The following is a 57,671-nucleotide window of genomic DNA, read 5'->3' on the forward strand; positions in this document are numbered from 1 at the left end:
GGGAAGATCATCGGCATCTGCTTGAACGTGCCCGCGTTGCCGATCCCCGCGAACGTGAAGACCGCGAGCATCGCGACGAGGAACCACGTGAACTCGTCGACGTCGGACGGGGTGAGGAAGAACGTCGCGACGACGGTCGAGATCGTCATGCCGATACCGGCGACGAGCGTCCAGACGGCGCCGCCGTAGCGGTCGCACAGCGGACCCCACGCGGCCCGGGTGATCGAACCCAGCAGCGGCCCGAGGAACGCGAAGCGCAGCGGGTCGGGTGCGTTCTCGAAGCCCCCGTAGACGTTGTTGATGAGCAGGCCGAGCTGGGCGGCGAAACCCGAGAACGCACCGAACGTCATGGTGTAGATCGCCGTCATGACCCACGTGTGCTTCTCGCGGAAGATGTCGAGCTGCTGGCGGAAGTTGGCCTGGACGGGTATCCGCTTGAGGAACACGGCGGCGAGGACGATGCCGAGCACGACCCAGGGGATCAGGACGAGGGCCGCGTTGTGCAGCCAGATGTGATCGCCGTCGATCGTCTGCTGCGGGGTCAGCGCCGTGGCGCCCAGCAGGCCGAAGCCCACGACCCACGGCACGAGGAACTGGATGAGGCTCACGCCGAAGTTGCCGATGCCGGCCTGCAGGCCCAGCGCGGTGCCGGACATCCGCCGGGGGAAGAAGTAGCTCGTCGACGGCATGAACCCGGCGAAGGCGCCGCCCCCGATGCCGGTCGCGAACGCGAGCACGAGGAGCGTGGTGTACGACGTCGAGGCGTCGCGGACCGCCAGGGTCCACCCGACCATCGGCAGCAGCAGCAGCGTCGCCGAGCCCCCGACGAGGGTGCGGGTGCCGACCACGGGGGGCAGGAACATGAAGACCAGGCGCATCAGGCCGCCGGCGAGACCCGGCAGGGCGACGAGCCAGTAGAGCTGGGCGGTCGTCAGGTCGAACCCGACGAGGTTCAGCCGCGGTGCGATGGCGCTGACCAGGTACCACACCGCGAAGGCGAGCGTCAGGTTGTACGTCGTGATCCACAGCGTGCGCCACGCGAGGCGCTCGTCCCATGCGTCCGGGTTCTCCGGGTCCCAGCCCGAGAGGTCCGCGGCGCGGGTGGCGTTCGGCATCGAAGGGCCTCCGTGTCGGTTCCATCAACCACGTCCCGTCCACAGTGGCGGGCTCGCGAGGACATGGCACGTGTAACGGCCGTGAATATATGGAACCTGCCCGGGCGGGACCGCGACCGATCCCGCCCGGGCGGGCTCAGCGCGCGTCGAGCATCGTCAGGGCCAGCCTGCTCGCGACGACGGCCTCGACCGCGTGGGGCAGCCGGGTGCCCAGGTGCACGACCCCGCCCGGCCGCAGGTCGACGGTGCGTCCGTCCGCCGTGATGCGCAGGTGCCCGTCGAGCACCTGGAGCAGCACCGGCACCGCAGCCGTGTGCTCGGTGAGCACCTGACCGGCGTCGAACGCGAACAGCACGACGCGCGTGCCCTCCGCACGCAGCACGGTGCGGGACACGGTCGCCTCGGGCTGGACCTCGACGAGCGACGCCAGGTCGGCGACGTCGGTCATGACGGGGACGGCGGTCGTTGCGGGTACGGCGGTCTCGCTGCTCATGGCGGGGGTGCTCACGCCTCGGCGCGGCGCGTGATCCGCACGTGCCAGTCGTCGGGTCCCTCGACGAGGTACTCGACGTCCACAGGTGCACGCTCGGCCAGCTGCGCGAGCAGCGGGCGGGGGGCGTGCGGCGCGATGATCACGAGCGACCCGCCGGGTGCGATCGCGTCGAATGCGCCGAACACGGTGGCGTGCCGGATGGCGTGCGGGATGGTCCGCACGTCGAGCACCGGGTCGGCGTCGTCGTGGCCGCCGCAGCCGCACGTGTGCCCGGCGGGCTGGGGGGCGGTGGGCAGGATCTCGACGGGCTGGCTCATGGCTCTCCTTCGGTGGTCGCGCGCCGGTCGGCGCGCACAGGGGACGGGACGCCGGCGGAGCCGACCCCCGACAGGTGCAGCTCGCAGTGCCGCGGGCCGACGAACGGGACGAGACGCTCGGCATGGACCGGCCCCCCGACCTGCTCGAGGACGCCCTGCGCGAGCCCCAGGTGGACGCTGCACACGACCTCGGGTCGTTGCCGTGCGAGGTCGAGGAACGGGCAGCGCCACAGGTCGAACGTCGTGCCGTCGGCGCCCATCACCGGGTCGAAGCCGAGGTGGTCGAGGTGGGACTCCAGGGCGAGGACCTGGTCGTGCGGTCCGGAGGGCAGCGCCGGGAGGTCGTCGACCATGTCGCGACCGGCGCGCCGCGCCGAGGCCGCCACGTCGGCGACGGCGGCGCCGTACCCGCCGAGCAGCAGGCCCGTGAGGCGCGCGCGGGCGATGGACTCGGAGAGGCGCCGGGCGGCGCCGGGGTCGTTGCGCACGTCGTCGCGCGTCGTGGCCCGGTAGACCGTGCGGGGCCGGCCGCGGGTCGTGCGACGTTCCGGCTCCCGCACGACGAACCGTGCGTCGACGAGCCGCTGCAGGTGCTCGCGCACGGTGTTCTCGTGCAGTCCGGTGCGCGCGGCGAGCGCGGGGGTGGTCGAGGGGCCGTCGTTCTGCAGCACGTGCAGCAGCTCGACGCGGCTCGCGGACGACAGCACCCGGGCGGCGGGGGTGCGGCGCACGCTGCCGCCGCGGTCACCGTCGATCGTCATGCCCACCTCCTTCCGGATCGCACCGGCGTCGCGGGACCCAGGTCCCGCGTCCGCCTCGGCGTCATTAAATACCCTCGAACCGTGGAAAAGACTGGGACCAGGGTCCCGCGGCACGTGGTCCTGCTCGTCCCCGCCGGGCTCGCGATGCTCGCGGGCCTCGACGGGGCGCTCCTGCTCCTCGGCCTGCCCGCCCCGGTGAGCCTCGACCGCTGGTCCGACGTGCACGGGCCGCTCATGACCCTGGGGTTCGTCGGCACGCTGGTCGTGCTCGAACGGGCCGTGGCGGTGCGCCGGCGGGGGGCGCTCGTGGCCCCCGCGCTGCTCGGGCTCGGTGGCCTCGCGCTGCTCAGCCCGCTGCCGCTGGCCGTCGGGCAGAGCGCGTTCGTCGCCGGTGCCGTCGGGCTCGTCGGCGTCTACCTCGTCGTGTGGCGCCGCCAGGCCTCGGTCGCGATCGCCGTGCAGGCGCTCGGTGCCGCGCACGCCGTGGCCGCGGCCGTGCTGTGGCTCGCCGGTACGGCCGTGCCGCACCTCGTGCCGTGCCTCGCCGGCTTCCTCGTCCTGACGATCGCGGGGGAGCGCCTCGAGCTGCTGCGGGTCGCCGGTCCGGGTGAGCGCGTCGAGGACGCCGTGTGGGGGCTCGCCTGCGGGTGGGCGGTCGCGAGCGCGCTCGCACTGCTGTGGCCGAGCGTCGGCTGGCACCTGCTCGGCGCCGTGCTGCTCGCGCTCGTCGCGGTGCTGGTACGTCACGACGTGGCGCGCCGCACGGTCCACGCCACCGGCCTGCCGCGATTCATGGCGTGCGCGATGCTCGCCGGGTACGCCTGGCTCGCGGGCGCCGGCGCCCTGTGGCTCGTCGCCGGCCCCGTGCTGCCCGGCCCGGGGTACGACGCCGCGCTGCACGCCGTGTTCCTCGGCTTCGTGCTGTCGATGGTCATGGCGCACGCCCCGGTCATCCTGCCCGCCGTCCTGCGACGGCCGCTGCCCTACCGGCCCGTCATGTACGTCCCGCTCGCGCTGCTGCACGTCACGCTCGCGGTGCGCGTGCTCGTCGGGGACGCGCACGGGCTCGACGTCGTCGTGCGGGTGGGCGGGGTCGGCAACGTCGTCGCGCTGCTGCTCTTCATCGCCGTCGCCGTGACCTCGGCGCTCCTCGGGCCCGTCGATCGCCCGGTGCGTCGTGCCGGTCCAGGGCCCGTGCAGCAGGCCACGTCCGGTCTCACCGTCGGGGGTGTGCGATGACGCGCGCCGGCCACCACCTGCGTGCCAACGCCCTCGTCCTGGCCTGGCTCGTCGCCGCCGCCGTCGCCGCCGTCGCCCACCGCTGGCTGCCCGAGGCCGGCTGGCTGCTCGTGCACCTGCCGCTGCTCGGCGCCGTCACCACCGCGATCCTCGTGTGGAGCCAGCACTTCGCCGACACGCTGCTGCGGCACCCCGCACCGCGCCGCGCGCTGGCACGGCGGCTCGGGCTGCACACCGCGGGCGCGCTCGCGGTCGTCGTCGGCCACCTCGCCTCGCTCACCCCCGTGCTCGTCGCGGGCGGCCTGGCCGTCGCGGCCGCCGGTGTCGCGCAGGCCGTCGGCATCACCCGGCAGCGCCGCGGCGCGCTGCCGTCGAGGTTCGGGCACCTCGCGGGCGCCTACGTCGCGGCCGGGCTGCTGCTGGTGCCCGGCGTCGCGTGCGGTGTCGCCATGGCGGCGTCCGCACCGGCTCCCGAGCCGTACGCGCGCTGGTACGTCGCGCACGTCGTCCTCACGCTCGTCGGCTGGGTCGGCGTCACGGTCGCCGGCACCCTCGTGGTGCTGTGGCCGACGATCCTGCACGCGCGGATCGACGACGTCGCCGAACGGTCCGCCGCCCGCGCGCTGGTGCTGCTCGTCGCCGGCACGCTGGTCGCTGCCGCCGGCCCCGCGACCGGGCTGCGGGCCGTGACGGTCCTGGGTCTGCTCGTCGTGCTCGGCGGCATCGCCCTGGTCTCCCGGGTGCTCGTCCGCCAGGCGCGCACGGCACCGCCCGTCACCTTCGCCGCCGGGAGCGTCGCCGCCGCCGTCGTGTGGTGGGCCGCCTCGGTCGCGACGCTCGGCGTCGTCGTCGCCGTGGCCCCGACCTGGCACGACGCCGTCCCGCACCTGTCGGCGCTCGCGCCCGCGACCGTCGCCGGCTTCGCTGCGCAGGTGCTCGTCGGCGCCCTCTCCTACCTCCTGCCGGTCGTCCTCGGTGGCGGACCCGCGGTGTCCCGCACGGTCGCCGCCGAGCTCGACCGGTCCGCGGTGGTGCGCGTCGTCCTGCTCAACGGCGGGCTCCTGCTCTTCCTCCTGCCGTCGCCGAGCCTCGTGCGGGTCGTCACGTCGATGCTCGCGCTCGCGGCCGGGGTGTGGTTCCTGGTCCTCGTCGCGCGCGCGGTCCGGATCGCGCGGCGCGGGACGCAGGGTGCACCCGCACCCGTCGTCCCGGCGCGTGCGAACGAGCCGGACCCCGTCGCGGTCGGGATCGCCCGTGCGCGCCGGCGTGGCGCCGGGAGCGTCGCGGTCGGGGCGCTGCTCGTCGCCGTCGTCCTCGGGCTCGCGGGTGACCCGACGGCGGCGGGCCTCACGCAGGTCGCGGCCGTCGGGGGCTCGGCCGCGGCGGCCGGTGACATCGCCGCGACCGGGGGCACGACGACGGTCACGGTCGAGGCGCAGGACATGCGGTTCGTCCCCGACGTGATCGAGGTGCCCGCGGGCGACCGCCTCGTGCTGGAGGTCGTGAACGTGGACGACACCGTGCACGACCTCGTCCTGGACGGCGGGGTCACGTCCGGCCGGCTGGTGCCGGGGGCCCGGGCGACCGTCGACCTGGGCGTCGTCGGCCGGGACCTCGCCGGCTGGTGCTCGGTGGCGGGGCACCGCCTCATGGGGATGACGCTCGCCGTCGTCGCCACCGGCGGCGCCGCGCTCGCGCAGGACGCCGTCCCGGACGACGGCCACACCGGGCACGCACCGGCCGGCGCGGGTGCGACCCCCGCAGCAGGCCTGCTGGACCTCCTGGCTGCGCCCGACGACGGGTTCGTCGCGCACGACCCGAAGCTGCCGCCCGTCGGCCAGGGCACCACGCACCACGTCCGGCTCGAGGTCACCGAGCAGGTCCAGGAGGTCGCCCCCGGGGTGACCCGGACGGCGTGGACGTTCGGCGGCACGGCACCGGGACCGGTCCTGCACGGGCGGGTCGGCGACACGTTCGTCGTCACGCTCGTCAACGACGGGAGCCTGGGCCACTCCATCGACTTCCACGCCGGGGCGCTGGCGCCCGACGACGTCATGCGGACCATCGAGCCTGGCGAGACGCTCACCTACACGTTCACCGCCACGCGCAGCGGCATCTGGATGTACCACTGCTCGACCATGCCGATGAGCCTGCACATCGCCAACGGCATGGTCGGCGCCGTCGTCATCGACCCGCCCGGGCTCCCGCCCGTCGACCACGAGTACGTGCTGGTGCAGTCCGAGCTGTACCTGGGGGAGCAGGGCGGTGCTGCCGACGAGAGCGCGCTGACCGCGCAGCAGCCGACGCTCCTGACGTTCAACGGCTACGCGAACCAGTACCGCGACCGGCCCCTGGAGGTGCGCGCGGGTGAGCGCGTGCGGGTGTGGGTGCTCGACGCGGGGCCGAACCGGTCCTCCTCCTTCCACGTCGTCGGCGGGCAGTTCGACACGGTGTACCGCGAGGGCGACTGGACGCTGCGCGACGGCGGGTCGACCGGCACGGGTGGTGCGCAGGTGCTCGCGCTGCAGCCCGCCGAGGGCGGGTTCGTCGAGCTGACGTTCCCCGAGGCCGGCACCTACCCGTTCGTCACCCACGTCATGGGCGACGCGGAGCGCGGTGCGCTGGGTCGGTTCGACGTCACGGGCTGACCTCGCCGACGTGTGCGCCGCGGGATCGCGGGCCCGGGCGTTCTCACATCTGTGACGGGCGCCGTGTGCGCGGAACGTTCGCGGCGGGTTACGCGGGCGCGCGACCGGGCGAAACACGGCGCTCCTAGCCTCGACCACGACGCCGGCACCACGCGGCGACGCCCCCGCCGGGCAGCGACCCGGCCCGACGCCCGAACCCGCGTGCTCGCACGCGGCCCGACGCCCGGAGGCTCACCGTGACCCAGACCCCGACGACGCCCGCGCCCGCCGCGGGCCCGTCCACGCCACCCGACGCGACGACCGACGCGACGACCGACCACGGTCCCGGTGCGGTCGTCCTCACCCCACCGGGGATGACACCCCCGCTCGTGCGCCACCGCGGCCGCTGGCTGCACGGCTGGAACCCCGAGAACGCCGAGCAGTGGCAGGCCGTCGGCCGGACCGTGGCGCGCCGCAACCTCGTCCTGTCGATCGTCGCCGAGTTCCTCGGGTTCGCCGTGTGGGCGCTGTGGAGCATCGTCGTCCCGCAGCTGCCCGACGCCGGCTTCGCGCTCACCTCGGACCAGATGTTCTGGCTGATCGCGGTCCCGTCGCTCGTCGGCGCGACGCTGCGCATCCCGTACACGTTCGCCGTGCCGCTGTTCGGCGGTCGCAACTGGACGATCGTGTCCGCGCTGCTGCTCCTGGTGCCTGCCGGTGCGCTCGCCTGGGCGGTCCAGCGGCCGGACCTGTCGTTCACCGTCCTGCTGGTGGTCGCGGCGCTCGCGGGTGTCGGTGGCGGCAACTTCGCGTCCTCGATGGCCAACATCTCGTTCTTCTACCCCGAGCGCGAGAAGGGCCGGGCCCTGGGCCTGAACGCCGCCGGCGGCAACATCGGCACCGCGGCGGTGCAGCTCGCGGTCCCGCTCGTGATCGTCGTCGGTGCGGGTGTCCATCTCGAGCGGGCCGGCCTGATGTTCGTGCCGCTCGCGATCGTCGCCGCCGTGCTCGCCTGGCGGTACATGGACAACGTCAAGGACGCCGCGACCGACCCCCGCACGTACGGCTCGGCAGCCCGCCAGAAGCACACGTGGATCATCTCGTTCATCTACATCGGCACGTTCGGCTCGTTCATCGGCTTCTCCGGGGCGTTCCCGACCCTGCTGAAGAACGAGTTCCCCGCCATGACGATGTCGATCGCGTTCCTCGGCGCCCTGGTCGGATCGGTCGCCCGGCCCGCCGGCGGCATCCTGGCCGACAAGCTCGGCGGTGCGCGGGTGACGGTCGCGGCGTTCGCGGTCATGGCCGTCGGCACGGTGTCGGCGATCTTCGCCCTGCGGTCCGGGTCGTTCGGCCTGTTCTTCGGCTCGTTCCTGCTGCTGTTCCTCGCGACGGGCGCCGGCAACGGCTCGGTGTACCGCATGATCCCCGCGGTGTTCCGGCACGGCGCGGGCGACGCGACCGACCGGGCGCGGCGCGCGAAGGTCGCGGCCGGGTGCATCGGCATCGCCGGGGCCGTCGGCGCGATCGGCGGGTTCCTCATCCCGCGGGGGTTCGCGATCTCGACCACGCAGACCGGGGGGATCGAGGCCGCGCTCTGGGTGATCGTCGGCCTGTACGCCGTCATGGCGACCACGACGTGGCTCGTCTACGGCCGGCGCACCTCGGCGTTCGGCGACGCCCTCATCTGATGACCCTCACGACGACCGCACAGGACGAGCGCACGGCCGCGACGCAGGTCGCGACCGTGTGCTCGTACTGCGGCGTGGGCTGCGGCATCGTCCTCGACGTGGGCGAGGACGGTGCGGTGCGTCGCGCGAGCGGGGACCGGTCGCACCCCGCGAACGCCGGGCGCCTGTGCACCAAGGGCGCGACGAGCGCGACGATGCTGGCGGCCGGCGGGCGGCTGAGCACCGCGCTCGCCCGCACCGAGCGTGGGGCGGCCCCCGTCCCCGTGGACGTCGACGCGGCCGTTGCGGACGTCGCGCGGCGCCTGCGCGAGATCCTCGATCGCGACGGACCCGACGCGATCGCGCTGTACGTGTCCGGGCAGATGAGCATCGAGGCGCAGTACCTGGCCAACAAGCTCGCCAAGGGGTACCTGCGGACCAACCAGATCGAGTCGAACTCGCGGCTCTGCATGGCCAGCGCAGGCACCGGCTACAAGCTGTCGCTCGGGTCCGACGGCCCTCCCGGGTCGTACGAGGACCTCGACCACGCCGACGTGTTCCTGGTGATCGGCGCGAACATGGCCGACTGCCACCCCGTGCTGTTCCTGCGGATGCTCGACCGCGTCAAGGCCGGCGCTCGGCTGATCGTCGTCGACCCGCGGCGCACCGCGACGGCCGACAAGGCCGACCTGTTCCTGCAGGTGCGGCCCGGCACGGACCTCGCGCTGCTCAACGGCCTGCTGCACCTGCTGGTCGAAGCCGGGGCCGTCGACGACGCGTTCGTCGCCGAGCACACCACCGGTTGGGACGCGATGCCGGGGTTCCTCGCGGACTACCCGCCCGACGTCGTCGAGACCCTCACGGGGGTGCCGGCTGCCGACCTGCGGGCCGCTGCCGCGCTGATCGCCGGCGCCGAGAACTGGGTGTCCTGCTGGACGATGGGTCTCAACCAGTCGACGCACGGCACGTGGAACACCAACGCCCTGGTGAACCTGCACCTGGCGACCGGCGCCATCGGCCGGCGGGGGAGCGGGCCCTTCTCCCTGACGGGCCAGCCCAACGCGATGGGCGGCCGCGAGATGGGCTACATGGGTCCGGGTCTGCCGGGTCAGCGCAGTGTGGTCGACGCCGACGACCGCGCGTTCGTCGAGGACCTGTGGGGGGTGCCGCGGGGCACGATCCGCGCCGACGGCGTGGGGACGGGCACCGTCGACATGTTCCGCCGCATGGCCGACGGCGAGATCCGCGCGTGCTGGGTGATCTGCACGAACCCCGTCGCGTCCGTGGGCAACCGGCGCACCGTCATCGAGGGCCTCGAGCGCGCCGAGCTGGTCGTCACGCAGGACGTCTTCGCGGACACCGAGACCAACGCGTACGCCGACGTCGTGCTGCCCGCCGCCATGTGGGCGGAGGCCGACGGGGTCATGGTCAACTCCGAGCGGACGATGACCCTGGCCCGGCGCGCGCTCGCCGCGCCCGGGCAGGCGCTGCCCGACTGGGAGCTGATCGCGCGCGTCGCCACCGCGATGGGCTTCGACGGCTTCGCCTACACCTCGCCGCAGGAGGTGTTCGACGAGCTGCGCCGGTCCTCGAACCCCCGCACCGGGTACGACCTTCGCGGGGTGTCGTACGAGCGCCTGCGCCGCGAGCCCGTGCAGTGGCCCTGCGCGTCGCCCGACGCGCCCGCGCGCAACCCGCTGCGCTACCTCAACGACGGCGAGCACAGCCCGGTCCTCACGCGCCCCGACGGCACGCGACCCCGCCTGGCCTTCGCCACCCCGGACGGTCGCGCCGTCTTCCACGCGCGCCCGCACACCGACCCCGCCGAGATGCCCGACGACGACCACCCGTTCTGGTTCACGACCGGCCGCGTGCAGCACCAGTGGCACACCATGACGAAGACCGGCAAGGTGCCGGCCCTCACCAAGCTCGAACCGGGTCCGTTCGTCGAGGTCAACCCCGCCGACGCCGCGCACCTGGGCCTGGTGGACCGCGCGCCCGTCGAGGTCGCGTCCCGCCGCGGGCGCGCCGTGCTGCCCGTCGTCGTCACCGACCGCGTGCCCCCCGGCACCTGCTTCGCACCGTTCCACTGGAACGACGTCTTCGGGGAGTACCTCGCGGTGAACGCGGTGACCAACGACGCCGTCGACCCGCTGTCCTTCCAGCCCGAGCTCAAGGCGTGCGCCGTCGCCCTGACGCCCGTCGCCGTCGTCGCACCCCCGGCCCCCCTGGCACCCACGGCCCCGGAGCGCGCCGCACCGGGCACCTTCCCGCACGCGACCCCGGAGTTCGACGGACCGGCGACGATGCGCGCCCTCGCGGCGGCGCTCGGCGTCGACGACGTCGCACCCCCGGCGCTCGGGGACGACGAGCGCCGCTACCTCGCGGGCTTCCTCGCCGGCCTGGGGCGCGGCGCCACCGGCACGCCCGTGCTGCCCGCGACCGCCCCGCTGTCCGGCGACCACGCGCTGTGGGTCGACGGGGTCCTCGCCGGGATGTTCTCGCGCGCACCCGCACCGCCGACCGCGTCCGCACCGTCGCACACCGTCACCGTGCTGTGGGCCTCGCAGACGGGCACGGCCGAGGAGGTCGCGGGCGTCGTCGCGCAGCGCCTGGCCGCAGCGGGCCGTGTCCCGCAGGTGGTCGCCATGGACGACGCGCTCGAGAACCTGCCGCGCCACGGCGACGTCGTCCTGGTGACCAGCACGTTCGGCGACGGCGACCCCCCCGACAACGGCGCCGCCCTGTGGGAGGTCCTCGCCGACCCGCAGGCGCCGTCGTTCGCCGGGGCGCGGTTCGCGGTGCTCGCGCTCGGCGACCCCACGTACGACCGGTTCTGCGGGCACGGCCGCCGCCTCGACCACCGGCTGACCGAGCTCGGTGCGCAGCGGCTCGTGGAGCGCCTCGACCGCGAGCCCGGCGACGACGCCGCGGTCGAGCGGTGGGTCACGGGCCTGGTCGCGGTGCTCACCGGGGCCGCGGCCGGCGCCCCGACGGGTGCCGCACCGGGCGGCGGCGCCGCGGAGCCCGCCGGGACGTCGCCGACCGGGACGTCGCCCGGCGTGGTCGCGTCCGGACCCGCGCGTGCGACCCGCTCGACCCCCGGCACCGCGCGCCTCGTCGGCCGCCGCCGCCTCGGCGAGCCCGGTTCGGCCAAGGAGGTGCGCGAGATCCTCCTCGACACCTCCGACAGCCCGCTGCCGGTGACCTACCAGGCGGGCGACGCGCTCGCGGTGCGCCCCGTGACGCCGTTGCCGCTGGTCGACGAGTGGCTCACGGCCACGGGACTCGACGCCGACTCCCCGGTCGTGCTCGACGGCACCACGCGTCCGTTGCACGACGCGCTGCGCACCGGCCTCGACCTCGGCCGTCCGACGCCGGCCCTGCTGCGGTTCGTGGCCGAGCGCGCCGGCGGCACCGCGGGCGCCGACCTGCGACGCCTGCTGCGCGGCGACAGCCGCCAGGACCTCGAGGCGTGGACGTGGGACCGCGGCGTCGTCGACGTCGTCTCGGGGCACCCGGTGGACGCCACCGCGCAGGAGTGGGTCGACGCCCTGCGCACGCTGCAGCCGCGCGCGTACTCGATCTCGTCGAGCCCGCTGGTCGACCCGCAGCGCGTGCGTCTGACGGTGTCGGTCGTCCGGTACGCCAACGCCGCCGGGCGGCCGCGCGGGGGCACGTGCTCGACGTTCCTCGCCGACGCCGCGCCCGACACCGAGGTGGCCGTGCACGTGCAGCCGAACGCGCACTTCCACCCGCCGGCGGACCCGGCGGCACCCGCGGTGATGATCGGCCCCGGCACGGGGGTCGCGCCGTTCGTCGGCTTCCTCGCCGAGCGCGCGGCCCGCGGGCACACGGGCGACAACTGGCTCGTGTTCGGCGAGCAGCATGCGCAGACCGACTTCTGGTACCGCGAGGAGCTCGACGCGTGGCGGTCCGACGGCGTCCTGACCCGGCTCGACACCGCGTTCTCCCGGGACCAGCGGCAGAAGGTCTACGTCCAGGACCGCCTGCGTGAGCACGGCCCGGCCCTGTGGGCGTGGCTCGAGCGCGGCGCGCACGTCTACGTGTGCGGCGACGCGTCGCGCATGGCCCCGGACGTCGACGCGGCGCTGCGCGAGGTCGTGGCCCGCCAGGGCCGCCTCGACGCCGCCGACACGACGGCGTACGTCAAGCGCCTCACGGCGGACCGCCGCTACGCCCGCGACGTCTACTGACCGCCTCGTCGGTCTCGCGAGAGCGAGGAATCCGGGAGCGGAAGGCCCGGAATCCTCACTCTCGCGGTCAGGTGACCTCGACGACGACCGTGTCGTAGCCGGCGGCGCCGTCGGGGACCGCGCCGGCCGGGACGCCCGTCTGCGGGCCGTCGGGGTCCCACGCGCGCACGGCCAGCTCGTGCCGTCCGGCGGGTGCGTCCCGCCACGTCCACCGCCACTGCCGCCACGTGTCGATCCCGCCGTCGGCGGCCAGGTCGGCGTCCTGCCAGGCGCCGTCGTCGACGCGGACCTGGACGCGCTCGACGCCGCGGTGCTGCGCCCACGCGGTGCCGGCGACCACGACGTCGCCGGCGCGCACGTCGGCACGCGTGCGCGGCACCTCGATGCGGGACTGCGTCTTGACCGGGCCGCGCTCCGACCAGCCGCGCGTCGTCCAGTACGCCTCCGTACGGTCGAAGCGCGTGACCTCCAGGTCGGTGACCCACTTGGTCGCGGACACGTAGCCGTACAGCCCGGGCACGACCATGCGGACAGGGAAGCCGTGCTCGGGCGGCAGGGGTGCGCCGTCCATGGCGATCGCGAGGAGCGCATCGCGCTCGTCGGTGAGTGCCTCGAGCGGGGTCGAGGCGGTGAACCCGTCGACGCTGCGCGACAGGACCATGTCGGCGTCCGCCGTCGGGACGGCCCGCGCCAGCACGTCGCGGACGGGCAAACCCAGCCAGCGCTGGTTGCCGACGAGGTCGCCGCCCACGGGGTTGGAGACGCACGCGAGCGTCACCCAGGCCTCGACCAGGTCGCTCGCGAGCAGCTCCGCCCAGTCGATCTCGACCTCGTGGGCGACCAGACCGTGCACGCGCAGCCGCCACTGGGCGGGGTCCACCTGCGGCACCACGAGCGCGGTGTCGATCCGGTAGAACTCGTCGACGGGGGTGGCCCAGGGGTCCACCCCTTCGACACCGACGTCGACGGCCGCCGACGGGACCGGGGCCGGCCGCACGGGTGCGGGCAGGCGCAGCGCCGCGCGGACCGTGTCCACGCCGCGGGAGGTCACCGCGACGACCCTCCCCACGACGACCCCGGCGACCCCGGCGGCAGTGAGCAGCGCGGTGAGCTGCAGGAACGCGCGCCGGTCCGGCGTCGGGGTGGTGGACGTCGGGTCGGCGTCCCCGGACCGCGTCGCGGGCAGCCGGCTCAGCAACGTCCGCAGCGTCCACAGCCCGCCCGCCGTCCCGACCAGCGCGGGGGCGGCGGCGAGCACGCCCGCGTCGGGCCGCGTCGTCGCGGCCAGCGCGGCGACGCCCCCGAGCGCCACGACCAGCACCGCGCCCCACGCCCAGCGCCGTCGCGCAAGGAACCCCGCGCTCGCCGCCAGGGCAGCGAGCACGAGCGCCTCGCCGACGCCCAGGGCGAGCTTGTCGGCCGTGCCGAACGTGGCGATGGCCAGGTCCTTGAGCCACCCGGGCGTCGCGTCGACGAACGTCGCACCGACCGCGACCAGCGGGTCGCTGGACGCACCCGTGAGCAGCGCGACGAGGGAGCCGGCGCCGACGGTGACGGTGCCGGCCGCGACACCGGCGAGCGCCGCGAGGGCATCGTCCGCCCGCGACGACGCACGGTCGCGGGCCTCCACCGTGGGGGCCGTCATGCGCGCCACGGTAGGTCGTGCGGCGCCCGGCCGCCAGGCGCGGCCTCACACGGGGCGCGGGGCGCGTGAGAGAGAAAAGTTCCGGGGAGGAAACCGGCGCGGACCCCTGCCCGAAACCCCGGGTTCGTAGCGTCGTTGCTACGTCCTACCCCGCGCTCACCCGCACGGACCGCGCCGTATCGCAGCTGGAGGCCCCATGGACCCCCGTCATCTCGTCGTCGTCGGCGGTGGCATGGTCGCGCAACGCCTCGTCGAGGCGCTCCGTGACCGTGACACCGACGGCACCTGGAGCGTCACGGTGCTCGCGGAGGAGCCGCGCCGGCCGTACGACCGCGTCGCGCTCACGAGCTACTTCAACGGCCGCTCGCCCGAGGACCTGTCCCTGGGCGACCCCGCGCTGTGGGACGACCCGCTGGTCAGCCTCGTGCGCGGGGACAAGGCCGTCGCGGTCGACCGCGAGGCGCGTGTCGTCACCGTCGCGTCCGGACGGACGTTCCCGTACGACCACCTGGTGCTCGCGACGGGGTCGTACGCGTGGGTGCCGCCGATGGAGGGTGCCGACCTCGACGGCGTGTTCGTGTACCGCACGCTCGACGACGTCGCGGCGCTGCGGGGCTACGTCAACAACCTGGCCGAGGAGCGGCCCGTGCGCGGCGTCGTGCTCGGCGGCGGCCTGCTGGGTCTGGAGGCCGCCGGGGCGCTCGACGCGCTCGGTGCGCGCGCCACCGTGCTGCAGGTCGACACGCACCTGATGTCGGCGCAGGTCGACCTCGGTGGTGGCGAGGCGCTGCGTCGTCTGGTCAACCGCCTCGGCATCGGCGTGCGCACGCAGTCGATGACGACGCGCGTCCTGCCGCACCGGCGCGGCGGGGTCGGTCGCGTCGAGCTGGCCGACGGCACCCGGCTCGACGCGGACGTCGTCGTCGTGGCGGCGGGCGTCCGGCCGCGGGACGAGCTCGGGCGTGAGTCCGGGCTGCCGATCGGCCCGCGCGGCGGCGTCGTCGTCGACGACTCCTGCCTGACGGTCGACCCGCACGTCTCGGCCGTCGGTGAGGTCGCGTGCATCCAGGGCGCGTGCATCGGCCTGGTCGCCCCGGGCTACACGATGGCGGAGGTCACGGTCGACCGGCTGCTGGGTGGCGGCGGCGCCGTGTACACGGGGGCCGACACCGCGACCAAGCTCAAGCTCGCCGGCGTGGACGTCGCGAGCTTCGGTGACGCGTTCGCCCGCACGCCCGGCGCGCTCGAGGTCGTGTGGGCCGACCCGGTGGGCGGCGTCTACAAGAAGCTCGTGATGTCCGACGACGCCCGCACGCTGCTGGGCGGCGTGCTCGTCGGCGACGCGAGCGCCTACGCGATGCTGCGGCCCATGGTGGGCCGCGAGCTGCCGGGCGACCCCGCGGCGTTCCTGCTCCCGGAGGGGGGAGCGGGGGCGCCCGATCTCGAGCTGCCCGACGACGCGGGCGTCTGCTCCTGCAACAACGTGTCCGCGGGCGCGATCCGGCACGCGGTGGCCGAGGAGGGCTGCCACGACCTCGGTGCCGTCAAGGCGTGCACCCGCGCCGGCACCAGCTGCGGGTCCTGCCTGCCGCTGGTGAAGAAGCTCATGGCCGCCGAGCTCGGCAAGCTCGGCATCACGGTCTCCAGCGCGCTGTGCGAGCACTTCGCGCTGTCCCGCGCCCAGCTGTACGACGCGATCCGCGTCGCGGGCGTGCGGACGTTCACCGAGGTCGTCGAGCGGTTCGGCACGCACGGGCGCGGCTGCGACATCTGCCGCCCGGTGGTCGCCTCGATCCTCGCCACGACGGCGCCCGCGCACGTCCTGGACGGCGAGCGGGCCACGCTGCAGGACACCAACGACCACGTCATGGCGAACCTGCAGAAGGACGGCTCGTACTCCGTGGTGCCGCGCATGGCCGGCGGCGAGGTCACCCCCGAGGGGCTCATCGCGGTCGGTGAGGTCGCCCGCGACTTCGGCCTCTACACCAAGATCACGGGCGGTCAGCGCGTCGACATGTTCGGCGCCCGCATCGACCAGCTCCCGCTGATCTGGCAACGCCTCATCGACGCCGGGTTCGAGTCGGGGCACGCGTACGGCAAGTCGCTGCGCACGGTGAAGTCCTGCGTCGGCTCGACGTGGTGCCGGTTCGGCGTGCAGGACTCCGTGGCCCTGGCCGTCATGCTCGAGCTGCGGTACCGCGGGCTGCGCTCCCCGCACAAGATCAAGCTGGGCGTGTCGGGCTGCGCACGCGAGTGCGCCGAGGCCCGCGGCAAGGACGTCGGGGTCATCGCGACGGACAACGGCTGGAACGTGTACGTCGGCGGCAACGGCGGGTTCACGCCCCGGCACGCGCGGCTGCTCGCGGAGGACCTCGACACCGAGACCCTCGTCCGCACGATCGACCGGTTCCTCCTCTACTACGTGCGCACGGCCGACCGGCTGCAGCGCACCGCCCCGTGGATCGAGGACGTCGAGGGTGGGCTCGAGGGTGTCCGAGCGGTCGTCATGGACGACTCCCTGGGCATCTGCGCCGACCTCGACGAGCAGATGGCGCAGCACGTCGTCGACTACGAGGACGAGTGGCGCGCGACCCTCGACGACCCCGAGAAGCTCAAGCGCTTCGCGTCCTTCGTCAACGCCCCCGACGTGCCCGACCCGTCCCTCGCGTACGTCCCCGAGCGCGGTCAGGTGCGGCCCGCGACCGCCGACGAGCGCGCCGTGCTCGTCGCCGGCACCACCCTGGAGGTCCGGTCATGACGACGCTCGACGAACGCGCCACGACGTGGCTGACCGTGTGCGGGCTCGACGACCTCCCGCGCGAGCGCGGTGCCGCGGCCCTCGTCCCCGACGAGGTCGACGGTGCGGCCGCCCTGACGCAGGTGGCCCTGTTCCGGCTCCTCGACGACACCGTGCTGGCGGTCCAGCAGCACGACCCCTTCAGCGACGCGCACGTGCTGGCGCGCGGCATCGTCGGGACGCGGCGCGTCGGGGAGCAGGACGTGCCCACCGTCGCGTCACCCATGCACAAGCAGGTGTTCGACCTGCGCACCGGTGTCTGCCTGGACCTCGCGGGCAAGCAGCCCGTCGCCGGCCGCTCGCCGGACCTGCGCACCTGGGACGTGCTGGTCGTCGACGGGCAGGTCCGGGTCGCCGTGGCCGGCGGTGCGGCGTGACCGCGCTGCTGGGGATCGAGCTGGCGGGTCGTCCCGTGCTCGTCGTCGGTGGGGGACCGGTCGCCGCGCGCCGCGCGCAGGCGCTGGCCGACGAGGGTGCGCGCGTGCACGTCGTCGCACCGCACGTGTGCGAGCCGATCGCGGACCTCGTCGTCGCGGGCGGGGCGCGCTGGTCGGACCGTGAGGTCGTCGAGGCCGACCTGGACGGCGTGTGGCTCGTGCACACGGCGACCGGCGAGCGCGCCACGGACGCCGCGGTCGTCGGCTGGGCGACCGCGCGCCGCGTGTTCTGCGTCGACGCGGGCGGCCCGCGCCGTCCCGCCGCTGGCACGGCGCGCACCCCGGCGACGACGCGGGCCGGTGACGTGCTCGTCGGCGTCGTCTCGACGACGGGCGCCGACCCGCGGCGGACGGTCCGCGTGCGCGACCGCCTCGCGGCGCACCTGCGCGCGGGTGAGGTCGACCTGCGTCGGCGGCGCGCCGACCCCGACCGCGGGCGCGTCGTGCTCGTCGGGGGCGGGCCGGGCGAGGTCGGGCTGCTGACGGTGGCGGGACGTCGGGCGCTGTCCGAGGCGGATGTCGTCGTCGCCGACCGCCTCGGTCCGACCGACGTGCTCGACGAGCTGCCGTCCGACGTCGAGGTGATCGACGTCGGCAAGTCGCCCGGGCACCACCCGGTGCCGCAGGACGAGATCAACCGCATCCTCGTGGAGCAGGCGCAGCGCGGGCGGGTGGTCGTGCGGCTCAAGGGCGGCGACCCGTTCGTCTACGGGCGCGGCGGCGAGGAGGTCGTCGCGTGCCGCGCCGCGGGCGTGCCCGTCACGGTCGTCCCCGGCGTGAGCAGCGCTTTCGCGGCGGCCGCCGCGGCGGGCATCCCCCTGACGCACCGCGGCGTGGTCGGTGCCGTCCACGTGATGAACGGCACGGCCGGCTGGTCCGGCGCCGCGCTCACGGGTCTGCGGGAGCGGTCCTGCACGGTCGTCGTCCTCATGGGCGTCGCCGCGCTGCCCGGCCTGGTCCGCGACGCGCTGACGGGCGGCGTCGACCCCGACGTGCCGGTCGCGGTGATCGAGCGCGCGACCCTGCCCGACCAGCGCGTGACGCGCGCCCCGCTGGACGAGGTCGCGGCCGTCGCCGCGGCACGCGGCGTGCGTGCCCCCGCCGTGATCGTGCTGGGCGAGGTCGCCGCCGCGGGTCTGCTCGACGCCCCCGCCGTCCGGGTGCGCGCGGACGCGCCCGACGCAGCGACAATGGACGCGTGACGGCGGAGATGATCGATCAGACGCTGGCCGGTTGCGTCGTGCTCGTCACCGCCGACCGCCGCGCCTCGGAGCTGCGCGCCGCCCTCGAGCGCCGTGGCGCGACCGTGCGGCACGCACCGGCGCTCGGCATGGTGCCGCACATCGACGACGCCCTGCTGCTGGAGCGCACGCGTGACGTGATCGCCGACCCCCCGGACACGGTGGTCGTCACCACCGGCATCGGCTTCCGCGGGTGGATCGAGGCCGCCGACGCGGCGGGCGTCGCCGACCGGCTGCTCGAGGTGCTCGCCGCGACGCGCATCGTCGCGCGGGGGCCCAAGGCGCGCGGCGCGATCCAGGCCGCGGGCCTGAGCGCCGACTGGGTCGCGGAGTCCGAGACCAGCGCCGAGATCGCCGAGACGCTGCTCGACGAGGGCGTCGCCGGACGCGACATCGTCATCCAGCACCACGGCGCGGGCGCCGACGGCCTCGACGAGGCGTTCGCGCTCGCCGGTGCGCGCGTGCGCAGCCTCATCGTGTACCGGTGGGGTCCGCCCCCGGACCCCGAGCTGGTGCGGGAGTCGGCGCGCGCCGTCGCGGACGGCGAGATCGACACGGTGACCTTCACGTCGGCGCCCGCGGCGGCGGCGTGGCTCGTGGCCGCCGAGGAGGCGGGGGTGCTCGACCGCGTGCTGCGCCGCCACGGCTCCGGCGGCGTGGTGTTCGCGGCCGTGGGTCCGGTGACGGCCAAGCCGCTGGTGGAGGCGGGGATCGAGCCCCTCGTCCCGGACCGGGGACGCCTCGGCTCGCTCGTGCGTGCCGTCGTCACGCACTACGGCGGCATCGACGCGCTCGACACGGTCGCCGGTCCGCTGCGGGTGCGTCGGGCGGCCGCCGTCCTCGACGGGCGGGTGCTGCCGCTGTCGCGCACCGGGCTGGAGGTGCTGCGGCTGCTCGCGCACGCGCGCGGGTCGGTCGTGCCGCGCGACCACGTGCTGGCGGCCCTGCCGGGCGTGTCGTCGGACCCGCACGCGGCCGAGGTCGCGATCGCCCGGCTGCGCGACGCGACCGGCAGCCGCGAGCTGATCCGCACGGTCGTCAAGCGCGGCTACCGCCTCGAGCTCCAGGAGCAGACATGACGTCCACCGCAGCGCCCGCCCCCGTGCTCGTCGGCTGCTCGCACGGGACCGACAGCCCCGCGGGCCGCCAGGCGATCGCGTCGATCCTGGTCGACATCGCGCTCGCACGCCCCGACCTCGACGTGCGGGAGGCCTTCGTCGACGTCCAGCAGCCCGAGCTGCCCGACGTCGTGGTCGGCGCCCTGCCCGACGCCCCGACGGTGGTCGTGCCGCTGCTGCTCTCGACCGGGTTCCACGTGAAGACGGACGTCGCGCAGGCCGTCGACCGTCCCGGTGCGGCGGCCGGCCGGCCGATGGGACCCGACCCGCGACTCGTGGAGATCCTCGCCGACCGGCTCGCGGACGCGGGTCTGCGTGCCGGCGACGCGGTCGTCGTCGCGGCGGCCGGCTCGAGCGACCCCGAGGCGGCGCACGCCGTCGCCGAGGTGGTCGCCGGGCTCGCCGCGCGCCTCGGGCAGCCCGTGACCGTCGGGTACGGGTCCGGGTCGCACCCTCGCGTGCCCGTCGCGGTCGCCGACGCCCGCGCGGACCTGGACCCCGCAGGTCGGGTCGTCGTCGCCTCCTACCTTCTCGCGCCGGGCTTCTTCCTCGATCGGGTGCACGAGTCCGGCGCCGACGTCGTCGCGGCACCCCTGGCGCCGGACCCGCGCCTCGCGCAGATCGCGCTGGACCGCTACGACGAGGTCCGCGCGCAGGCGTCGACGACGTGGTCGCCGTCGGTGACCGCGGGAGCCTGAGCGGCGCCGACGCACGGGGGGTCGTCGAGACGCGGGGGTTTCGCGACGACGCGCCGGATTGGCGCTCGCGGCGGATGACGGTGAGGATCGACCAGGCAACCCGTCGCCGCACGCAGGAGGATCGTGACCACGACCAGCGGCCCGGGCCCCGTCCCCGCCGGCGCCCCGGACCGACCACCGTCCCAGGCGCGGTCGGCGGCCGACCAGCCGGCTGCGGCGCCCGCCGGCCCGGACGTGCTGCTCGTGTCCGTCGTCATCCCCGTCCGCGACGACGCGGAGCACCTCGAGGCCTGCCTGACGCTGCTCGCGCAGCAGACGCACCTGCCCGACGAGATCGTCGTGGTCGACAACGGCTCGACGGACGCGAGCGCCTCGGTGGCCCTGCGGCACGGTGCGCGCGTCGTGCACGAGCCGCGCGTCGGCATCCCGTTCGCGGCCGCGGCCGGGTACGACGCGGCACGCGGCGAGCTGCTGCTCCGGCTCGACGCGGACACCCGGCCCGGCCCCGACTGGGTCGCGCACGCCGTCCGTGTCCTGGCCGACCCCGGGATCGACGCCGTGAGCGGCTCGGGCCGGTTCGACCTGCCGGGCGCCCGGGGCGCCTGGCTCGCCCACGTGTACCTCGGTGCGTACTACGGTCTCGGCCACCTCGCGGCCGGCCACCCGGTGCTGTGGGGCTCGTCGGCCGCGCTGCGGTCCGAGTCCTGGCGTCGCGTCCGGCACCTCGTCCAGCGCGCGGACGACGTGCACGACGACCTCGACCTCGCACTCGCGCTGGGCCCGTCGGCCCGCATCGTCGTCGACCGCGACTGGCGCGTGGTCGTCTCGGCCCGCTCCGTGCGACCGGGACGGCAGTGGGAGCGTCGGCTGCGGCGCGCGTTCCGCACGCTGCGCCTGCAGTGGCGGGTGGCACCGCCGTGGGACCGCTGGGCCGAGAGCACGCGGGGAGCCCTCGGGCGTCGGGCGTCAGCCCCGCGGTAGGAACGGCGCGGGCACGACGAAGGCCCCAGGTCGATGACCTGGGGCCTTGCTGGTGGGCGATACTGGGATCGAACCAGTGACCTCTTCCGTGTCAGGGAAGCGCGCTACCGCTGCGCCAATCGCCCATAGGGGAGTTCATACGAGGTGGAGACGGGATTCGAACCCGTGTATACGGCTTTGCAGGCCGCTGCCTCGCCTCTCGGCCACTCCACCGTTGAGACCGCAGTCCACCACGGCTGGGAGCCGAGGGGGAGAGGATCCGAGCGGACGACGGGATTCGAACCCGCGACCCTCACCTTGGCAAGGTGATGCTCTACCACTGAGCCACGTCCGCGCGTCAGGGCCGCCGTGACCGGCGTTCCTGGTGCGTCGAAGACTCTAGACGACAACATCGACGAGAGTCCAACCGGCCCCGGCGCGCGTGTCGCACGGGTGACCACGCAGGGCGGCTGGTGCGCGAGGGCGGGGGAGCGCGGTCGGTAGGTTGGGCGCGTGCCGTCCCGCCCCTCGTCCCGCGCGTACGGCGCGCCCGGGGTCGCGTGGTTCGCCGGACGCCACGCCACCGGCGTCGTCGAGCACGCCGACCTGCGCGCACGCCCCGACGCCCTCGCCACGCCAGGGTGGTGGGCGCTCGTGGGGGAGTTCGAGGGCCGCGTCGACGCCTGGCGGTTCGCCCGGGTCGGCCAGGACACGTCCGGCACCGCCGGCCCCTGGCGCGGGCCCGCCCGCGACGCCTGGACCTCGTCCCTCGACCGGGACGCCTACCTCGCGGCCGTCCAGCGGGTGCGGGGGCACGTGCGCGAGGGCGTCGTGTACCAGGCGAACGTCTGCCGTGTGCTCGCAGCCCGGCTGCCCCGCACCGACGGCCGGGAGCCGGACGCCCGCGCGCTCGCGGCCCGGCTCGTCGCCGGCAACCCCGCGCCCTACGCGGGCGGCGTCCACGTGCCGGCCGACGGCCCCGTGCCCGGGGCGTGGGTCGTCACCGCGTCCCCGGAGCTGTACCTGCGGGTGCGCGACGGTGTCGTCGAGTCCGGCCCCATCAAGGGCACCGCCCCCACGGTGCGGGGCCTGACCGGCAAGGACCGTGCCGAGAACGTCATGATCACGGACCTCGTGCGCAACGACCTGCAGCGCGTCTGCGTGCCCGGCACGGTCCGGGTCACCGACCTGCTCGCCACGCAGCACCACCCGGGCCTCGTCCACCTCGTCTCGACCGTCGCGGGCGACCTCACGCCCGACGTGCGCGACGCACCGGACGCCCTGACGCGCGTCCTGGACGCCACCTACCCGCCCGGCTCGGTGTCCGGCGCCCCCAAGAGCTCGGCCCTGCGGGTCATCGCGGAGCTCGAGCCCGTCCCGCGCGGCCCGTACTGCGGGCTCGTCGGCTGGGCGCACGTCGACGTCGACGGGCGGCTGACCGCCGAGCTCGCCGTCGGCATCCGCACGTTCTGGTGGGCCGACGACGTCCTGCGGTTCGGCACCGGCGCCGGCATCACCTGGTCGAGCGACGCCGCGCAGGAGTGGGCCGAGACCGAGCTCAAGGCCGCCCGGCTCGTCGCCCTCGCGTCGCGCTGAGCGGCACGGCCGCCCCCGGCCCGGATGGCAGGATGACGGCGTGGACCTCGCGATCTGGGCCGGTGGACGGCTGCGTGCACCCGACGAGCCCGTGCTCACCGCCGTCGACCACGGCCTGACCGTGGGCGACGGCGTCTTCGAGACGTGCGCCGTGCGCCACGGTGCCGCGTTCGCGCTCACGCGCCACCTCGCCCGCCTCCAGACGTCCGCCCGCGGGCTCGGGCTGCCTCCCCTGCCGATGGACGAGGTCCGCGAGGGCGTCCGTGCCGTCCTCGACGCGGCCGGCGAGCACGCCGGCCGGCTGCGCATCACCGTGACCGGCGGGCCCGCACCGATGGGCTCGCACCGGTACGCACCGGACGAGCAGCGCCCGACCGTCGTCGTCGTCGCAGGCCCCGCGACCGCCACGGACGTGGCCCGCGTCGTGCGGGTGCCGTGGGTCCGCAACGAACGCTCGCCGCTGGCCGGCCTGAAGACCACGTCCTACGGGGAGAACGTCGTCGCCCTGGCGCGGGCGCGCGCCCACGGCGCCGACGAGGCCCTGCTGGCCGACACCCGCGGCCGGCTGTGCGAGGGCACGGGCTCCAACGTGTTCGTCGAGACCGGCGGCGAGCTGCTCACCCCGGCGCTCGAGACCGGTGCGCTCGCGGGCATCACCCGCGAGCTGCTGCTGCTGTGGGGGAGCCAGGCCGGTCTGCCCGTCCGCGAGGCGCGTCCCGACGAGCTGCCGTGGGAGGTCCTGGACGACGTCGTCGGTGGCACCGCGCACCTCGCGCTGACGGGCTCGATCCGCAACGTCACGCCCGTCGTGAGCCTCGACGGCACGGACCTCGCGCCGGGGCCGCTGAGCGTCGCGGCGCACCGTCTGTTCCTGGCGCGGCTGGACGACGACGTCGACCCCTGACCGGACGACGACGTGGCCCCGCGAGCGGCCGGCCCCCGCCAGCGGCAGGCCCCGCCAGCGGCAGGCCTCGCGAGCACCGGCCCGGCCCCGGACGCACGACGGCCGGTCCCGCTCGAGGCGGGACCGGCCGGGGTCGTGGGCGGCGACGTGCCGCGTCAGGCGGTGAGCAGCGCCGCGATGAGCGCCGTGATCTCGTTCTCCATCTTGTCCGACTCGGCCCCCACGGGGACGAGGGACTCCGTCGCGGCGAGGAAGCGCAGCAGGGGCTCGGTCGGGGCGGCCAGCAGGGCGCTGCCCTCGACGCCCGAGAGCGACACGAGCGTGTAGTCGGGGTCGTCGTCACGCCACACCTGGACGTCGCCGGTGCCGGCGGGCGCGTCCGCGACCGCGTGGACGCCCTGCGCGAGCAGCTCACGGCCGAGCAGCCAGGTCGACATCGTGTGGGCACCGGTGAAGACAGCGCGAACCGTGTACGGGTCCGTGGTGCGGAAGCAGAGCTCCGCCGACACCGGGATGACGGTCGCGTCGGACCCGATGAGCTGCATGGCGACCACCTCGATGACGTCGTACGACGATTCCGTCATCGGGTCCTCCAGTCGCATGGTGGGGCCCCCAGTGGGCCGTGGACTCACATCATGGCAGGACCGATGTCCCATTGGACCGTTGCATGACCACAGTTCACCCGCCCGGACCCTTTCAGTAGCCATGGAAATCGTTGCAGATCGCTCTCTCGGGTGTCGGGCACGGTGGCGCGTCCTCTTTCGTGTCCCCCAGGTCGACCGTCTCGGGCGGGTCCCGGTCAGGAGCAACCGCCCGTTTCGGACTTCGGCCGCGCGTCCGCTAGCATCGTCTCCCGTGCCACTCACGGGTGGCCGCGCGGGCGATTGGCTCAGTGGTAGAGCGCCTCGTTCACACCGAGGAGGTCACTGGTTCGAACCCAGTATCGCCCACCCGCACCGAACGCCCCCGGCCCTGTCGTCGGGGGCGTTCGTCGTTGCCGGAGCGTTCGTCGTGCCAGGTCAGGACGCCCGTGGCGTGCCAGACTCGCGACGTGGACTTCCTCTCCTCCTACTCCCACGGGTTCGCGCGCGTCGCCGCGTGCACGGTGCCCGTCACCGTCGCCGACCCTGCACGCAACGCCGCCGCGGTCCTCGACGCGGCCCGCGCGTGCCACGACGCGGGGGTGGCCGTCGCGGTCCTGCCCGAGCTGTGCCTGTCCGGCTACGCGATCGACGACCTGCTCCTGCAGGACGCCCTGCTCGACGCGGTGCAGACCGCGCTCGCCCAGGTCGTGGAGGGGTCCAGGGACCTTCGGCCCGTCATCGTCGTGGGAGCCCCTCTCGCCCACGGCAACCGCGTCCTCAACGCGGCTGTCGTCGTGCACGGGGGCCGTGTGCTGGGCGTCGCGCCCAAGTCCTACCTGCCGACCTACCGGGAGTTCTACGAGCGGCGCTGGTTCGCCCCCGGGGACGACGTGCGCGGCACGACGACCGTCGCCGGCCAGGAGGTGCCGATCGGCCCGGACCTGCTCTTCGCGGCGACCGACGTCCGCGGGCTGGTCCTTCACGTCGAGGTCTGCGAGGACATGTGGGTGCCGGTGCCGCCGAGCGCGACCGCGGCCCTCGCCGGTGCGACGGTGCTCGTGAACCTGTCGTCCAGCCCGGTGACCGTGGGCCGCGCCGAGGAGCGTCGGCTGCTGGTCCGCTCGGCCTCCGCGCGCTGCCAGGCGGCCTACGTCTACGCGGCCGCCGGGTACGGGGAGTCGACCACCGACCTGTCGTGGGACGGGCAGACCCTGCTCTACGAGCTCGGCGAGCTGCTGGCCGAGGGGGAGCGCTTCGTCGACAGCGCCGTCCTGACGGTCGCCGACGTCGACCTCGACCGGGTGCGCCAGGAGCGGCTGCGCACCGGGACGTTCGACGACAACCGCCGTGGCCTGGGCATGGCCGCCGCCGGCGCGTCGCACCGGACCGTGCCGTTCATGCTCGACCCGCCGACGGGCGACATCGGGCTGCGGCGGCCCGTCGACCGGTTCCCGTTCGTCCCCGACGACCCGCAGCGCCTCGCGCTCGACTGCTACGAGGCGTACAACATCCAGGTCAGCGGCCTCGAGCAGCGGCTGCGGGCCGTCGGGGACGCCAAGGTCGTCATCGGGGTCTCCGGCGGACTGGACTCGACCCACGCGCTGATCGTCGCGGCGAACGCGATGGACCGCCTCGGCCGGCCGCGCAGCGACATCCTCGCCTTCACGATGCCGGGCTTCGCGACAGGTGAGGGCACGAAGGCCAGCGCGCTGGCGCTCATGGCGGCCCTCGGCACCACGGCCGAGACCCTCGACATCCGCCCCGCGGCCCGTCAGATGCTCGCCGACCTCGGCCACCCGGCCGGCACCGGGCAGGAGGTCTACGACGTCACGTTCGAGAACGTGCAGGCCGGGCTGCGCACCGACTACCTGTTCCGCGCGGCGAACCAGCGCGGCGGGATCGTCCTGGGCACCGGCGACCTCTCCGAGCTCGCGCTCGGGTGGTGCACGTACGGCGTCGGCGACCAGATGTCCCACTACGCCGTCAACGCGGGCGTGCCCAAGACCCTGATCCAGCACCTCATCCGGTGGGTCGTCTCCGAGGGGCACTTCGACGACGCGACGAACGAGGTGCTGCTGCGTGTCGTCGACCAGGAGATCACCCCGGAGCTCGTGCCGACGCGCGAGGGTGAGCCCGTCCAGTCGACCGAGGCCACGATCGGCCCGTACGCGCTGCACGACTTCGCGCTCTACCAGGTGCTGCGGCACGGCACGCGCCCCAGCAAGGTCGCGTTCCTGGCCTGGCACGCGTGGCACGACGCGGACGCGGGCGCGTGGCCGCCGGCCTGGCCGACGGACCGCCGCCCGGCGTACGACCTGCCCGCCGTCCGCCGCTGGCTCGACGTCTTCTACCGGCGCTTCTTCGCCAGCCAGTTCAAGCGGTCCGCGCTGCCCAACGGCCCCAAGGTCAGCTCCGGCGGCACGATGTCGCCGCGCGGCGACTGGCGGATGCCGTCCGACGCGTCGGCCGCGGCGTGGCTGGCCGAGCTCGACGCGCACGTGCCGCACGACCTGCCCGATCCGCACCCCCGGGCCTGAGGTGTCCACCCCCGGTACCCCTGTGCGTGCCGGTCGAGGGCGTCCCGGTCGGTAGCATCGACCCCGCCCGGGTCGGCGAGTCGCCGACCGGCCGAGACACACGGCGCGGGCAGACCCGAGGAGCCCACGAACGTGCTCGAGCAGACCACCCTGACCGTCGACGGCGTCGAGACCCCGGTCGCGCAGGGCACGACGGGCACCGAGCTGTTCGCCGACCGCCGCGACGTCGTCGTCGTGCGCGTCGACGGCGAGCTGACCGACCTGGCTCTGCCGCTGCCCGCGGGCGCCGTCGTCGAGGCCGTGACCATCGACTCCCCGGACGGCCTGGCGGTGCTGCGGCACTCGGCCGCGCACGTGCTCGCGCAGGCCGTGCAGGAGATCGACCCGTCGGCGCGCCTGGGCATCGGCCCGCCGATCACCGACGGCTTCTACTACGACTTCGACGTCGCGACCCCGTTCACCCCCGAGGACCTCAAGGCGATCGAGAAGGTCATGGGGCGCATCATCAAGGAGGGCCAGACCTTCCGGCGGTGGGAGGTGACCGAGGCGCAGGCGCGCGAGGAGCTCGCCGCCGAGCCGTACAAGCTCGAGCTCATCGGGCTCAAGGGCGACGCGGGCGACACCGACGGGGCGTCGGTCGAGGTCGGCCTCGGCGGGCTGTCGATCTACCAGAACGTCCGCGGCGCCGGTCGGGAGTCCGAGGCCGTCGTGTGGCAGGACCTGTGCCGCGGCCCGCACCTGCCCAGCACCCGCCTCATCGGCAACGGCGTCCAGCTGACCCGGTCGGCCGCCGCCTACTGGCGCGGCTCGGAGAAGAACCCGCAGCTGCAGCGCGTGTACGGCACCGCGTGGCCCAGCAAGGACGAGCTCAAGGCGTACCTCGAGCGCGTCGCCGAGGCGGAGCGCCGCGACCACCGCCGGCTCGGCACCGAGCTCGACCTCTTCTCCTTCCCCGAGGAGATCGGCTCGGGGCTCGCGGTGTTCCACCCCAAGGGCGGCGTCATCCGCATGGAGATGGAGCACTACTCGCGGCGCCGGCACGTCGAGGCGGGGTACTCGTTCGTCAACACCCCGCACATCACCAAGGAGCTGCTCTACCAGATCTCCGGGCACCTCGACTGGTACGCCGAGGGCATGTACCCGCCCATGTCCCTGGACGAGGAGCGCGACGCCGAGGGCCACGTCCGCAAGGCCGGGCAGAACTACTACCTCAAGCCGATGAACTGCCCCATGCACAACCTGATCTTCGCGGCGCGGGGCCGGTCCTACCGTGAGCTGCCGCTGCGGCTCTTCGAGTTCGGCACCGTGTACCGGTACGAGAAGTCGGGCGTCGTGCACGGCATGACCCGCGCGCGCGGCTTCACCCAGGACGACGCGCACATCTACTGCACCCGCGAGCAGATGAAGGACGAGCTGGGGAGCCTGCTCACCTTCGTCCTCGACCTGCTCAAGGACTACGGGCTCGACGACTTCTACCTCGAGCTCTCGACCCGCAACCCGGACAAGTCCGTGGGGTCGCAGGAGGTCTGGGACGAGGCCACCCAGACCCTGCGGGAGGTCGCCGAGGCCTCCGGGCTCGACCTCGTGCCGGACCCGGGCGGCGCCGCGTTCTACGGCCCGAAGATCTCGGTGCAGGCCAAGGACGCGATCGGCCGGACCTGGCAGATGTCGACCATCCAGCTCGACTTCAACCTGCCCGAGCGCTTCGAGCTCGAGTACACCGCCCCCGACGGCACCCGGCAGCGCCCGGTGATGATCCACCGCGCCCTGTTCGGGTCGATCGAGCGCTTCTTCGCCGTGCTCACCGAGCACTACGCCGGCGCGTTCCCCGCGTGGCTCGCACCGGTGCAGGTGCTCGCCGTCCCCGTCGCCGAGCCGTTCGAGCCGTACCTCGACGAGGTGGTCACGCGTCTGCGGGCGCAGGGCATCCGCGCCGAGGTCGACCGGTCCGACGACCGCTTCGGCAAGAAGATCCGCAACGCCTCGACGCAGAAGATCCCGTTCGTGCTCATCGCCGGTGGCGAGGACGCCGAGGCCGGCGCCGTGTCGTTCCGCTACCGCGACGGCCGCCAGGACAACGGTGTACCCGTCGACGAGGCGATCGACCGGATCGTGGCCGCGGTGCGCGACCGCGTCCAGGTCTGAGCCGTGCCCTCACCCGACGACGTCGCGGTCGAGGCCGCCGGAGCCTTCGCGGGCGACCCGGACGGCCTCGACCGGCTCTGGACGCCGCACCGCATGGTGTACATCGGCGGGCAGGACAAGCCCGCCGACGACGCGCCCGGCGACGGCTGCCCGTTCTGCCGCATCCCGACGCTGCCCGACGAGCAGGGCCTGGTCGTGCACCGCGGGCAGGTCGCGTACGTCGTGATGAACCTCTACCCCTACAACTCGGGGCACCTGCTGGTCTGCCCCTACCGCCACGTCGCCGACTACACGGACCTCACGCAGGCCGAGGTGCAGGAGGTCGCGGAGCTGACCCGCACGGCGATGCGCGTCGTCCGCGACGTCATGGCGCCCGACGGCTTCAACCTCGGCATGAACCAGGGGCAGGTCGCGGGGGCCGGCATCCAGGCGCACCTGCACCAGCACGTCGTGCCGCGGTGGGGCGGGGACGCCAACTTCCTGCCGATCGTCGCGCGCACCCGCGCGCTGCCGGCCCTGCTCGGCGACACGCGGGCCGCGCTCGCGGCCGCCTGGCCCACCACCTCGAAGGGATGACGGACGCGTGCTGAGTCGACTGCGCGGAGCGATGGCGCGGCTGTGGACGCCGCTCGCCGACGCGCTGCTGCGCGCCGGGGTGTCCCCGGACGCCGTGACGATCACCGGGACGCTCGTCGTGGTCGGGACCGCCCTGTGGGCGTTCCCGACCGGCCACCTGCTGGCGGGGGCGCTGGTCATCGGCGTGTTCACGCTCACGGACTCGATCGACGGCGTCATGGCCCGCCGCGCGGGCCGCAGCGGGCCCTGGGGCGCGTTCCTCGACTCGACGCTCGACCGGTTCGGGGACGGCGCGGTCTTCGCCGGCCTCGTGCTCTGGTACACCGGCGCCGGCGACTCGCGGACGACCGCGGTGCTCGCCCTGGCGTGCCTGGTGCTCGGCTCGATCGTGCCGTACGCCCGCGCCCGTGCGGAGGGACTGGGCATGACGGCGGCCGTCGGCATCGCCGAGCGGGCCGACCGGCTGTTCGTCGTCCTGCTCGCCGCCGCCCTCGTCGGCGCGGGGCTGCCCGTCGCCGTCCTGACGGTCGCGCTCGCGCTGCTGACCGTCGCGTCCGCCGTGACCGTCGCGCAGCGTGTCGCCGTGGTCCGGCGCCAGGTGCGGGAGGCGACCGCGTGAGCGTCGACGTCGCCCGCGCCTACCAGCTGGCGTGGCGCCTCGGGCGTCGCACACCCGGCGTCGTGGTGCGCGCGCTGACGGTCGTCGGCGCCGACGTCGCCTGGTGGCGCCACGGGGCCGGGGTGCGTCGGCTCGAGCTGAACCTCGGCCGGGTCCGCCCCGAGCTCGATGCCCGAGCCCTGCGTCGGCTGTCGCGGGCCGGCATGCGCTCGTACATGCGGTACTACGGCGAGGCGTTCACCCTGCGGGGGCTGCGCCCCGAGCAGCTCGCGGCGCGCGTCCGCGTCGAGGGCATGGAGAACGTGCGCCCGCACCTCGACGAAGGGCGGCAGGTCCTCCTGGTGCTCGGCCACATGGGCAACTGGGACCTGGCGGGCGCCTGGTCCACCGTGCACATCGCGCCCGTCACGACGGTCGTCGAGCGGCTCCAGCCCGAGGAGCTCTTCGCGGAGTTCCTCGCGTTCCGGGAGAGCCTGGGCCTGCGCATCATCCCGCTCACGGGCGGTGGCGACGTGTTCCGTCAGCTCGTCCGCGTCGCACGCACGGGACCCGGCCTGCTGCCGTTGCTCGCCGATCGCGACCTGACGGCCAAGGGGCTCGAGGTCGACCTGTTCGGGCACCGGGCGCGCGTCGCTGCAGGTCCCGCGGCGCTCGCGGTGGCCACGGGCGCTCCGCTCGTCCCGGCGTCGGTGACGTACGAGCGGCTGCGCCGTGGGCGTCGGCGCGCAGCCGGCGGGCCCTGGGGCGTCGTCATCCGGTTCTTCCCGCAGGTCGAGGTCGCGGACGAGGTGCCGCGCGCCGACCGGGTGGTCACACTGACGCAGGGGTGGGTCGACGTCCTCGCCGAGCAGATCCATGCCCATCCGCAGGACTGGCACATGCTGCAGCGCGTGTTCGTGGACGACCTGGACCCGGCACTCGACGCCGCGCGCCGCGCCGGGTCGACTCCCGTCTCCCCGGTGGACGCGGGCAGCCCGGACGCCGTCGACGCGGGGCTCGCGCCGTGACCGGCCTCCGCCCGCTGCGGGTCGGGCTCGTGTGCCCCTACTCCTTCGACGTGCCCGGCGGCGTGCAGTTCCACGTGCGCGACCTCGCGGAGTCGCTCCTCGAGCGCGGGCACGAGGTGTCGGTCCTCGCCCCGGCGGCCGACGACACACCCGTGCCGCCCTACCTCGTCGCGGCGGGGCGTGCGGTGCCCGTGCGCTACAACGGGGCGGTCGCGCGGATGACGTTCGGCCCCGTCACCGCGGGGCGTGTGCGCCGCTGGCTGGCTGCGGGGCGGTTCGACGTGCTGCACCTGCACGAGCCGGTCACCCCCAGCCTCGGGATGCTCGCCCTGTGGATCGCCGACGGTCCCATCGTCGCGACGTTCCACACCTCGCTCGTCCGGTCACGCTCCCTGCAGGTGGCCTACCCCCTGGTGCGGCAGTCGCTCGAGAAGATCTCGCTGCGCGTCGCGGTGTCGGAGGACGCGCGCCGCACGCTCGTCGAGCACATGGGCGGGGACGCGGTCGTCATCCCGAACGGCGTGTGGGTGGACACGTTCGCCGGCGCCGGCACCGACCCGCGCTGGACGGGCACACCGCAGGCGCCGACGGTCGCGTTCCTCGGCCGGCTCGACGAGCCGCGCAAGGGCCTGGCGGTGCTGCTGCGGGCGGTGGGCAGCGTGCTCGACGTCTACCCCGGTGCGCGGTTCCTCGTCGCCGGGAGCGGGGAGACCGGGGAGGAGCAGGCCCGTGACCTGCTCGGGGACCGCGCCGGCGCGGTCGAGTTCCTCGGCAGCGTCAGCGAGCAGGACAAGGGTCGCCTGCTCGCGTCCGTCGACGTGTACTGCGCCCCGCAGACCGGCGGCGAGAGCTTCGGCATCGTGCTCGTCGAGGCCATGAGCGCCGGCACGACCGTCGTCGCGAGCGACCTGGGGGCGTTCACCCGCGTGCTCGACGGCGGCGAGGCCGGCGTGCTGTTCCGCACCGGTGACTCCGCCGACCTGGCCGCGACGCTGGTGCGGGTGCTGGGAGACCCGGCGCTGCGCTCCCGGGTGAGCGCGCGCGCCTCGCACGTCGTGGGCCGCTACGACTGGTCGGCCGTGACCGACCAGGTGCTGGCGGTCTACGAGATGGCGGTCGCGGGCCGGGACGCACCGGTCGGCGAGGACCCGTCGTCGCTGCGCGGCGCGCGGCTGCTCGAGCTGCGGCGGGGTCGCGCGTGACGGCCGGCCAGGACGCCACCGCCGTCCTCGTGGTCGTCGCGGTCGTCGTCGTGCTCGCGTGGCTCGTGTGGGTCCGCGCCAGCCGCCTGGACCGGTTGCACCGCAAGGTCGGGGCGTCGCGCGCGGTCGTCGACGCCCAGCTGGTCCGCCGCGGCACCGTCGCGGCCGAGCTCGCGACCAGCGGCCTGCTCGACCCGGCCAGCGCGGTCGTCGTCGGCGAGGCCGCGTGGGCGTCGCTCACGGCCAGCGGACCCGGCGACCTGCCCACGGGACTGCTGCCCGCGGACCTGCGCGAGCTGCTGGGCGCGTCCTCCGCCACCCCCTGGCACGGCGACCGCGGGCAGGTCGAGAGCGAGCTGACGGCGGCGCTCCGGGAGATCCTCGACGACGCCGAGGAGGTCACGGCGCTCGCGGCGGACGAGGTCGGCGGGCCGCTGCTCGACGCGCTCGCCGCGGCCTGGTACCGCGTGCAGCTCGCCCGACGCTTCCACAACGAGGCCGTCGCGCAGACGCTGCGCGTGCGACGCGGGGGGCTCGTGCGGCTGCTGCGGCTCGCGGGGCACGCGCCCGAGCCGCGGACGCTCGAGCTCGACGACGCCTGGCCGCACGGGCTGGCGCGGCCGGGGGAGGGCACCGCGGTGCGCCCGGTCCGGCCGACCGCCCCCGGGGGAACCGACTGACGGGTGTCCGCCTGCCGGTCGGCGCGGTCGGCGGCCGGCGGCGACCTTAGGATGGGTGGGCACCGACCATGGCGGCCGGCGCCATCGGTCCGCCCCCGGGGTGGACGCTGCGGGCGCCGGGCGTCCCGAACCACGGATCGAAGAGGTCTGACGTGACCGAGAACAGCCACCCCGCCGCCGCCGGTGAGGTCGGGACCGCGCGGGTCAAGCGCGGCATGGCCGAGATGCTCAAGGGCGGCGTCATCATGGACGTCGTCACGCCCGAGCAGGCGAAGATCGCCGAGGACGCGGGTGCGGTCGCCGTCATGGCGCTCGAGCGGGTGCCCGCCGACATCCGCGCCCAGGGTGGCGTCGCGCGCATGAGCGACCCCGACCTGATCGACGGCATCATCGCCACCGTCTCCATCCCCGTGATGGCCAAGGCGCGGATCGGGCACTTCGTCGAGGCGCAGGTGCTGCAGTCCCTCGGCGTCGACTACGTCGACGAGTCCGAGGTGCTGACGCCCGCCGACTTCGCCCACCACATCGACAAGTGGGCCTTCACCGTGCCGTTCGTCTGCGGCGCCACGAACCTGGGCGAGGCGCTGCGGCGCATCACCGAGGGCGCGGCGATGATCCGCTCCAAGGGCGAGGCGGGCACGGGCGACGTCTCCAACGCCACGACGCACATGCGCACGCTGCGCGACCAGATCCGCCGACTCACCTCCCTGCCCGAGGACGAGCTGTACCTCGCGGCCAAGGAGCTGCAGGCGCCGTACGACCTCGTCAAGGAGGTCGCGACCGCCGGCCGCCTGCCCGTCGTGCTCTTCACCGCCGGCGGCATCGCCACCCCGGCGGACGCAGCCATGATGATGCAGCTCGGCGCCGAGGGCGTCTTCGTCGGCTCGGGCATCTTCAAGGCCGGCAACCCGGCCGAGCGTGCCGCGGCCATCGTCAAGGCCACGACGTTCTTCGACGACCCCGACGTCATCGCCAAGGTCTCGCGCGGCCTGGGCGAGGCCATGGTCGGCATCAACGTCGACGACGTGCCCGTGCCGCACCGCCTCGCCGAGCGGGGCTGGTGAGCACGCTCGACCCGCAGGGGCCCGGGGCCGCGGACGTCGTGCGTGCGAGCGCCGACGACCGCGGCCCCTCGGCCGTCCTCGGGGCGGGGTGGGTGCCCGGTCCCGACGGCGTCCTGGAGCGCAGCGCCGCGCGCGTGATCCTGCTCGACGAGCACGACCGGGTGCTGCTGGTGCGCGGGCACGACGTCGACGTGCCGGAACGGACGTGGTGGTTCACGGTCGGCGGGGGCATCGACGCCGGGGAGGACGCCCGCGCGGCGGCCGTGCGCGAGGTGCGCGAGGAGACGGGCATCCGGATCGCGCCCGAGGCCCTCGTCGGACCGGTGTACACGCGCTCGGCGCTGTTCGACTTCGCCGCGCGCACGTGCCGCCAGCACGAGGAGCTCTTCGTCGCGCGCGTGCGCGGCGCCGACCTGGTGCTCAGCCAGGACGGCTGGACCGACGTCGAGCGCGACGTCATCGACGAGCTGGCGTGGTGGGACCTCGCCGAGCTCGCCGCCGTGACCATCGAGGTGTTCCCGGCAGACCTGCCCGCGCTGGTCCGCGACGTGCTGGAGTGGGACGGGACCACCCGGCACCTGGGCCTGGCCCGCGAGTGAGCCGACGTACTCATCGGTAACACCGCGGTCACGTGTGCGGGCTACGGTCGAGGACATGCCGCGTCCCGCCCCGTCGTCGCCCGTCGCCCGCATCCCCCGCTCGGGCATCCGCACCCTCATGGACCTCGCGCTGCGCGACCCGCGCGCCATCCACCTGGAGATCGGTGAGCCGGACAGCGCGCCCGCGCCCCACGTCGTCGACGCCGTCGCGGCCGCGGCACGCGACGGTCGTACCGGCTACACCTCGAGCCTCGGCCTGAGCACGCTGCGCGCCGCCGCGGCCGACCGCGTCCACCGCACGCACCGGCGCCCGACCACGCCCGACGAGGTGGTCGTCACGCACGGCGCGATGCACGGCCTGGCGATGGCCATGGCCACCCTGCTCGCCCCCGGCGACGAGGTCCTGCTGCCCGACCCCACCTTCCCGAACTGGCAGATGGCCGCGATCGCCGCGTCGGCCGTGCCCCGGGCGTACCCGACACGTGCCGCACACGGCTTCGTCCCCGACCCGGCCGAGGTCGAGGCCCGCGTCACCCCGCGCACCCGCGCGATGGTCGTGTGCTCGCCGAACAACCCGACCGGGGCGGTCTACCCCGACGACGTCGTCGCCGGCCTCGTGGAGGTCGCCCGGCGGCACGACCTGTGGCTGCTGTCCGACGAGTGCTACGAGGCCGTCACGTTCGACGCCCCGCACGTCAGCCCGCTCGCGCACGACACCGACGGCCGCGTGATCGCCTTCTTCAGCACCTCCAAGACCTACGCGCTCACCGGGTGGCGCACCGGGTACGCGGTCGTGCCGGACCCCGACGTCGTCGAGGCGTTCGGGCACCTCGCCGAGGCGACCATCGCCTGCCCGTCGACGCCGGGGCAGGTCGCGGCGCTCGCGGCCCTCACGGGCCCGCAGGACGGGGTCGCCGCGGCCGTCGCGTCCTACCGGGAGCGGCGCGACGCGGCGTGCGCGCTGCTGACCGCCCGCGGCGTGCGCCACGTCGAGCCGCAGGGGGCGTTCTACCTGATGATCGACGTGGGGACGCAGGCCACGGAGGAGCTCGCGCACCGCCTCCTCGCCCGCCGTCACGTCGCGGTCGCCCCCGGGACCACCTTCGGCGAGGAGGCGGCCGGCATGGTCCGCGTCTCGCTCGCCGCGCCCCGGGACCCGCTGCTGGAGGGGCTGGGCCGCCTCGCCGACGAGATCGACGTCACGGTCGTCGGCGACCGGTCGGCGGCCGCCCTGGCCTCGTCCGGAGCCTAGGATCGACGACCGTGAGTCCGACGGTCGGTGTCCTGGCCCTGCAGGGGGACGTGCAGGAGCACGTGTCCGTCCTGCGCTCGCTCGGCGTCGGCGCGGTCGGGGTCCGGCGGCGCTCCGAGCTCGACTCGGTCGACGCGCTCGTGGTCCCCGGCGGGGAGTCGACGACGATCGACAAGCTGCTGCGCGCGTTCGAGCTCGACGAGCCCGTGCGGGAGCGCCTGCGTGCCGGCATGCCGGCGTACGGCTCGTGCGCGGGCATGATCCTGCTCGCCGACCGGATCCTCGGCGGCATCGACGGGCAGCGCACGCTCGGCGGCGTGGACATCACGGTGCGTCGCAACGCGTTCGGCCGTCAGGTCGACTCGTTCGAGACCGACCTCGTGATCGACGGCGTCGACGACAGCGCGGCCGACCCGGTGCACGCCGTGTTCATCCGGGCACCCTGGGTCGAGGAGGTCGGCCCCGCGGCCACGGTCGTGGGCCGCGTCGCGCAGGGGCCGGCCGCCGGTAGGATCGTCGCGGTGCGCCAGGGCCCGATGCTCGTCACCTCGTTCCACCCGGAGGTGACCGGGGACCCGCGGGTGCACCGACTGTTCGTGCAGATCGTCCGCGACAGCCTGTGACGTCGCGGGACCCCGGGCCCGTCCGCCGTCGGACGGCTCCGCGGGGTCGCGACGCGGGCGGACCAGCGGAGACGAAGGGGTAGCGAGTCATGTCGGGTCACTCCAAGTGGGCCACCACGAAGCACAAGAAGGCCGTCATCGACGCGAAGCGCGGCAAGCTCTTCGCCAAGCTCGTCAAGAACGTCGAGGTCGCCGCCCGGACGGGCGGCGGTGACGTCGCCGGCAACCCGACGCTGTTCGACGCCATCCAGAAGGCGAAGAAGGCGTCGGTCCCGAACGACAACATCGACCGGGCGGTCAAGCGCGGGTCCGGCCAGGAGGCCGGCGGTGCGGACTACCAGGCGATCACGTACGAGGGCTACGGCCCCGGCGGCGTCGCGGTGCTCGTCGAGTGCCTGACGGACAACCGCAACCGTGCCGCGTCCGACGTGCGCGTCGCGTTCACGCGCAACGGCGGCCAGATGGCCGACCCCGGGTCGGTCGCGTACATCTTCAGCCGCAAGGGTGTCGTCGTCGTGCCCAAGGAGGGCACCGACGAGGACGCCGTCATGGAGGCCGTGCTCGAGGCGGGCGGCGAGGAGGTCACCGACCTCGGCGAGTCCTTCGAGGTGCTGAGCGAGGCCACCGACCTGGTCCCGGTACGCACGGCGCTGCAGGACGCGGGCATCGACTACGACTCGGCCGACACCGTCTGGTGGCCGGCCACGCAGATCGAGGTCGACGCCGACGGTGCGCGCAAGATCCTGCGCCTCATCGACGCGCTCGAGGACTCCGACGACGTGCAGAACGTGTACGCGAACTTCGACGCGTCCGACGAGGTCATGGCCGAGCTCGACGCCGACTGACGCCGCGGGCGTCCGGACGGTCGGTGCGTCTCGTCCGTCCCGTCGCACGCCGGTCGCCTGCGACGATGACTGCGTGCGCGTGCTCGGAGTGGACCCCGGCCTGACCCGGTGCGGCCTGGGGGTCGTCGACTCCCTGCCCGGCCGCCGTGTGCGCCTGGTCCACGTGTCGGTCGCCTGCTCGGACGCGGGCCTCGACGTCGACCAGCGCCTGCTGCTCATCGAGCGCGCCCTCGAGGAGTGCATCGAGGAGCACGCCCCCGACACGGTCGCCGTCGAGCGCGTGTTCGCGCAGCACAACGTCAGCACGGTCATGGGCACCGCCCAGGTGGCCGGCCTCGCGATGGTCGCGGCGGCGCGGCGCCGCATCCCCGTCGCGCTCCACACCCCGAGCGAGGTCAAGGCCGCGGTCACGGGGTCCGGCCGTGCCGACAAGGCGCAGGTCCAGACGATGGTCGCGCGGCTCCTCGGGCTCGCCGAGCTGCCGCGGCCGGCGGACGCCGCGGACGCGCTCGCCCTGGCGATCTGCCACCTGTGGCGCCCCGCGGGTGCGCTGGGGGCGCCGCAGCGCGAGCCGGGGGCGATGACCGTCGCGCAGCGGCAGTGGGCGGCGGCGGAGCAGGCGGCGCGCCGACGCGCGTGACGCGCACGCGTGTCGTTCGTACACGTGTTCGCCCCTGTGGCACAGTGTGGCGGTCGACGAGGGGAGGGGCGCGGTGATCGCGTCGGTGCACGGCACGGTGCTGTCGGTTCGCCTGGATGCGGCGGTGATCGAGGTCGGGGGCGTGGGTCTGCTCGTGCAGGCCACGCCGGGGACGCTCGCCGCCCTGCGCGTCGGGCAGCCCGGGAGGCTGTTCACGTCGCTCGTCGTGCGCGAGGACGCGTTGACGCTCTTCGGCTTCGCCGAGCCGGACGAGCGCGACGTGTTCGAGGCGGTGCAGACCGTCTCGGGCGTGGGGCCGCGCCTCGCGCTCGCCATGCTCGCCGTGCACACCCCCGACGGGCTGCGTCGCGCGGTCGCCGACGAGGACCTCACCGCCCTCATGCGGGTGCCCGGCATCGGGCGCAAGGGCGCGCAGCGCATCGTGCTGGAGCTGGGGGAGCGCCTCGGGGCGCCCGCGCCGTCGTCGGGCGCTGCGCCCACGACGTTCGCCCCCGACCACCGGGAGCAGGTCGTCGAGGCACTCGTCGGCCTGGGCTGGCCGCTGCGCGCCGCGCAGGACGCCGTCGCCTCGGTGCTCGACGGCACCCCGGGCGCCATCGGCTCCGACGAGGTCCCGGGCGTGCTGCGCGCGGCGCTGCGGTCGCTGGGCAGCGCCCGTGCGTGACGCGGACGTCCCGGCCGCGCGGTCCGGCGAGGTGGCCGGCGGTCCGGCGGACGGGGAGCACGTCGACGTCGACGCCCTCGTGCGCCCTGCCGCTGACGAGCCCGAGCGCGCTGCGGAGGCGGCGCTGCGGCCGCGACGGCTCGACGAGTTCGTCGGGCAGCGCGTCGTGCGCGACCAGCTCTCTCTCGTCCTGCAGGCGGCGCTGGCCCGTGGCCGCGCCCCGGACCACGTGCTGCTGTCGGGGGGGCCGGGCCTGGGCAAGACGACGCTCGCGATGATCATCGCGGCGGAGCTGGGCGCGCCGCTGCGGATCACGAGCGGGCCGGCGATCCAGCACGCGGGTGACCTCGCCGCCGTCCTGTCCTCGCTCGAGGAGGGCGAGGTGCTGTTCCTCGACGAGATCCACCGGCTGGCGCGCCCGGCCGAGGAGCTCCTGTACGTCGCGATGGAGGACTTCCGGGTCGACGTCGTCGTCGGCAAGGGCGCCGGGGCGAGCGCGATCCCGCTGTCGCTGCCGCCGTTCACGGTCGTCGGGGCGACGACGCGGGCCGGTCTGCTGCCCGCGCCGCTGCGCGACCGGTTCGGTTTCACCGGACACCTCGACTTCTACTCCGACGACGAGCTCGAGCGGGTGCTCGTCCGCTCCGCCGGGCTGCTCGGCGTGCCGCTCGACGCGACGGCCGCCGCCGAGATCGCGTCGCGGTCGCGCGGCACGCCCCGGATCGCCAACCGGCTGCTCCGCCGCGTGCGGGACTGGGCGCAGGTCCGCGGCGACGGGCGGCTGTCGCTCGACGCGGCCCGGGCCGCGCTCGAGGTCTACGAGGTCGACGAGCTGGGCCTGGACCGCCTGGACCGTGCCGTCCTCGACGCGCTGTGCCGGCGCTTCGGCGGCGGCCCCGTCGGGCTCACGACGCTCGCGGTGGCCGTGGGGGAGGAGCCCGAGACCGTGGAGACGGTCGCGGAGCCGTTCCTGGTGCGCGAAGGACTCGTCGGCCGCACGCCGCGCGGGCGCGTCGCCCTCGCGCCGGCGTGGGAGCACCTCGGGCTGACCGCGCCGAGCCCCGCCGACACGCTCTTCGGCTGACGCCCGGCACGGTCGCGGCATGTCCGGGACGGTCGCAGGGAACCCCGGGAGGCGGACGCACGTTGGAGCGACGGGCCGCGGCGCCTAGACTGCGGCGGACGTCCGACACGATGCGGAGAATCACCACCTCATGGACTACTCGTTCCTGATCATCCTGCTGCTCGCCTTTGCGGCGCTGTGGTTCATGTCGAGCCGCTCGCGCAAGCAGCAGCGCGAGGCCGCCGACTTCCGCACGCACCTCGCTGTCGGTGACGAGGTCATGACGGGGTCGGGCCTCTTCGGGACGGTGACCTCGATCGACGGTGACGTCGTGACCCTCGAGTCGACGCCCGGCAGCTCGACCCGCTGGCTGCGCGCGGCGATCGCGCGCAAGGCCGACGCGGTCGTCACCGAGGACGAGCCGGACGTCGCCGAGAACGCTCCCGTCGTCGAGGACGCGACCGTCGTGGACGTGCCGGACGACCTGTCCTCGCTGCCGCCGGAGCCCCCGGCGCCGCGTGACGGGGACCGCGACACCAAGTGACTCACCGGCCCGGGCGACGACGCCCGGGCCCCGACCCCACCGGTCGCCACTGCGCACCGGTGCGCGCACGAGAGAAGAACTCCGTTGGCTCCTCCTTCCCGCCGCCGTGAACGGCCGGTCCGCACGCTCGTGACGCTCGGGGTGCTGATCGTCGCGCTGTTCGCCTCGATCCTCGCCGGCACCCGCTGGGGCGACGCGTCGCTGACGCCGAACCTCGCGCTCGACCTCGAGGGCGGGACGCAGATCATCCTGCAGCCCGTCGCCGAGGCCGAGGGTGACGTCACGGCCGAGACGATCAACCAGGCCATCGCGGTCATCCGGCAGCGCGTCGACGCCTCGGGCGTCGCCGAGGCCGAGATCACGAGCCAGGGCGGCAACAACATCGTCGTCGCGCTGCCGGGCCGGCCGAGCGAGGAGACGCTGGACCTGGTCCGGACGTCGGCGCAGATGGAGTTCCGTCCCGTCCTGGTGATGGGCGCCGCGGCGGCGACGCCCGAGACGACGGCGGAGGACCCGGCCGCGGACGACGCTGCTGCGGACCCGGCTGCTGCGGACCCGGCTGCGACGGACGCTGCTGCGGACCCGGCTGCGGAGAACGCTGCTGCGGACCCGGCCGCGGAGGACGCTGCGGCAGCCGACGACGCTGCGGCAGCCGACGACGCTGCGGCAGCCGACGACGCCGAGGCGCCGTCGGACGAGCCTGGCAAGCCCGCGCCGGACAGCCCCAGCGACATCACGTACTACGTGACCCCCGCCATCCAGGCGGAGTTCGACGCGCTGGACTGCACGCTCCCGGAGAACCGGACGGGCGGTGTCCCGGGGGACCCGGAGGCCGCGGTCGTCGCGTGCGACCTCGAGGGCTTCTCGAAGTTCATCCTGGGCCCCGTCGAGATCCCCGGGTCCGACATCGCCAGCGCGACCTCCGGGCTCGGCACCACCTCCACGGGGGCGTCGACGGGCCAGTGGGTCGTCAACCTGGAGTTCACGGGCGCGGGCACGCCGAAGTTCACCGAGGTGACGACGCGCCTGTCCGGCCAGAGCCCGCCGCTCAACCAGTTCGCGGTCGTGCTGGACGCGCTGGTCATCTCGGCGCCGTCGGTCAGCACGGTCATCCCCAACGGGCAGGCCGAGATCTCCGGCTCGTTCACGCGGGAGACCGCCGCCACGCTCGCCAACCAGCTGAACTTCGGCTCGCTGCCCATCAGCTTCGAGGAGCAGAGCGTGCAGCAGATCTCGGCGACGCTCGGGTCCGAGCAGCTCGAGAAGGGTCTGCTCGCGGGCGTCTTCGGGCTGCTGCTCGTCGTCGTGTACTCGCTGTTCCAGTACCGCGCGCTCGGCCTGGTCACCGTCGCCTCGCTGGTCGTCGCGGCCCTCATCACGTACGGCGTGATCACCCTGCTGTCCTGGGTGCAGGGCTACCGGCTGTCGCTGCCCGGCGTCGCCGGCCTCATCGTCGCCATCGGCATCACCGCGGACTCGTTCATCGTGTACTTCGAGCGCATCCGTGACGAGCTGCGCGACGGTCGGACGCTGCCCGCCGCGATCGAGAAGGGCTGGGAGCGCGCGCGACGCACGATCATCGCGTCTGACGCGGTGAACTTCACGGCCGCGATCGTCCTGTACCTCCTGGCCGTCGGCGGGGTGCGCGGGTTCGCGTTCACGCTCGGCCTGACGACCCTCGTCGACCTCGTCGTCGTGTTCCTCTTCACGCACCCGTTGATGGTCCTGCTCGGTCGCACCCGGTTCTTCGGAGCCGGCCACCCCGCCTCGGGCCTGGACCCGCGGCGGCTCGGCGTCGACGCCACCCGCTACGCAGGCCGCGGCCGCGTCGTCACCGGGGCGCAGCGTGCCGGCGCGGTCACCACCGACGCCCCGGTCTCGCGGGAGCCCGTCACCGTCGGCTCGCCCGGCATGACGATCGCTCAGCGGCGTGCCGCGGCACGCGCGGCCGAGGCGTCGTCAGCACCACCGCAGGACCCACCCACGACCGACACCGACGAGCCCACCACCGGGCGTCCCGAGGGGAGCGACCGCTGATGGCCACGTCATCCGGCTTCGCGCAGTGGGGCAACGACCTCTACACCGGCAGGCGCTCGTACGACATCGTCGGCAAGCGCAGGATCTGGTACGGCATCTCCGCCGTCCTCATCGTCGTCTGCGGGATCCTGCTCCTCACGCCGGGCCTCAACCCGGGCATCGAGTTCCGCGGCGGGTCCGAGTTCGTCGTGTCGGGCGTCGAGACGACCGACCAGCAGCTCGCGACCGACACGGTGCTGGCGATCGCTCCCGAGGAGAGCCCGCGCGTCACGACCGTCGGCGGCAGCTCGCTGCGCATCCAGACGGCCCAGCTCACCCCCGAGGAGGTCACGGAGGTCACCGACAGCCTCGCGGCCGCGTTCGACGTGGACGCCGACCAGGTGACCAGCACGTTCATCGGTCCGACCTGGGGGCAGGACGTCTCCCAGAAGGCGCTGACCGGCCTCGTCGTCTTCCTCGTGTTCGTCTCGCTCGTCATGACCGTGTACTTCCGCAACTGGCGGATGGCCGCGGCGGCACTCGTCGCCCTGTTCCACGACCTGATCCTCACCGTCGGCGTCTACGCCGCCGTCGGCTGGGAGGTCACGCCCGCGACGGTGATCGGGTTCCTCACGATCCTCGGGTACTCGATCTACGACACCGTCGTCGTCTTCGACAAGGTGCGCGAGAACACCGTGGACACGCTCGAGCAGACGCGGTTCACGTACGAGGAGCGGGCCAACCTCGCCGTCAACCAGACGCTGGTGCGCTCGATCAACACGTCGGTCGTGGCGCTGCTGCCCGTCGTGTCGATCCTGGTGGTCGGGGCGTTCATCCTCGGCGCCGGCACGCTGCGCGACATCGCCCTCGCGCTGTTCGTCGGCATGACCGTCGGCACGTTCTCGTCGGTCTTCATCGCCACGCCGCTCGAGGTGACGCTGCGCCTGCGCGAGCCGCGCATCCGCGAGCACACGGCCAAGGTCCTCGCCGCGCGCGCGGGGGCGAGCACAGACGGCACCCCGGCCGTGGCCGGCGCGGCTCCCCGCGCCACCGCCGTCCTGCGCCCGGGGGGCCACCTGGGCACGGCGGCACAGCCCCGGCGCAAGGGTCGATGAGCGCCGTCACGGACGGGCCGGGCACGCTGCCCGGCCCGTCGGGCGGTCGGCGGGCCGATCTGGCACGCCGCATCGACGGCCTGCTGCGCACGGTGCCGGACTTCCCGCAGCCCGGGATCCAGTTCCGCGACATCATGCCGCTGCTGGCCGACGCCGACGCCTTCGCCGACGTGGTCGCAGCGCTGGTCGCGGGCACGCCGGGGCCGGTCGACCTCGTCGCCGGCATGGAGGCCCGGGGCTTCCTGCTCGCCGCGCCCGTCGCGGCAGTCCTCGGTGCCGGCGTCGTGCCGGTCCGCAAGGCAGGCAAGCTGCCCGGGCCCGTTGCGTCGCAGTCCTACGCCCTGGAGTACGGGTCGGCGGCCGTGGAGATCCAGCCGTTCACGATCCCCGACGGGGCACGGGTGCTCGTCGTCGACGACGTCCTGGCCACGGGTGGGACCGCGGCCGCCACGGTCGCGCTGCTCGAGGCGTGCGGCGCGGAGGTCGTCGCGCTGAGCTTCCTCGTCGAGCTCGAGTCGCTCGGCGGCCGCGCCCTGCTGCCCGGCCGAGCGATCGACGCGCTGCTGACGCTGGCCTGACGGCGCGTCCTTCTGACGGCACGTCCTTCTGACGGCGCGTCCCGCTGACGGCACGTCCTCTGACGGCGCTTCCCCCGGACGGCCTACGCCGTGCCGTCCCCCCGGAGCGCCCGTGACCGTGCGACCGTGCGACGGTCGTAGAATCGTGCGGATCACGAGAGGGGGGCGCGAGCCGATGGCGGAGAAGGCCGGTACAGAGACGGACGCGGTGACCGCGCCCGTCCCCGTCGTGCCCGAGGCCGCGGAGGTGCCGACGCTCCCTGCGGACGTCCCCGCGACGGTCGACAGCGAGCCGACCACCGGGTCCGGGGGTCGCGTGCGCGCACGACTGGCACGCCTCTCGGGGAGGTCCGCCCCTGCCTACCCGGCGCTGGAACCGGTGCTGCAGGCCGTGCGCACCAACCACCCGAAGGCCGACCTGTCGGTGATCGAGCAGGCGTACGTGGTGGCCGAGCAGGCCCACCGCGGCCAGCTGCGCAAGAGCGGTGACCCCTACATCACGCACCCGGTCGCCGTCGCGACGATCCTGGCGGAGCTCGGCATGACGCCGTCGACCGTCGTCGCGGCACTGCTGCACGACACGGTCGAGGACACGGAGTACTCCCTCGACCAGCTGCGGCGCGACTTCGGGCCCGAGGTGGCGATGCTCGTCGACGGCGTCACCAAGCTCGACAAGGTGGCCTACGGCGACGCGGCGCAGGCCGAGACGGTCCGCAAGATGGTCGTGGCGATGTCGCGCGACATCCGGGTGCTCGTCATCAAGCTCGCCGACCGGCTGCACAATGCGCGCACCTGGAAGTTCGTGTCCGCGTCGTCGGCCGAGAAGAAGGCGCGCGAGACGCTCGAGATCTATGCGCCGCTCGCGCACCGCCTCGGCATGAACACCATCAAGTGGGAGCTCGAGGACCTGTCGTTCGCGACGCTCTACCCGAAGGTCTACGACGAGATCGTCCACCTGGTCGCCGAGCGCGCGCCCGCCCGCGAGGAGTACCTCGCGACGGTCCGTGAGCAGGTCGGTGCCGACCTGCGCACCGCGAAGATCAAGGCGACGGTCACCGGCAGGCCCAAGCACTACTACTCGATCTACCAGAAGATGATCGTGCGCGGCCGCGACTTCACCGACATCTACGACCTGGTGGGCGTGCGCGTCCTGGTCGACACGGTGCGTGACTGCTACGCGGCGCTCGGCGCGCTCCACGCGCGGTGGAACCCGGTCCCCGGCCGGTTCAAGGACTACATCGCGATGCCGAAGTTCAACCTCTACCAGTCGCTGCACACCACGGTCATCGGACCGGGGGGCAAGCCGGTCGAGATCCAGATCCGCACGCACGACATGCACCGGCGCGCGGAGTACGGCGTCGCGGCGCACTGGAAGTACAAGGAGACCGCCAAGACCGGGCCGCAGGACTCCGCCGGCAACGACATGACGTGGCTGCGGCAGCTCGTCGACTGGCAGCGCGAGACCGCCGACCCCACGGAGTTCCTCGACCTGCTGCGCGACGAGATCGCGGGCGCGGAGGTCTACGTCTTCACGCCCAAGGGCGACGTCCAGGCCCTGCCCGCGGGGTCCACCCCCGTGGACTTCGCCTACGCCGTGCACACCGAGGTCGGCCACCGGACGATGGGCGCGCGCGTCAACGGGCGGCTCGTCCCGCTCGACTCCTCGCTCGAGAACGGCGACGTCGTCGAGGTGTTCACCTCGCGGTCGGAGACGGCCGGTCCGAGCCGCGACTGGCTCGCGTTCGTCAAGAGCCCCCGCGCGCGCAACAAGATCCGCCAGTGGTTCACCAAGGAGCGCCGCGAGGAGGCGATCGAGCACGGCAAGGACGCGATCGCGAAGGCGATGCGCAAGCAGAACCTGCCGATCCAGCGCCTCATGTCCCACGAGTCGCTCCTCGCGCTCGCGCACGAGATGCGCTTCGCCGACGTCTCCGCGCTGTACGCCGCCGTCGGTGAGGGTCAGGCGTCCGCGGCGTCCGTCGTGCAGCGCCTGGTGCACTCCGTCGGCGGGGAGCCCGCTGCCGAGGAGGACATGGCCGAGGCGGCCCGCCCCGGCTCGACGGCGCGGCGCACCCGCTCCGGCGACCCGGGTGTCGTGGTCAAGGGCGTCGACGACGTCTGGGTCAAGCTCGCCAAGTGCTGCACACCCGTGCCGGGTGACGAGATCATCGGGTTCGTCACGCGCGGCGCGGGGGTGTCGGTGCACCGCACGGACTGCCTCAACGTCGAGGCGCTGCGCCGCCAGCCGGAGCGGATCGTCGAGGTGGCGTGGTCGCACACCAGCTCCCAGCTGTTCCTCGTGCAGATCCAGGTCGAGGCGCTGGACCGCAGCCGGCTCCTGTCCGACGTCACACGCGTGCTGTCCGACCTGCACGTGAACATCCTGTCGGCGTCGGTCTCGACGTCCCGTGACCGGGTCGCGCTGTCCCGGTTCGTGTTCGAGATGGCCGAGCCCTCGCACCTGGCCTCGGTGCTCGGCGAGGTCCGCAAGGTCGAGGGCGTGTTCGACGTCTACCGCATCACCGGGTCGCGCGGTGCCGAGGAGCCGGCGATCCGAGCCTGACAGGCCCGGGCCGCGGGGACCCGCGTCCCGGGTGGGCGAGGGCGGGCTCCGCCGTCGGTGTCAGACGCACTCGAGCACGCGGCGCGCGTCCCGCACGCCGCGGCCGCCCGCGTGCACGTCGAGCTGCCGCAGCGCGGCGTCGGGGTCCAGCCCGGCAGGGAGGAGTGCGCGCAGCACCGGCAGCGCGGCGCCGGCCGGCACCCAGCGGGCGATGTCGACGGCCGTGCGCAGCACGGTGGTGACGGGGACCCCGCCGAGCGCCCGGACGTCGTCGTCGCGGAGGTCGGCCTCCGCGGTGGCACGCTCGGGGTGCGGGTCGAGACGGCGCGCACCCGAGCGGACCAGCACGGTGACCCGGTCGGGCGGGGGGCCGCCGACGTGCACCCAGGCCGCGGAGAGCCGGCCCACGGCACCACGCCGGGGGACGAGCGTGCCGAACGCCCGCGCGCGGACCTCGGCGCACTCGAGCGCCCACGCGACCCGGGACGTGTCGCGCCACAGCGACACCAGGACGCCGTCGAGGTGCAGTCCCGTCCAGGCGGACGCCGCGACATCCGCGCGCCGCACGACGGTCGGCGTGGGCGCCGCAGGTCGCGGTCGCAGCCGGTGCAGCGCGGTGCTCGTCGCAGGGTCACAGGGTGCCGTGGTCACGCACGACAGGATGCCCGCCCCTGCCCCCGTGCGGGGGCGAGAACGGGCATCCTGTGGACGACGGGGCCCCGGTCCGTGGGCCCGTGATGTCAGCCGCGTGCGTCCTGCGCGGCGCGCTCCACCTGCTCGAGCCACGCGCGACGTGCGTCGAGGGCCGCCTGGGCCTCCTTGACCCGCCGCTGGTCGCCTGCCGCCTTGGCGGCCTCCAGGTCGGCCTCGAGGCCCGCGATCGCCTGCGCGAGCTGGGCCGCGGCACCCTCGGCGCGCGCACGCGTCTCGGGGTTGCTGCGGCTCCACTGCTTCGAGTCCGCGTCGCGGACGGCGCTCTCGACGGCACGCATGCGGCCCTCGACGCGCTGAAGGTCGCCGCGCGGCACCTTGCCGGCGGCGTCCCAGCGGTCCTGGAGCGAGCGCAGGGCGGCCTTGGCGGCGCCGAGGTCGCGGACGGGGAGCAGCGCCTCCGCCTCGACGAGCAGCGCCTCCTTGACCTCGAGGTTCGCGCGGAACTCCTCGTCGACGGCCTGGTTGGCGGCGTCACGGGCCGCGAAGAACGCGTCCTGCGCGGTGCGGAACCGGGCCCACAGGGCGTCGTCGACCTGCCGGTTGGCGCGACCCGCCGCCTTCCACCGCGTCATGAGGTCGCGGTACGCGGCCGACGTGGCGCCCCAGTCCGTGCTCGTGGCGAGGCGCTCGGCCTCGTCGACGAGCTGCTCCTTGGCGGACCGTGCCTCGGTGTTGCGGGCCTCGAGCTCGGCGAAGAAGTGCCGACGCTCACGGTCGAACGTCGTGCGTGCGTGGCTGAACCGCTTCCAGAGCGACTCCTCCGTGGGTCGGTCGATCCGCGGCCCCGACCGCTGCGCGTCCTTCCACTGGTCCAGCAGGGTGCGCAGCTGCTCACCCGCGGGACGCCACTGGATGCGGGACGGGTCGGTCGAGGCGATCTTCTCGGCCTGCTCGACGATCTGCGTGCGTGCCGCGACGGCGGCCTCGCGGGCGGCCGCGCGCTCGGCGTCGGCCTGTGCCCGACGCTCGGCCGCACGGACGCGCAGACCCTCGAGCCGCGTGCGCAGCGCGTCGAGGTCGCCCACGGCGGCCGGCTCCGCGAGCTCCTCGGTCAGACGCGTGAGCGTCTGGTCGATCTCCTTGACCGACAGGTCGGCAGCGGACAGCCGCGCGTCGAAGATCACGACCTTCGCCTGCAGGTCGAGGAAGCGACGGACGTACAGGGCCAGGGCCTCGGGCGCGCTGGCGCCCGGGAACTGCCCGACGACGCGCTCGCCCGCGGCCTCGACGACGTGCACGGTGCCGTCCTCGTCGACGCGCCCGAAGGTCGCCGCGTGCGCTGCTGCCGCCTCCTCGTCCGGGGTCGGCACGGGGACGGCCGGCGCCGACGGCGCGGCGATCGCCGACGGTCGCGGTGCCCGCGGACCAGGACGCACGGTGGCCGGCGTGGGTCGCGCCCCGGACGCCGACGGCGGTGCCGATGTGCCGTCCGCGGCCGGGTCCGCGTCGGGCGCGTCCGTGGAGGCGTCCTCGGGTGCCTCGTCCTGGGGCTCCTCGGTCGGTGCCTCGTCGGCGACGGGCGCCTCGTCGGCCGGTGCCTCCTCGGCGGCTGCGTCCACCGGCTCGGCCGGTGCCTCCTCGGCGGCTGCGTCCACCGGCTCGGCGGGTGCCTCGTCGGTGGCTGCGTCGACCGGCTCGGCGGGTGCCTCCTCGGTGGGTGCCTCGTCCGCCACGGTCTCGTCACCGGTCGTCTCGTCGGCCGGAGCATCTGTCACGGTCTCGTCGACCGGGGCCTCGACCACGGTCTCGTCCGCCACGGTCTCGTCGGCCGGGGCCTCGACCACGGTCTCGTCCGCCACGGTCTCGTCGGCGGGGGCTTCCTCGACGGGTGCGTCTGCCGCCTCGGCCGCCGAGTCGACGCCGTCGGTCTCGGTGGCGTCGGGCAGGGCCTCGACCGGGTGCTCCGTCGGGTTGCCCGTGGGGGGTGGAGCCTGCTCGGCGTCGTCCGCGGACGACGTCGTCGGGTGCTCGGTCACTGGATCTCCACTCCCTCGATGGTGACGTCGGTGACCGGACGCTCGCTGCCGTCCTGGGTCCCCGCGTCAGCGATGGCCTGCACCACGTCCAGTCCGGACGTGATCTGGCCGAACACGGTGTAGCCACCCGCCGCATCGGACGGGATCTGTGAGTCCTCGTAGACGAGGAAGAACTGGGAGCCCATCGACTCGCCGTCGCCGCCGATGCGGGCCATGGCGATGGTGCCGGCGGGGTAGACGTCGTCGCTGGGGGCGTTCTCGACCGGGCCCCACGCGTAACCGGGGTCGCCCATGCCGGTGGCCGTCGGGTCTCCGCACTGCAGGACGCGGATCCCCTCGGTCACGAGCCGGTGGCAGATCGTGCCGTCGAAGTAGCCCTCGGCGGCGAGGGTCACGAAGTTGGCGACCGCCTGCGGCGCCGCGGCGCCGTCGAGCTCGATGCCGATCTCACCCGCGGACGTCGTGATCGCGCCGCTCCAGGCGCGGTCCTCGGCCAGCGCGGCGTCCGGCACGACGCCGTCGTTGCCGGTGCGCGCCGGGTACGTGGCCGCCGGGGTCGCGCCGGCGGACGAGCCGTCGGTCGGCTGCGCGGCCGGCTCGGCCGCGTCGTTCGTGAGGTTGACGACGGCGACGACACCCAGCCCGAGGGCGAGCACCGCCACGACACCGCCTGCCACGACGCGCGTGCGCTGCTGCTGCGCGCGCTGCGCCTGGAGACGACGTGCCTGCTGCTTCTCGTACCGCCGGCGCTCGTGCTCGCGCTCGCGCTTCGAAGACACCGTTCTCCTCGTCTCGTCGTCCGGCGACCGCCGCGGGGGATCCCGCTGCGCTGTCGCCGTCCGAGCTGCCACCCGCCGGACACGTGCCGGACCCCGGACAGTCTAGGCAAGGCAGGAGGGTCGTCGCGCACGTGCGTGCCCACGGGGCGCGCGCCGTGGGCCCCGTGGGGCGGACGCGTGACCGCAGGGTCGTCTAGCGTGCGGGGCATGCAGATCCTCACGGTGGTCGCACCCGTCTTCGCCGCCCGCTGCTCGGTGCTCGTCGCGGACGACGGCTCGTGCGTCGTCGTCGACCCCGGGGCGGGGGCGGGGGAGCAGGTCCGGGCCCTCGTCGCGGACCGCGGGCTGCGTCCGCTGGCCGTGCTCGTGACGCACGGGCACGCGGACCACACGTGGGACGCGCCGACGCTCGCGCGCGACCTCGACGTCCCCGTCATGCTGCACGCCGGCGACGCGTACCGCCTCGAGGACCCGTTCGGCTCGCTCGGGGTCCTCGACCCCCGCCACGACCCGTCGGGCCCGCTCGCGCAGGCGTTGCGGGAGGCGGGCGTCGATGTCGCCACCTGGCAGGCGCCGCAGCGCGTCGAGCCGTTCGGCGCCGTGGGGTCGGGACGCACGCCCGACGTGCAGCTCGACCTCGGCGGCGTCCGGGTGGTCGCGCGGCACGCCCCCGGGCACACCGAGGGGTCGACGCTGTACCTGGTGGACGCGGGCGACCCGGATCCCGTCGTGCTGTCGGGGGACGTGCTGTTCGCCGGCAGCATCGGCCGCACCGACCTGCCCGGCGGTGACCCGGCGGCGATGGCGCGCACGCTGCGCGAGGTCGTCGCGACCCTGCCCGCGGGGTCGCGCGTCCTGCCGGGGCACGGACCGACGACCGACGTCGCCACCGAGCTCGCGACCAACCCCTACCTGGCCCGCGCCCGCTGAGGGACGTCGCCCGCTCCCGTGGACGCGCGTGCGGGACGCACGCGCCGGTCTGGGATCATCGGGGCCATGGCTCGTCCCACACCCCTGTCCGGATTCCCCGAGTGGCTGCCCGACGGGCGCATCGTCGAGCAGCACGTGCTCGACGTGCTGCGCCGCACGTTCGAGCTGCACGGCTTCGCGGGGATCGAGACACGGGCGGTCGAGCCGCTCGACCAGCTGCTGCGCAAGGGCGAGACCTCCAAGGAGGTCTACGTGCTGCGCCGGCTGCACGACGAGGCGGACGCAGGGGCCGACGGCTCCGACCGGGCCGGGCAGCTCGGCCTGCACTTCGACCTGACGGTGCCGTTCGCGCGGTACGTCCTGGAGAACGCCGGCCACCTGGCGTTCCCGTTCCGGCGCTACCAGATCCAGAAGGTGTGGCGCGGCGAGCGTCCCCAGGACGGGCGGTTCCGCGAGTTCGTGCAGGCCGACATCGACGTCGTCGGCGCGGGGGACCTGCCCTACCACTACGAGGTCGAGCTGCCGCTGGTCATGGCCGACGCGCTCGGTGCGCTGCGGGCGCTCGGCGTGCCGCCCGTGCGGATCCTCGTCAACAACCGCAAGGTCGCCGAGGGCTTCTACCGCGGTCTGGGCCTGTCCGACGTCGAGGCGGTGCTGCGCGGCATCGACAAGCTCGACAAGGTCGGCCCCGACGCGGTCGCGGAGCTCCTCGTCGCGGAGGCCGGCGCCACGCCCGCGCAGGCCGCGGCCTGCCTGGAGCTCGCCGGGGTGCGCGGGGACGACGCGTCGGTCGTCGAGCGTGTCCGCGACCTGGCCGACCGGCACGGCGCGACCACGGACCTGCTCGAGGAGGGCCTCAGCGAGCTCGGCGCGCTGCTGCTCGCCGCGGCCGAGCGCGCCCCGGGGGTGATGGTCGCGGACCTGAAGATCGCGCGCGGCCTCGACTACTACACCGGCTCGGTCTACGAGACCGTGCTCGTCGGCCACGAGGACCTCGGGTCCATCTGCTCCGGCGGTCGCTACGACACCCTCGCGTCCGACGGTGCGACGACGTACCCGGGCGTCGGGCTGTCGATCGGGGTCTCGCGGCTGGTGTCCCGGCTGCTCTCCGCGGGCCTGGTCCGCGCCACGCGCTCGGTGCCCTCCGCGGTGCTCGTCGCCGTCACGTCCGAGGACGGCCGCTCGCGCTCCGACGCCGTCGCTGCCGCGCTCCGGGCTCGCGGCATCCCCGTCGAGGTGGCTCCCAGCGCGGCGAAGTTCGGCAAGCAGATCCGCCACGCCGACCGCCGCGGCATCCCGTACGTGTGGTTCCTGGGCGACACCGATGCCGAAGGCGCGACGGCGCCGGACCAGGTCAAGGACATCCGCTCCGGCGAGCAGGTGCCGGCCGACGCGACGACCTGGGCGCCCCCGGAGCAGGACCTGTTCCCGCGGGTCGTGCCGGGGGAACCCACGGCCTGACGCCGCGGGGGACCCCACGGCCTGACGCCGCCGCCGGCCGCGCGGCCGGCGTCACCCTCCGCCGCGCACCGACCGCGTCCGGCCGCTCGTGCTGCGGCCGGTGCCGCCGGTGCCTACCGTGACGCCGTGGCACACAGCGCGCAGGATGACCCCGCCGGACCGGCCGTGCTCCGCGGGCACATCGCGGGGGTCGGCACCGCGCAGGGCACGCGCCTGGTCGTGGGGCGGTGGCTCGACACGCCCCTGGGTCCGTTCGCGGACGTCATGGTCGAGCGGGCCGACGGTGCCCGTCTGCTGCTGGCGCCTCGGCGGGACGTCGTCGCCCTCATCACCCGCCTGTACACGTTCGACGAGATCCACCTCGTGGACGTGCGCGTCGTGCCCGACGAGCGCTCGCGGACCTGGACCGTCACCGCGGGGCCGCTCGACGCGCGCCTGACGCTCGGTGCGCGCACGGGCGTGGGGACGCTGCTGCGGATGCTGCCGGACGGCGTCCTCGACGCGCCGGGTGCGGCCGAGGTGGTCGACGTGGTCGCGCGCGTCGCCCTGCCGGGCGTCCGGACGCGGGGGCGCGGGACCGACGGGTCGCCCGAGGTGTACGGCGCGCGCGACCAGCACGCGGTCGTGGCGCTCGACGCGCGGTGGGGGGCGGCGTCCCTCGGTCCGCTGCGGGACGTGCGGCCGGCCGTCCGGTTCGGCTTCTCGTCGGTGCCGGCGACGCCCGCCGTCACCGCGGTGCGCGTGCGGATCGGGGCACCGCGCTGACGCGCACGGCTCGGGGTGTCGCGGCTCAGCACAGCTCGGCGGTGGACCACCAGCGGACCGTGCCGAGCGCTCCGACCGCCCCGACGGGCAGGGCGAGCAGCAGCTGGGCCGGGGTGACGGCCGCGGCCGCGGCAGGGCCGCCCATGCCCACCCACAGGCCCGGTGCGGCCCACGGCATCCAGGCACCCGCCCCGGCGACGGTGGCGACCTGCGTCGCGACGACGATCCCCAGGAGCGCGCCGACGCCCGGCAGGTAGCCGCGCCGCACGCTCGCGACCCACGCCAGCGGAGCCGTGAGCAGGGTCATCAGCAGTGCCACTACCAGGGCCTGGCCGGCGGCGCGGGCCGCGTCCCCGTCCGGCGGCCCCAACCCGATGGCCAGCCCCAGCGGGATCGCCAGGCCCACGGTCGCGAGCGCGCAGGCGCCGGCACCCAGCGCGACGGTCGCGAGCTTCGCCCCGGCGATCGACGCGGTCGGGGTCGGCAGGGCCTGCAGGCCCGCGACGGTGCCGTCGGTGAACTCGCGGCCCACGGACCACGTCAGGACGATGCCGACGGCCAGCAACGTCCCGACGGACAGGATCTGCGCGAGCATGCCGAGGTACGCCGACCACCCGGTGCCCTGCAGCATCGGACGGACCTTGACGGCCATCTGGCTGTCCCCGTCGCCGAGCCCGACGGCCGTGAACCCGGCGGCGAGCACGCAGGTCCCCACCACCAGCGCCAGTGCGGACGTGCGGGCGACCGGCGACCGGCGCAGCTTGAGCGCCTCGACGTCCCACGCGGCGCTCACCGGGAACCCCCCGCGCCCGCACCGGGGGTCGGAGCCGACTCCTCGGTGGCGTGGACCATGGTGAAGAACTGACGTTCCAGGTCGACCCCGTCGGGGGCGAGGGCTCCGACGGCGCGGCCGCGGTGGACGACGGTGATCCGGTCCGCGACGCGGGCGACCTCGTCGAGGTGGTGGCTCGAGACCAGTACGCCGGCGCCGTCGTCGCGGGTGCGCTGCAGCCACGTCCGGACGAGGACCACCCCGGCGGGGTCGAGCGCCGTCGACGGCTCGTCCAGGATCAGCAGGTGGGGCCGGTGCACCGCGGCGCAGGCCAGCCCGAGGCGCTGCCGGTTGCCCGACGACAGGGTCCGGGTCCGGCGCCGCTCCCAGTGCGCGAGCCCGAGGGCGTGCACGGCGCGACGCGCGGCCGGGGGCGCGTCGGTGCGCGACAGGCCGCGCAGCCGCGCCGCGGCGACGACCATCTCGGTCACCGTCAGCTCCGCGTAGGCGAAGGGGGCCTCCACGAGGTGACCGACCCGCGCCCACGCAGCGGCCGGCGCCCGCCACGCCGGGACCTCGGTCCCGTCGACGGTGCGCAGGTGCGCGGTCCCCGCGTCCGGCCGCAGCATCCCCAGCGCGAGCCGCATGAGCGTCGACTTGCCGGCGCCGTTGAGCCCGACGACCGCGTGGATCTCCCCGGCTCGCACCGTGAGGTCCAGCCCGTCCACGGCGACCTCGTCGCCGAAGGCCCGACGGACGCCCGACAGCCGGACGAGCGCACCGTCGGGGCCGCGCAGGCCGCCCGGGGGAGTCGTCATGACCGCACCGCGTCGGTGCCCGTGGGCGCGACCGGGACGACCGCCAGGTACGCCAGGGACTGCCGGACGAGGGGGCCGAGCTCGCGCCCGGCGGGTGCGAGGCCCCACCGCAGCAGCGCCTCCATGAGGGCGGCCAGGCACGCCCCGGCCGCGACGCTCGCCTCCAGGGGATCGGCACCGTCGGCGACGAGCGCGTCGACGACGAGCTCGCCGGTGCGGCGGTTGTTCTCCCAGGCGCGCGCCATGAGGCCGCGGTGCCCGGCGATGAGCCGGACGCGCGCGTGCGTCTCGGCCTCGCCCGGCTCGGGCAGGGCGTCCCACGCCGTCGCGATCCCGCGTCGGACGCGCTCGAGCGCGGGCAGCCGGCGGTCCTGGGCCAGCACCGCCTCGGCGATGACCTCGTCGTACGGGTCGTCCATGACGACGTCCTCCTTGGTGGCGAAGTGCCGGAAGAACGTCATGTGCGAGACCCCGGCCGCGGCTGCGACCTGGCTGACGGTGGTGGCCTCGAACCCGTGCTCGACGAAGAGCTCCAGGGCGGCGGCTCGTAGCCGTGCCCGCGTCGCCTCGGATCGCCCCATGCTCAGATGTTAGCAACTAACATTCACCATGAGGAAGAGGTCATCCGACCAGAGGTCGACCCTCGGGGCGTCGGAAGAGGCGACCGCGCTCGCGGAGCACGAGCGCGGAGGCCAGCGTCACGGGCCCGAGGCGTCCGGCGAACATCAGGCCCACGAGGATCAGCTGGTGGCCGGGGGCGAGGTCCGCCGTGATCCCGGTGGAGAGCCCGACCGTCGCGAAGGCCGAGATGACCTCGTACAGGATCTGGTCGAGGGTGTAGGGGCTGGTCATGGCGATCGCGACCGTCGGCCCGACGACCGCGGCGACGCTGAGCAGCGCCACGGCGAGCGCCTGACGGATCGTCTGCGGGGACAGCCGACGATCGAAGAGGGTGACGTCCGGGTCGCCGCGCAGCTCGGCGACGATCGCCACGAGCAGCACCGCGAACGTGCCGACCTTGATGCCGCCGGCAGTCCCCGCGCTGCCGCCGCCGATGAACATCAGGACGTCCGTGCCGAGCAGCGTGCCGGTGTTCATCGCCCCGACGTCGACGCTGTTGAAGCCGGCGGTGCGCGGCATCACGGCCTGGAAGAACCCGGCCAGCACGCGCCCTGCCGGGTCCAGGGCCCCCAGAGTCCGCGGGTTCCCCCACTCGGCGACCGTCATGAACAGCGTGCCCCCGACCAGCAGGAGACCGGTCATCACCAGGGTGAGCCGGGTGTGCACGCTCCAGCGTGCGGGTCGCCGGTGCTGACGCAGGACCTCGAGGATCACGGGGAACCCCAGCCCGCCGAGGATCACGGCTGCCGCGATCGGCAGGCAGACCCACGGGTCGGTCGCGAAGCCGACGAGGTTGTCGCTGAAGAGCGCGAAGCCGGCGTTGTTGAACGCCGACACGGCGTGGAAGACCCCCAGCCACAGGCTCCTGGCCACGGGCACGTCGTACGCCGTGTGGAACCGTGCCGCGAGCACGAGCGCCGTGACGGCCTCGACCGCCAGGCTCACCCGGGCCACGCCGAGCAGCACCGTCCGGACGTCGCCGAGGCCCTGGCTCTTGGTCTCGGTGGCCGCGAGGAGCCGCGAGCCCAGACCGAGCCGGCGGGAGATCAGCAACCCGAGCAGCGACGCGAGCGTCATGATCCCGAACCCGCCGACCTGGATCAGCACGAGGATCGTGACCTGACCGAACGGCGACCAGGCGGTGGCGGTGTCCACGACCGCGAGCCCCGTGACGCACAGCGCCGACGTCGCCGTGAAGAGCGCCTCCAGCGGGCGGGCACCTCCCGGACCGGTGCGTGCGACCGGCAGCATGAGCAGCACGGTCCCGACGGCGATCCCGACCGCGAAGCCCGCCACGACGGTCCGGGCGGGGTGGTGGATGCCGAGCCGCCGCCGCGGACGTGGCCTGCCGGGCACCGGACGCCGGGGGCGCGCGTCGAAAAGGGCGACCATGAGCCGGGGTACCTCTGCTGCCGGGACCCGGACCGGGGCGGTCCGCCGCGCCGGCAGGACGCCGGTGCGACGTCGGACTCTAGGCGTCACCGGTACGGCCGGCGCCGGACGAAGCGGGCGCCGGGCATCAAGATTTCGTCAGGATCGACGCCCGCCCGTCCGCGACGCCCGCCCGACCGGGACGTCGCCCGTCGCCGTCGCTCGGGCCGGGTGGCGGCGCCGGGTGTGCGAGCCTGGGCGACGTGCCGAGCCGGGGGAGTGCGCGCGAGCTGGTCCGGGGCGTCCTGCCCGGTCGCGTCGCGCGCCGTCGTCGTGTCGCCGGGTTCGCCCTGGCGCTGCTGGGCCTGCCCCTGGGCAGCGTCCTGCTGCTCGCCGCGCGCGACCAGGCCGCGCTGGGCAGCGTGCTGCTGGTCTACCTGCTGGGGGTGGTCGTCGTCTCGGCCGTCGGCGGGCTGCTGCCGGGGCTCGTCTCCGCGGCGGCGTCGTTCGCGCTGGCGAACTGGTTCTTCACCCCGCCGTTCCACACCCTGACCGTGGCGCGCCGCGACACCCTCGTCGAGCTCGTGGTCTTCGCAGCCGTGGCGGTCGTGGTCGCGGCGACGGTCGAACTCGCCGCCCGCGACCGGCAGCGCTACCAGCACGACCTCGACGTCCAGCGCGCGCGCACCCGC

Annotated in this window: 49 protein-coding genes and 4 tRNA genes (2 of these 53 only partly in view); 37 read left to right on the forward strand and 16 right to left on the reverse strand. The window is 74.7% G+C overall.

Going from position 1 to position 57,671, the window contains the following annotated elements; genetic code table 11:
* From OKX07_RS09470 to OKX07_RS09485, 4 genes are all read right to left on the reverse strand, one after another.
* On the reverse strand, window positions 1-1,115 hold the 5' portion of the coding sequence (locus OKX07_RS09470) for an MFS transporter (protein ID WP_265631635.1). The gene continues 190 nt to the left of window position 1, outside the view; only the first 1,115 of its 1,305 coding nucleotides appear in the window; its start codon is at window positions 1,113-1,115; its stop codon lies off the left edge, out of view.
* Window positions 1,116-1,251: 136 nt separating this feature from the next.
* Window positions 1,252-1,608, reverse strand: coding sequence for a cupin domain-containing protein (locus tag OKX07_RS09475; RefSeq protein WP_265631637.1), 357 nt, complete (start codon window positions 1,606-1,608; stop codon window positions 1,252-1,254).
* Between the two features lie 11 nt (window positions 1,609-1,619).
* Window positions 1,620-1,925 (reverse strand): DUF2249 domain-containing protein, encoded by a 306-nt coding sequence (locus OKX07_RS09480; protein WP_265631638.1) that lies wholly within the window; start codon window positions 1,923-1,925, stop codon window positions 1,620-1,622.
* The gene (locus OKX07_RS09485) at window positions 1,922-2,686 is read right to left on the reverse strand and encodes a helix-turn-helix transcriptional regulator (RefSeq protein ID WP_265631640.1); all 765 of its coding nucleotides are present in this window, start codon (window positions 2,684-2,686) and stop codon (window positions 1,922-1,924) included. Before OKX07_RS09485 ends, OKX07_RS09480 begins: the two co-directional genes overlap by 4 nt.
* A gap of 81 nt (window positions 2,687-2,767) precedes the next feature.
* Between OKX07_RS09485 and OKX07_RS09490 the strand changes: the two genes are divergently transcribed.
* From OKX07_RS09490 to OKX07_RS09505, 4 genes are all read left to right on the forward strand, one after another.
* Complete coding sequence (locus OKX07_RS09490) at window positions 2,768-3,925, forward strand: hypothetical protein (RefSeq protein WP_265631642.1); 1,158 nt, start codon at window positions 2,768-2,770, stop codon at window positions 3,923-3,925.
* The gene (locus OKX07_RS09495; protein WP_265631644.1) at window positions 3,922-6,573 is read left to right on the forward strand and encodes a multicopper oxidase domain-containing protein; all 2,652 of its coding nucleotides are present in this window, start codon (window positions 3,922-3,924) and stop codon (window positions 6,571-6,573) included. The genes OKX07_RS09490 and OKX07_RS09495 overlap by 4 nt, the downstream gene beginning before the upstream one ends.
* Window positions 6,574-6,809: 236 nt before the next feature.
* Window positions 6,810-8,243 (forward strand): MFS transporter, encoded by a 1,434-nt coding sequence (locus OKX07_RS09500; protein WP_416220854.1) that lies wholly within the window; start codon window positions 6,810-6,812, stop codon window positions 8,241-8,243.
* On the forward strand, window positions 8,243-12,439 hold the full coding sequence (locus OKX07_RS09505; RefSeq protein ID WP_265631646.1) for a bifunctional nitrate reductase/sulfite reductase flavoprotein subunit alpha: 4,197 nt from the start codon (window positions 8,243-8,245) through the stop codon (window positions 12,437-12,439). Before OKX07_RS09500 ends, OKX07_RS09505 begins: the two co-directional genes overlap by 1 nt.
* Window positions 12,440-12,506: 67 nt before the next feature.
* Here the strand turns inward: OKX07_RS09505 and OKX07_RS09510 are convergent, their stop codons facing one another.
* A complete protein-coding gene (locus OKX07_RS09510; RefSeq protein WP_265631648.1) occupies window positions 12,507-14,084 on the reverse strand; it encodes a molybdopterin-dependent oxidoreductase in 1,578 nt (525 codons plus the stop codon).
* Between the two features lie 196 nt (window positions 14,085-14,280).
* On the opposite strand from OKX07_RS09510, the gene nirB reads away from it, so the two are divergent.
* From nirB to OKX07_RS09540, 6 genes are all read left to right on the forward strand, one after another.
* A complete protein-coding gene (gene nirB, locus OKX07_RS09515) occupies window positions 14,281-16,842 on the forward strand; it encodes a nitrite reductase large subunit NirB (RefSeq protein ID WP_265631649.1) in 2,562 nt (853 codons plus the stop codon).
* A complete protein-coding gene (gene nirD, locus OKX07_RS09520; RefSeq protein WP_265631651.1) occupies window positions 16,839-17,258 on the forward strand; it encodes a nitrite reductase small subunit NirD in 420 nt (139 codons plus the stop codon). The genes nirB and nirD overlap by 4 nt, the downstream gene beginning before the upstream one ends.
* Entirely contained in the window at window positions 17,255-18,520 is a 1,266-nt protein-coding gene (gene cobA, locus OKX07_RS09525) for a uroporphyrinogen-III C-methyltransferase (RefSeq protein ID WP_265631653.1), read from the forward strand. Before nirD ends, cobA begins: the two co-directional genes overlap by 4 nt.
* An 8-nt stretch (window positions 18,521-18,528) precedes the next feature.
* On the forward strand, window positions 18,529-19,638 hold the full coding sequence (locus OKX07_RS09530; protein WP_265631877.1) for a uroporphyrinogen-III synthase: 1,110 nt from the start codon (window positions 18,529-18,531) through the stop codon (window positions 19,636-19,638).
* The gene (locus OKX07_RS09535) at window positions 19,635-20,375 is read left to right on the forward strand and encodes a sirohydrochlorin chelatase (RefSeq protein ID WP_265631654.1); all 741 of its coding nucleotides are present in this window, start codon (window positions 19,635-19,637) and stop codon (window positions 20,373-20,375) included. Before OKX07_RS09530 ends, OKX07_RS09535 begins: the two co-directional genes overlap by 4 nt.
* Before the next feature lie 123 nt (window positions 20,376-20,498).
* Window positions 20,499-21,356 carry a glycosyltransferase family 2 protein gene (locus OKX07_RS09540; RefSeq protein ID WP_265631656.1) on the forward strand — a complete coding sequence of 286 codons (858 nt, stop codon included), beginning with the start codon at window positions 20,499-20,501 and terminating at the stop codon, window positions 21,354-21,356.
* Window positions 21,357-21,406: 50 nt separating this feature from the next.
* On the opposite strand, the gene OKX07_RS09545 is transcribed toward OKX07_RS09540, so the two are convergent.
* The 3 genes from OKX07_RS09545 to OKX07_RS09555 form a co-directional block, all read right to left on the reverse strand.
* A tRNA-Val gene (locus tag OKX07_RS09545) sits at window positions 21,407-21,481 on the reverse strand.
* 17 nt (window positions 21,482-21,498) lie between these two features.
* Window positions 21,499-21,569, reverse strand: a tRNA-Cys gene (locus tag OKX07_RS09550).
* A gap of 49 nt (window positions 21,570-21,618) precedes the next feature.
* Window positions 21,619-21,690: transfer RNA gene (locus OKX07_RS09555), tRNA-Gly, on the reverse strand.
* Window positions 21,691-21,848: 158 nt separating this feature from the next.
* Between OKX07_RS09555 and OKX07_RS09560 the strand changes: the two genes are divergently transcribed.
* The gene (locus OKX07_RS09560) at window positions 21,849-22,931 is read left to right on the forward strand and encodes a chorismate-binding protein (RefSeq protein WP_265631657.1); all 1,083 of its coding nucleotides are present in this window, start codon (window positions 21,849-21,851) and stop codon (window positions 22,929-22,931) included.
* Between the two features lie 40 nt (window positions 22,932-22,971).
* Window positions 22,972-23,835, forward strand: coding sequence for an aminotransferase class IV (locus OKX07_RS09565; RefSeq protein WP_265631659.1), 864 nt, complete (start codon window positions 22,972-22,974; stop codon window positions 23,833-23,835).
* 155 nt (window positions 23,836-23,990) lie between these two features.
* Here OKX07_RS09565 and OKX07_RS09570 read toward each other — a convergent pair whose 3' ends face one another.
* Entirely contained in the window at window positions 23,991-24,419 is a 429-nt protein-coding gene (locus OKX07_RS09570; protein ID WP_265631661.1) for an SsgA family sporulation/cell division regulator, read from the reverse strand.
* Window positions 24,420-24,713: 294 nt separating this feature from the next.
* Here OKX07_RS09570 and OKX07_RS09575 point away from each other — a divergent pair.
* From OKX07_RS09575 to OKX07_RS09675, 21 genes are all read left to right on the forward strand, one after another.
* A tRNA-Val gene (locus tag OKX07_RS09575) sits at window positions 24,714-24,785 on the forward strand.
* 101 nt (window positions 24,786-24,886) lie between these two features.
* Window positions 24,887-26,956: an NAD(+) synthase gene (locus OKX07_RS09580; RefSeq protein ID WP_265631663.1), complete on the forward strand. Its 2,070-nt coding sequence runs from the start codon at window positions 24,887-24,889 to the stop codon at window positions 26,954-26,956.
* A gap of 132 nt (window positions 26,957-27,088) precedes the next feature.
* Window positions 27,089-29,101 (forward strand): threonine--tRNA ligase, encoded by a 2,013-nt coding sequence (gene thrS, locus OKX07_RS09585; protein WP_265631665.1) that lies wholly within the window; start codon window positions 27,089-27,091, stop codon window positions 29,099-29,101.
* Between the two features lie 3 nt (window positions 29,102-29,104).
* Window positions 29,105-29,677, forward strand: a complete 573-nt coding sequence (locus tag OKX07_RS09590) for an HIT family protein (protein WP_265631667.1) — start codon at window positions 29,105-29,107, stop codon at window positions 29,675-29,677.
* Window positions 29,678-29,684: 7 nt separating this feature from the next.
* Window positions 29,685-30,296, forward strand: a complete 612-nt coding sequence (pgsA, locus tag OKX07_RS09595; protein WP_265631670.1) for a phosphatidylinositol phosphate synthase — start codon at window positions 29,685-29,687, stop codon at window positions 30,294-30,296.
* The gene (locus tag OKX07_RS09600; protein ID WP_265631672.1) at window positions 30,293-31,303 is read left to right on the forward strand and encodes a phosphatidylinositol mannoside acyltransferase; all 1,011 of its coding nucleotides are present in this window, start codon (window positions 30,293-30,295) and stop codon (window positions 31,301-31,303) included. Before pgsA ends, OKX07_RS09600 begins: the two co-directional genes overlap by 4 nt.
* Window positions 31,300-32,505, forward strand: coding sequence for a glycosyltransferase family 4 protein (locus OKX07_RS09605; protein ID WP_416220855.1), 1,206 nt, complete (start codon window positions 31,300-31,302; stop codon window positions 32,503-32,505). The genes OKX07_RS09600 and OKX07_RS09605 overlap by 4 nt, the downstream gene beginning before the upstream one ends.
* A complete protein-coding gene (locus OKX07_RS09610) occupies window positions 32,502-33,185 on the forward strand; it encodes a hypothetical protein (RefSeq protein ID WP_265631674.1) in 684 nt (227 codons plus the stop codon). Before OKX07_RS09605 ends, OKX07_RS09610 begins: the two co-directional genes overlap by 4 nt.
* A 152-nt stretch (window positions 33,186-33,337) precedes the next feature.
* Complete coding sequence (gene pdxS / locus OKX07_RS09615; RefSeq protein ID WP_265631675.1) at window positions 33,338-34,249, forward strand: pyridoxal 5'-phosphate synthase lyase subunit PdxS; 912 nt, start codon at window positions 33,338-33,340, stop codon at window positions 34,247-34,249.
* Window positions 34,246-34,848 (forward strand): NUDIX hydrolase, encoded by a 603-nt coding sequence (locus tag OKX07_RS09620; RefSeq protein ID WP_416220856.1) that lies wholly within the window; start codon window positions 34,246-34,248, stop codon window positions 34,846-34,848. Before pdxS ends, OKX07_RS09620 begins: the two co-directional genes overlap by 4 nt.
* Window positions 34,849-34,903: 55 nt before the next feature.
* Window positions 34,904-36,100, forward strand: coding sequence for a pyridoxal phosphate-dependent aminotransferase (locus OKX07_RS09625; protein WP_265631677.1), 1,197 nt, complete (start codon window positions 34,904-34,906; stop codon window positions 36,098-36,100).
* Between the two features lie 11 nt (window positions 36,101-36,111).
* The gene (gene pdxT, locus OKX07_RS09630) at window positions 36,112-36,723 is read left to right on the forward strand and encodes a pyridoxal 5'-phosphate synthase glutaminase subunit PdxT (RefSeq protein WP_265631679.1); all 612 of its coding nucleotides are present in this window, start codon (window positions 36,112-36,114) and stop codon (window positions 36,721-36,723) included.
* 89 nt (window positions 36,724-36,812) lie between these two features.
* Complete coding sequence (locus OKX07_RS09635) at window positions 36,813-37,568, forward strand: YebC/PmpR family DNA-binding transcriptional regulator (RefSeq protein WP_265631681.1); 756 nt, start codon at window positions 36,813-36,815, stop codon at window positions 37,566-37,568.
* Between the two features lie 73 nt (window positions 37,569-37,641).
* Complete coding sequence (gene ruvC / locus OKX07_RS09640; protein ID WP_265631683.1) at window positions 37,642-38,208, forward strand: crossover junction endodeoxyribonuclease RuvC; 567 nt, start codon at window positions 37,642-37,644, stop codon at window positions 38,206-38,208.
* A 73-nt stretch (window positions 38,209-38,281) separates the two neighbouring features.
* A complete protein-coding gene (gene ruvA, locus OKX07_RS09645) occupies window positions 38,282-38,893 on the forward strand; it encodes a Holliday junction branch migration protein RuvA (protein WP_265631684.1) in 612 nt (203 codons plus the stop codon).
* Between the two features lie 31 nt (window positions 38,894-38,924).
* Complete coding sequence (ruvB, locus tag OKX07_RS09650; protein WP_416220870.1) at window positions 38,925-39,977, forward strand: Holliday junction branch migration DNA helicase RuvB; 1,053 nt, start codon at window positions 38,925-38,927, stop codon at window positions 39,975-39,977.
* 130 nt (window positions 39,978-40,107) lie between these two features.
* Window positions 40,108-40,500, forward strand: a complete 393-nt coding sequence (yajC, locus tag OKX07_RS09655; RefSeq protein WP_265631686.1) for a preprotein translocase subunit YajC — start codon at window positions 40,108-40,110, stop codon at window positions 40,498-40,500.
* An 84-nt stretch (window positions 40,501-40,584) separates the two neighbouring features.
* Window positions 40,585-42,537 (forward strand): protein translocase subunit SecD, encoded by a 1,953-nt coding sequence (gene secD / locus OKX07_RS09660; RefSeq protein ID WP_265631687.1) that lies wholly within the window; start codon window positions 40,585-40,587, stop codon window positions 42,535-42,537.
* Entirely contained in the window at window positions 42,537-43,631 is a 1,095-nt protein-coding gene (gene secF / locus OKX07_RS09665; protein ID WP_265631688.1) for a protein translocase subunit SecF, read from the forward strand. The genes secD and secF overlap by 1 nt, the downstream gene beginning before the upstream one ends.
* Window positions 43,628-44,209, forward strand: a complete 582-nt coding sequence (locus OKX07_RS09670; RefSeq protein WP_265631689.1) for an adenine phosphoribosyltransferase — start codon at window positions 43,628-43,630, stop codon at window positions 44,207-44,209. The genes secF and OKX07_RS09670 overlap by 4 nt, the downstream gene beginning before the upstream one ends.
* Window positions 44,210-44,384: 175 nt before the next feature.
* The gene (locus OKX07_RS09675) at window positions 44,385-46,772 is read left to right on the forward strand and encodes a RelA/SpoT family protein (protein ID WP_265631881.1); all 2,388 of its coding nucleotides are present in this window, start codon (window positions 44,385-44,387) and stop codon (window positions 46,770-46,772) included.
* 60 nt (window positions 46,773-46,832) lie between these two features.
* Here the strand turns inward: OKX07_RS09675 and OKX07_RS09680 are convergent, their stop codons facing one another.
* From OKX07_RS09680 to OKX07_RS09690, 3 genes are all read right to left on the reverse strand, one after another.
* A complete protein-coding gene (locus tag OKX07_RS09680; protein WP_265631690.1) occupies window positions 46,833-47,423 on the reverse strand; it encodes a hypothetical protein in 591 nt (196 codons plus the stop codon).
* 89 nt (window positions 47,424-47,512) lie between these two features.
* On the reverse strand, window positions 47,513-49,228 hold the full coding sequence (locus OKX07_RS09685) for a DUF349 domain-containing protein (protein WP_416220871.1): 1,716 nt from the start codon (window positions 49,226-49,228) through the stop codon (window positions 47,513-47,515).
* A gap of 230 nt (window positions 49,229-49,458) precedes the next feature.
* A complete protein-coding gene (locus OKX07_RS09690; RefSeq protein WP_265631692.1) occupies window positions 49,459-50,241 on the reverse strand; it encodes a peptidylprolyl isomerase in 783 nt (260 codons plus the stop codon).
* A 207-nt stretch (window positions 50,242-50,448) separates the two neighbouring features.
* Here OKX07_RS09690 and OKX07_RS09695 point away from each other — a divergent pair, with 207 nt between their 5' ends.
* From OKX07_RS09695 to OKX07_RS09705, 3 genes are all read left to right on the forward strand, one after another.
* A complete protein-coding gene (locus OKX07_RS09695; protein ID WP_265631693.1) occupies window positions 50,449-51,171 on the forward strand; it encodes an MBL fold metallo-hydrolase in 723 nt (240 codons plus the stop codon).
* 66 nt (window positions 51,172-51,237) lie between these two features.
* Window positions 51,238-52,632 (forward strand): histidine--tRNA ligase, encoded by a 1,395-nt coding sequence (hisS, locus tag OKX07_RS09700; RefSeq protein WP_265631694.1) that lies wholly within the window; start codon window positions 51,238-51,240, stop codon window positions 52,630-52,632.
* 126 nt (window positions 52,633-52,758) lie between these two features.
* A complete protein-coding gene (locus OKX07_RS09705) occupies window positions 52,759-53,397 on the forward strand; it encodes a hypothetical protein (RefSeq protein ID WP_265631695.1) in 639 nt (212 codons plus the stop codon).
* Between the two features lie 25 nt (window positions 53,398-53,422).
* Here the strand turns inward: OKX07_RS09705 and OKX07_RS09710 are convergent, their stop codons facing one another.
* The 4 genes from OKX07_RS09710 to OKX07_RS09725 are packed head-to-tail and all read right to left on the reverse strand — an operon-like array spanning window position 53,423 to window position 57,000.
* Window positions 53,423-54,190, reverse strand: a complete 768-nt coding sequence (locus OKX07_RS09710; RefSeq protein WP_265631696.1) for an ABC transporter permease — start codon at window positions 54,188-54,190, stop codon at window positions 53,423-53,425.
* Window positions 54,187-54,987, reverse strand: coding sequence for an ABC transporter ATP-binding protein (locus tag OKX07_RS09715; RefSeq protein WP_265631697.1), 801 nt, complete (start codon window positions 54,985-54,987; stop codon window positions 54,187-54,189). Before OKX07_RS09715 ends, OKX07_RS09710 begins: the two co-directional genes overlap by 4 nt.
* Window positions 54,984-55,568, reverse strand: a complete 585-nt coding sequence (locus OKX07_RS09720; RefSeq protein ID WP_265631698.1) for a TetR/AcrR family transcriptional regulator — start codon at window positions 55,566-55,568, stop codon at window positions 54,984-54,986. The genes OKX07_RS09715 and OKX07_RS09720 overlap by 4 nt, the downstream gene beginning before the upstream one ends.
* Window positions 55,569-55,608: 40 nt before the next feature.
* Window positions 55,609-57,000, reverse strand: coding sequence for a TrkH family potassium uptake protein (locus OKX07_RS09725; protein ID WP_265631699.1), 1,392 nt, complete (start codon window positions 56,998-57,000; stop codon window positions 55,609-55,611).
* 242 nt (window positions 57,001-57,242) lie between these two features.
* On the opposite strand from OKX07_RS09725, the gene OKX07_RS09730 reads away from it, so the two are divergent.
* Window positions 57,243-57,671 carry the 5' end (the start) of a DUF4118 domain-containing protein gene (locus OKX07_RS09730; RefSeq protein ID WP_265631700.1) on the forward strand. It continues 723 nt past the right edge of the window, so the window shows 429 of its 1,152 coding nt (coding positions 1-429); it begins with the start codon at window positions 57,243-57,245; its stop codon lies beyond the right edge, outside the window.

It is taken from the genome of Cellulomonas sp. S1-8 (assembly GCF_026184235.1).
Classification (GTDB): Bacteria; Actinomycetota; Actinomycetes; order Actinomycetales; family Cellulomonadaceae; genus Cellulomonas.

Excerpts from the sequence above, each read along its gene's own strand:
- OKX07_RS09475 (WP_265631637.1), bottom strand. The coding sequence starts at position 1,608 with ATGAGCAGCGAGACCGCCGTACCCGCAACGACCGCCGTCCCCGTCATG.
- OKX07_RS09480 (WP_265631638.1), bottom strand. The coding sequence starts at position 1,925 with ATGAGCCAGCCCGTCGAGATCCTGCCCACCGCCCCCCAGCCCGCCGGG.
- OKX07_RS09485 (WP_265631640.1), bottom strand. The coding sequence starts at position 2,686 with ATGACGATCGACGGTGACCGCGGCGGCAGCGTGCGCCGCACCCCCGCC.
- OKX07_RS09495 (WP_265631644.1), top strand. The coding sequence starts at position 3,922 with ATGACGCGCGCCGGCCACCACCTGCGTGCCAACGCCCTCGTCCTGGCC.
- OKX07_RS09505 (WP_265631646.1), top strand. The coding sequence starts at position 8,243 with ATGACCCTCACGACGACCGCACAGGACGAGCGCACGGCCGCGACGCAG.
- OKX07_RS09510 (WP_265631648.1), bottom strand. The coding sequence starts at position 14,084 with ATGACGGCCCCCACGGTGGAGGCCCGCGACCGTGCGTCGTCGCGGGCG.
- nirB (WP_265631649.1), top strand. The coding sequence starts at position 14,281 with ATGGACCCCCGTCATCTCGTCGTCGTCGGCGGTGGCATGGTCGCGCAA.
- nirD (WP_265631651.1), top strand. The coding sequence starts at position 16,839 with ATGACGACGCTCGACGAACGCGCCACGACGTGGCTGACCGTGTGCGGG.
- OKX07_RS09530 (WP_265631877.1), top strand. The coding sequence starts at position 18,529 with ATGATCGATCAGACGCTGGCCGGTTGCGTCGTGCTCGTCACCGCCGAC.
- OKX07_RS09535 (WP_265631654.1), top strand. The coding sequence starts at position 19,635 with ATGACGTCCACCGCAGCGCCCGCCCCCGTGCTCGTCGGCTGCTCGCAC.
- OKX07_RS09570 (WP_265631661.1), bottom strand. The coding sequence starts at position 24,419 with ATGACGGAATCGTCGTACGACGTCATCGAGGTGGTCGCCATGCAGCTC.
- OKX07_RS09625 (WP_265631677.1), top strand. The coding sequence starts at position 34,904 with ATGCCGCGTCCCGCCCCGTCGTCGCCCGTCGCCCGCATCCCCCGCTCG.
- OKX07_RS09635 (WP_265631681.1), top strand. The coding sequence starts at position 36,813 with ATGTCGGGTCACTCCAAGTGGGCCACCACGAAGCACAAGAAGGCCGTC.
- yajC (WP_265631686.1), top strand. The coding sequence starts at position 40,108 with ATGGACTACTCGTTCCTGATCATCCTGCTGCTCGCCTTTGCGGCGCTG.
- secF (WP_265631688.1), top strand. The coding sequence starts at position 42,537 with ATGGCCACGTCATCCGGCTTCGCGCAGTGGGGCAACGACCTCTACACC.
- OKX07_RS09670 (WP_265631689.1), top strand. The coding sequence starts at position 43,628 with ATGAGCGCCGTCACGGACGGGCCGGGCACGCTGCCCGGCCCGTCGGGC.
- OKX07_RS09675 (WP_265631881.1), top strand. The coding sequence starts at position 44,385 with ATGGCGGAGAAGGCCGGTACAGAGACGGACGCGGTGACCGCGCCCGTC.
- OKX07_RS09695 (WP_265631693.1), top strand. The coding sequence starts at position 50,449 with ATGCAGATCCTCACGGTGGTCGCACCCGTCTTCGCCGCCCGCTGCTCG.
- hisS (WP_265631694.1), top strand. The coding sequence starts at position 51,238 with ATGGCTCGTCCCACACCCCTGTCCGGATTCCCCGAGTGGCTGCCCGAC.
- OKX07_RS09715 (WP_265631697.1), bottom strand. The coding sequence starts at position 54,987 with ATGACGACTCCCCCGGGCGGCCTGCGCGGCCCCGACGGTGCGCTCGTC.
- OKX07_RS09720 (WP_265631698.1), bottom strand. The coding sequence starts at position 55,568 with ATGGGGCGATCCGAGGCGACGCGGGCACGGCTACGAGCCGCCGCCCTG.
- OKX07_RS09725 (WP_265631699.1), bottom strand. The coding sequence starts at position 57,000 with ATGGTCGCCCTTTTCGACGCGCGCCCCCGGCGTCCGGTGCCCGGCAGG.